54 protein-coding genes (1 of these 54 running past the window's edge) are annotated in these 57,671 nt (G+C 45.5%); 33 read left to right on the top strand and 21 right to left on the bottom strand.

The genetic code is table 11. The features are described 5' to 3' along the window. From Q4Q57_RS00270 to Q4Q57_RS00250, 5 genes are all read left to right on the top strand, one after another. On the top strand, positions 1–821 hold the 3' portion of the coding sequence (locus Q4Q57_RS00270; RefSeq protein ID WP_311889205.1) for an acetyl-CoA hydrolase/transferase C-terminal domain-containing protein. The gene continues 466 nt to the left of window position 1, outside the view; only the last 821 of its 1,287 coding nucleotides appear in the window; the start codon falls outside the window, past its left edge; it ends in the stop codon at positions 819–821. Positions 822–1,006: 185 nt separating this feature from the next. Continuing rightward, positions 1,007–1,150: a hypothetical protein gene (locus Q4Q57_RS00265; protein WP_261273799.1), complete on the top strand. Its 144-nt coding sequence runs from the start codon at positions 1,007–1,009 to the stop codon at positions 1,148–1,150. Continuing rightward, positions 1,083–1,439: an NTF2 fold immunity protein gene (locus tag Q4Q57_RS00260; RefSeq protein ID WP_311889478.1), complete on the top strand. Its 357-nt coding sequence runs from the start codon at positions 1,083–1,085 to the stop codon at positions 1,437–1,439. The genes Q4Q57_RS00265 and Q4Q57_RS00260 overlap by 68 nt, the downstream gene beginning before the upstream one ends. Before the next feature lie 122 nt (positions 1,440–1,561). Beyond that, positions 1,562–2,089, top strand: a complete 528-nt coding sequence (locus tag Q4Q57_RS00255; protein WP_259563265.1) for a DUF4303 domain-containing protein — start codon at positions 1,562–1,564, stop codon at positions 2,087–2,089. Positions 2,090–2,555: 466 nt separating this feature from the next. After that, positions 2,556–4,079, top strand: a complete 1,524-nt coding sequence (locus Q4Q57_RS00250) for a winged helix-turn-helix domain-containing protein (protein WP_311889204.1) — start codon at positions 2,556–2,558, stop codon at positions 4,077–4,079. Positions 4,080–4,098: 19 nt separating this feature from the next. Here the strand turns inward: Q4Q57_RS00250 and Q4Q57_RS00245 are convergent, their stop codons facing one another. From Q4Q57_RS00245 to Q4Q57_RS00235, 3 genes are all read right to left on the bottom strand, one after another. Beyond that, positions 4,099–5,100, bottom strand: a complete 1,002-nt coding sequence (locus Q4Q57_RS00245; protein WP_311889203.1) for a hypothetical protein — start codon at positions 5,098–5,100, stop codon at positions 4,099–4,101. Between the two features lie 418 nt (positions 5,101–5,518). Continuing rightward, positions 5,519–6,070, bottom strand: coding sequence for a DUF1415 domain-containing protein (locus tag Q4Q57_RS00240; protein ID WP_259563268.1), 552 nt, complete (start codon positions 6,068–6,070; stop codon positions 5,519–5,521). 27 nt (positions 6,071–6,097) lie between these two features. Next, positions 6,098–6,691, bottom strand: a complete 594-nt coding sequence (locus Q4Q57_RS00235; protein WP_311889201.1) for a LysE family translocator — start codon at positions 6,689–6,691, stop codon at positions 6,098–6,100. 302 nt (positions 6,692–6,993) lie between these two features. Here Q4Q57_RS00235 and Q4Q57_RS00230 point away from each other — a divergent pair, with 302 nt between their 5' ends. Together Q4Q57_RS00230 and Q4Q57_RS00225 are read left to right on the top strand one after the other, a co-directional pair. Continuing rightward, positions 6,994–7,596: a DUF4136 domain-containing protein gene (locus Q4Q57_RS00230; RefSeq protein WP_220777320.1), complete on the top strand. Its 603-nt coding sequence runs from the start codon at positions 6,994–6,996 to the stop codon at positions 7,594–7,596. Positions 7,597–7,754: 158 nt separating this feature from the next. Then, positions 7,755–8,150, top strand: a complete 396-nt coding sequence (locus tag Q4Q57_RS00225) for a VOC family protein (protein WP_261273805.1) — start codon at positions 7,755–7,757, stop codon at positions 8,148–8,150. Positions 8,151–8,262: 112 nt separating this feature from the next. Here Q4Q57_RS00225 and Q4Q57_RS00220 read toward each other — a convergent pair whose 3' ends face one another. Together Q4Q57_RS00220 and Q4Q57_RS00215 are read right to left on the bottom strand one after the other, a co-directional pair. After that, the gene (locus tag Q4Q57_RS00220; RefSeq protein ID WP_311889196.1) at positions 8,263–8,832 is read right to left on the bottom strand and encodes a hypothetical protein; all 570 of its coding nucleotides are present in this window, start codon (positions 8,830–8,832) and stop codon (positions 8,263–8,265) included. A gap of 229 nt (positions 8,833–9,061) precedes the next feature. Next, positions 9,062–9,883: a DUF2797 domain-containing protein gene (locus Q4Q57_RS00215; RefSeq protein ID WP_311889195.1), complete on the bottom strand. Its 822-nt coding sequence runs from the start codon at positions 9,881–9,883 to the stop codon at positions 9,062–9,064. 257 nt (positions 9,884–10,140) lie between these two features. Here Q4Q57_RS00215 and Q4Q57_RS00210 point away from each other — a divergent pair, with 257 nt between their 5' ends. Continuing rightward, positions 10,141–11,295, top strand: coding sequence for an alpha/beta hydrolase-fold protein (locus Q4Q57_RS00210; protein WP_311889193.1), 1,155 nt, complete (start codon positions 10,141–10,143; stop codon positions 11,293–11,295). Between the two features lie 100 nt (positions 11,296–11,395). After that, positions 11,396–12,283: a DMT family transporter gene (locus Q4Q57_RS00205; RefSeq protein WP_012088774.1), complete on the top strand. Its 888-nt coding sequence runs from the start codon at positions 11,396–11,398 to the stop codon at positions 12,281–12,283. Between the two features lie 153 nt (positions 12,284–12,436). Here Q4Q57_RS00205 and Q4Q57_RS00200 read toward each other — a convergent pair whose 3' ends face one another. Next, positions 12,437–12,937: an ACT domain-containing protein gene (locus tag Q4Q57_RS00200; RefSeq protein WP_311889191.1), complete on the bottom strand. Its 501-nt coding sequence runs from the start codon at positions 12,935–12,937 to the stop codon at positions 12,437–12,439. A gap of 200 nt (positions 12,938–13,137) precedes the next feature. On the opposite strand from Q4Q57_RS00200, the gene Q4Q57_RS00195 reads away from it, so the two are divergent. From Q4Q57_RS00195 to Q4Q57_RS00170, 6 genes are all read left to right on the top strand, one after another. After that, positions 13,138–15,396, top strand: a complete 2,259-nt coding sequence (locus tag Q4Q57_RS00195; RefSeq protein WP_311889190.1) for an ABC transporter permease subunit — start codon at positions 13,138–13,140, stop codon at positions 15,394–15,396. A gap of 59 nt (positions 15,397–15,455) precedes the next feature. After that, a complete protein-coding gene (pstA, locus tag Q4Q57_RS00190; protein WP_311889188.1) occupies positions 15,456–17,114 on the top strand; it encodes a phosphate ABC transporter permease PstA in 1,659 nt (552 codons plus the stop codon). Positions 17,115–17,147: 33 nt separating this feature from the next. Further along, positions 17,148–17,966, top strand: a complete 819-nt coding sequence (gene pstB / locus Q4Q57_RS00185; protein ID WP_311889187.1) for a phosphate ABC transporter ATP-binding protein PstB — start codon at positions 17,148–17,150, stop codon at positions 17,964–17,966. 81 nt (positions 17,967–18,047) lie between these two features. Next, positions 18,048–18,758: a phosphate signaling complex protein PhoU gene (phoU, locus tag Q4Q57_RS00180; protein WP_006081068.1), complete on the top strand. Its 711-nt coding sequence runs from the start codon at positions 18,048–18,050 to the stop codon at positions 18,756–18,758. A 494-nt stretch (positions 18,759–19,252) separates the two neighbouring features. Next, a complete protein-coding gene (locus Q4Q57_RS00175) occupies positions 19,253–20,335 on the top strand; it encodes a DUF3137 domain-containing protein (protein WP_311889186.1) in 1,083 nt (360 codons plus the stop codon). A gap of 208 nt (positions 20,336–20,543) precedes the next feature. Then, on the top strand, positions 20,544–20,720 hold the full coding sequence (locus Q4Q57_RS00170; RefSeq protein WP_311889184.1) for a hypothetical protein: 177 nt from the start codon (positions 20,544–20,546) through the stop codon (positions 20,718–20,720). Here Q4Q57_RS00170 and Q4Q57_RS00165 read toward each other — a convergent pair. From Q4Q57_RS00165 to Q4Q57_RS00150, 4 genes are all read right to left on the bottom strand, one after another. Continuing rightward, a complete protein-coding gene (locus Q4Q57_RS00165; RefSeq protein WP_283629612.1) occupies positions 20,715–21,191 on the bottom strand; it encodes an N-acetyltransferase in 477 nt (158 codons plus the stop codon). The genes Q4Q57_RS00170 and Q4Q57_RS00165 overlap by 6 nt on opposite strands. Before the next feature lie 160 nt (positions 21,192–21,351). Further along, positions 21,352–21,726 (bottom strand): DUF4440 domain-containing protein, encoded by a 375-nt coding sequence (locus tag Q4Q57_RS00160; protein ID WP_012588076.1) that lies wholly within the window; start codon positions 21,724–21,726, stop codon positions 21,352–21,354. Positions 21,727–21,845: 119 nt separating this feature from the next. Continuing rightward, positions 21,846–22,271, bottom strand: a complete 426-nt coding sequence (locus tag Q4Q57_RS00155; protein WP_063883186.1) for a GNAT family N-acetyltransferase — start codon at positions 22,269–22,271, stop codon at positions 21,846–21,848. A 521-nt stretch (positions 22,272–22,792) separates the two neighbouring features. Continuing rightward, positions 22,793–23,188 carry a VOC family protein gene (locus tag Q4Q57_RS00150; RefSeq protein ID WP_311889183.1) on the bottom strand — a complete coding sequence of 132 codons (396 nt, stop codon included), beginning with the start codon at positions 23,186–23,188 and terminating at the stop codon, positions 22,793–22,795. A 187-nt stretch (positions 23,189–23,375) separates the two neighbouring features. Between Q4Q57_RS00150 and Q4Q57_RS00145 the strand changes: the two genes are divergently transcribed. The 3 genes from Q4Q57_RS00145 (at position 23,376) to Q4Q57_RS00135 (ending at position 26,845) form a co-directional block, all read left to right on the top strand. Continuing rightward, positions 23,376–23,957: a DUF502 domain-containing protein gene (locus Q4Q57_RS00145; protein ID WP_220777484.1), complete on the top strand. Its 582-nt coding sequence runs from the start codon at positions 23,376–23,378 to the stop codon at positions 23,955–23,957. A gap of 397 nt (positions 23,958–24,354) precedes the next feature. Then, positions 24,355–26,331 carry a BCCT family transporter gene (locus tag Q4Q57_RS00140; protein ID WP_311889182.1) on the top strand — a complete coding sequence of 659 codons (1,977 nt, stop codon included), beginning with the start codon at positions 24,355–24,357 and terminating at the stop codon, positions 26,329–26,331. A gap of 151 nt (positions 26,332–26,482) precedes the next feature. Beyond that, positions 26,483–26,845: a YajD family HNH nuclease gene (locus tag Q4Q57_RS00135; RefSeq protein WP_006081075.1), complete on the top strand. Its 363-nt coding sequence runs from the start codon at positions 26,483–26,485 to the stop codon at positions 26,843–26,845. A gap of 56 nt (positions 26,846–26,901) precedes the next feature. Here the strand turns inward: Q4Q57_RS00135 and Q4Q57_RS00130 are convergent, their stop codons facing one another. Further along, positions 26,902–27,135 carry a DUF1289 domain-containing protein gene (locus Q4Q57_RS00130; RefSeq protein ID WP_006085323.1) on the bottom strand — a complete coding sequence of 78 codons (234 nt, stop codon included), beginning with the start codon at positions 27,133–27,135 and terminating at the stop codon, positions 26,902–26,904. Positions 27,136–27,327: 192 nt separating this feature from the next. Here Q4Q57_RS00130 and Q4Q57_RS00125 point away from each other — a divergent pair, with 192 nt between their 5' ends. The 6 genes from Q4Q57_RS00125 (at position 27,328) to Q4Q57_RS00100 (ending at position 34,889) form a co-directional block, all read left to right on the top strand. After that, positions 27,328–28,719, top strand: a complete 1,392-nt coding sequence (locus tag Q4Q57_RS00125) for a methyltransferase (protein WP_311889181.1) — start codon at positions 27,328–27,330, stop codon at positions 28,717–28,719. Between the two features lie 253 nt (positions 28,720–28,972). Continuing rightward, on the top strand, positions 28,973–30,022 hold the full coding sequence (locus Q4Q57_RS00120) for a 3-oxoacyl-ACP synthase III (protein ID WP_028760522.1): 1,050 nt from the start codon (positions 28,973–28,975) through the stop codon (positions 30,020–30,022). Between the two features lie 182 nt (positions 30,023–30,204). Beyond that, positions 30,205–31,113, top strand: a complete 909-nt coding sequence (locus Q4Q57_RS00115) for an alpha/beta fold hydrolase (protein WP_311889180.1) — start codon at positions 30,205–30,207, stop codon at positions 31,111–31,113. Next, positions 31,113–32,987, top strand: coding sequence for an olefin beta-lactone synthetase (gene oleC / locus Q4Q57_RS00110; RefSeq protein WP_311889179.1), 1,875 nt, complete (start codon positions 31,113–31,115; stop codon positions 32,985–32,987). Before Q4Q57_RS00115 ends, oleC begins: the two co-directional genes overlap by 1 nt. 411 nt (positions 32,988–33,398) lie before the next feature. Then, positions 33,399–34,544: a 2-alkyl-3-oxoalkanoate reductase gene (gene oleD, locus Q4Q57_RS00105; protein WP_311889177.1), complete on the top strand. Its 1,146-nt coding sequence runs from the start codon at positions 33,399–33,401 to the stop codon at positions 34,542–34,544. 105 nt (positions 34,545–34,649) lie between these two features. Next, positions 34,650–34,889 (top strand): DUF3624 domain-containing protein, encoded by a 240-nt coding sequence (locus Q4Q57_RS00100; RefSeq protein WP_259483168.1) that lies wholly within the window; start codon positions 34,650–34,652, stop codon positions 34,887–34,889. A 28-nt stretch (positions 34,890–34,917) separates the two neighbouring features. Here Q4Q57_RS00100 and Q4Q57_RS00095 read toward each other — a convergent pair whose 3' ends face one another. Then, complete coding sequence (locus Q4Q57_RS00095) at positions 34,918–36,537, bottom strand: peptide MFS transporter (RefSeq protein ID WP_311889176.1); 1,620 nt, start codon at positions 36,535–36,537, stop codon at positions 34,918–34,920. A 674-nt stretch (positions 36,538–37,211) separates the two neighbouring features. Here Q4Q57_RS00095 and Q4Q57_RS00090 point away from each other — a divergent pair. The 8 genes from Q4Q57_RS00090 to Q4Q57_RS00055 all read left to right on the top strand — a co-directional run bounded on the left by Q4Q57_RS00090 (position 37,212) and on the right by Q4Q57_RS00055 (position 48,510). Then, entirely contained in the window at positions 37,212–38,198 is a 987-nt protein-coding gene (locus tag Q4Q57_RS00090) for a TerC family protein (protein ID WP_012588062.1), read from the top strand. Between the two features lie 225 nt (positions 38,199–38,423). Continuing rightward, complete coding sequence (locus tag Q4Q57_RS00085; RefSeq protein ID WP_311889174.1) at positions 38,424–39,962, top strand: hypothetical protein; 1,539 nt, start codon at positions 38,424–38,426, stop codon at positions 39,960–39,962. 253 nt (positions 39,963–40,215) lie between these two features. After that, positions 40,216–41,094: an ABC transporter ATP-binding protein gene (locus tag Q4Q57_RS00080; protein WP_259483164.1), complete on the top strand. Its 879-nt coding sequence runs from the start codon at positions 40,216–40,218 to the stop codon at positions 41,092–41,094. Positions 41,095–41,106: 12 nt separating this feature from the next. After that, entirely contained in the window at positions 41,107–44,664 is a 3,558-nt protein-coding gene (locus Q4Q57_RS00075; RefSeq protein ID WP_311889172.1) for a M1 family aminopeptidase, read from the top strand. Positions 44,665–44,857: 193 nt separating this feature from the next. Next, positions 44,858–46,579 carry a phospho-sugar mutase gene (locus Q4Q57_RS00070; RefSeq protein WP_311889171.1) on the top strand — a complete coding sequence of 574 codons (1,722 nt, stop codon included), beginning with the start codon at positions 44,858–44,860 and terminating at the stop codon, positions 46,577–46,579. Between the two features lie 173 nt (positions 46,580–46,752). Then, positions 46,753–47,136 carry a VOC family protein gene (locus Q4Q57_RS00065; protein WP_006081088.1) on the top strand — a complete coding sequence of 128 codons (384 nt, stop codon included), beginning with the start codon at positions 46,753–46,755 and terminating at the stop codon, positions 47,134–47,136. A 101-nt stretch (positions 47,137–47,237) separates the two neighbouring features. After that, on the top strand, positions 47,238–47,687 hold the full coding sequence (locus tag Q4Q57_RS00060; protein WP_311889476.1) for a GyrI-like domain-containing protein: 450 nt from the start codon (positions 47,238–47,240) through the stop codon (positions 47,685–47,687). Between the two features lie 109 nt (positions 47,688–47,796). Then, on the top strand, positions 47,797–48,510 hold the full coding sequence (locus tag Q4Q57_RS00055; RefSeq protein ID WP_006081090.1) for a helix-turn-helix transcriptional regulator: 714 nt from the start codon (positions 47,797–47,799) through the stop codon (positions 48,508–48,510). A 93-nt stretch (positions 48,511–48,603) separates the two neighbouring features. Here the strand turns inward: Q4Q57_RS00055 and Q4Q57_RS00050 are convergent, their stop codons facing one another. The 9 genes from Q4Q57_RS00050 to Q4Q57_RS00010 form a co-directional block, all read right to left on the bottom strand. Next, positions 48,604–49,896, bottom strand: a complete 1,293-nt coding sequence (locus tag Q4Q57_RS00050; protein WP_311889167.1) for an aerolysin family beta-barrel pore-forming toxin — start codon at positions 49,894–49,896, stop codon at positions 48,604–48,606. A gap of 776 nt (positions 49,897–50,672) precedes the next feature. Beyond that, entirely contained in the window at positions 50,673–50,975 is a 303-nt protein-coding gene (locus tag Q4Q57_RS00045; RefSeq protein ID WP_006085337.1) for an AzlD domain-containing protein, read from the bottom strand. Continuing rightward, complete coding sequence (locus tag Q4Q57_RS00040; protein ID WP_311889161.1) at positions 50,972–51,829, bottom strand: AzlC family ABC transporter permease; 858 nt, start codon at positions 51,827–51,829, stop codon at positions 50,972–50,974. The genes Q4Q57_RS00045 and Q4Q57_RS00040 overlap by 4 nt, the downstream gene beginning before the upstream one ends. A gap of 202 nt (positions 51,830–52,031) precedes the next feature. Then, positions 52,032–52,865, bottom strand: coding sequence for an AraC family transcriptional regulator (locus Q4Q57_RS00035; RefSeq protein ID WP_311889160.1), 834 nt, complete (start codon positions 52,863–52,865; stop codon positions 52,032–52,034). Between the two features lie 187 nt (positions 52,866–53,052). Continuing rightward, complete coding sequence (locus Q4Q57_RS00030) at positions 53,053–53,709, bottom strand: Vat family streptogramin A O-acetyltransferase (protein WP_311889158.1); 657 nt, start codon at positions 53,707–53,709, stop codon at positions 53,053–53,055. A 30-nt stretch (positions 53,710–53,739) separates the two neighbouring features. After that, positions 53,740–54,255, bottom strand: a complete 516-nt coding sequence (locus Q4Q57_RS00025) for a ClbS/DfsB family four-helix bundle protein (RefSeq protein WP_311889157.1) — start codon at positions 54,253–54,255, stop codon at positions 53,740–53,742. Positions 54,256–54,312: 57 nt separating this feature from the next. Continuing rightward, positions 54,313–54,621, bottom strand: a complete 309-nt coding sequence (locus Q4Q57_RS00020; protein WP_311889156.1) for a hypothetical protein — start codon at positions 54,619–54,621, stop codon at positions 54,313–54,315. Positions 54,622–54,974: 353 nt separating this feature from the next. After that, positions 54,975–55,427 carry a hypothetical protein gene (locus Q4Q57_RS00015; protein WP_063883168.1) on the bottom strand — a complete coding sequence of 151 codons (453 nt, stop codon included), beginning with the start codon at positions 55,425–55,427 and terminating at the stop codon, positions 54,975–54,977. 144 nt (positions 55,428–55,571) lie between these two features. Then, complete coding sequence (locus tag Q4Q57_RS00010; protein WP_259511342.1) at positions 55,572–55,946, bottom strand: hypothetical protein; 375 nt, start codon at positions 55,944–55,946, stop codon at positions 55,572–55,574. A 924-nt stretch (positions 55,947–56,870) separates the two neighbouring features. Between Q4Q57_RS00010 and Q4Q57_RS00005 the strand changes: the two genes are divergently transcribed. Beyond that, on the top strand, positions 56,871–57,671 hold an 801-nt coding region (locus tag Q4Q57_RS00005), incomplete at its 3' end, for a hypothetical protein (RefSeq protein ID WP_311889155.1).

Genomic DNA, 57,671 nt, shown 5'->3' with positions numbered 1-57,671 from the left:
GCACCCACGGCGATGGGTTTATCCATATCGACCGTTTTGCCGCTGTGTATGAAGAAAGTGCGGCCTTGCCGATCCATTCTTTTGGTACGGGCGATGCCGTGAGTCTGGCGATTGGCAAAAATGTCGCCCAATTGGTACGCGATGGCGATTGCCTGCAGATGGGCATAGGCGCAATCCCCGATGCTGTTTTATCTTGCTTAACCGACCATAAGGATTTGGGCGTTCACACTGAGCTATTTTCTGACGGCATATTACAACTGGTTGAAAAGGGCGTGATTAACAACAGCAAGAAGCGATTTTATCCGGGGAAATTAGTCACAGGTTTTGCCCTGGGGAGTCAAAAGTTATACGACTATGTTGATGATAATCCGGCGGTTATTTTTATGGACATAGAGCAAGTCAACGACACGTCCATTATCCGTAAAAACCCCAATGTAATGGCAATTAACTCGGCGCTGCAGGTCGACCTTTCTGGCCAAGTGTGCGCCGATTCGATTGGCACTAAAATCTATTCCGGCGTCGGCGGCCAGATGGATTTCATCCGCGGTGCAGGGTTATCCGAAGGTGGGCGCTCTGTAATTGCGCTGCCCAGCACGGCTGCGGGCGGCACAATTTCTCGCATCGCAAGCGTGTTATCACCCGGCGCGGGTGTCGTTACCACTCGGGCCCATGTGCATTATATTGTGACCGAATACGGCGCCGCTAATCTACGCGGCCGCAGCCTGCGCGAACGGGCACAAGCGCTGATCGCCATCGCTCACCCAGATTTTAGGGAACAACTGAGTCGTGATGCCTTTGAGGTGTGGGGATTAAATCTATAGCATTGTAAATCTTGGTGTTATGGCTTGCTGCCGAGTTTGCAGTGGTGCAAGCTCGTTTGAGCGTAAAGGGTTGGTTTTAATACGTCGTTTAATCGCGGAAAAGAGTCATTCGTCTGTCCCGATATGGTATAAACTCTCGGCGGGTTTGACCGACAGACTTATAAAGAAAGGCGTCAATGATTTAAATGGATGAGATTGAATTAAAAGCATATTTAACAGAGAGGGTGTTATCTTTTTGTACGCGCTGGAACAGTATCGAAAATACCCTCTATACCGAAAGAACTGCCGAAGAAGATAAGCTACGGCAGGAATTGCCAGTGGCTGAATGAGCAATTAGCGCCGTTATTTGACGATTTTTGCACCGAAAAACAGCGCGTTTACGGCGGAAAAGTGCGTAATTCCTTCGGGTTTCCTTCAAAATTTAATGGTTGCGATCATCCTCTTGAGGTGCAAGTCACTTTAAAAAATAAAAGCAGAGCCGAAATCTATATTAAAACCAGCACTAACTTCGAAGATGAGTATTTGTTTATTGCTCTCAAAAAAGCCGATGAATGGCGTATCGATAGCTATAAAAACCGTCGCTATGGTAATGAGAAATGGAGCGTACAAATCCTTTAATTCAGCTTAATCTCAATGCTTGACGTCAGTAAAAAATGACTAAAGCATTGAGTTTAGTAACGTCGGTTTAATTTAAGTGATGCACTGAGACACAAAAAATATTGTATAAATGGAACATCTTTATGCCATTAGATAATGCTCTTATTGCTCGAATCAAAGCCGAGACATTGCGGTTTACAACGGTTGAGGTTGAGCAATTTTTATTAGCTCATCCTGATAAAACCTTTCATGCCTTTGCTTTTGACACCCATGCCGAATACGCAGAATTAAATCTTTGTTTTAATACCGAGGCAGATTTTCAGCAGCGATTGGCCTATTACCAGTCTGGGAAATGGGCTGAGTCATACCAAAGCCCTGAGGCCATCCAAGAACTTAAATTCAATACAGGTGACTGGGAGTATCAATGTTTTAGTACATGTTACCTGCTTTCAGAGGATGAGTTGCAGACGATTCAACAGAGCTTACCCGAGGATGACTTTAGTGAGTGGGAGGAGATAGCACGGCAAATACGCGCAGTGTTTAACGAATGCCTAGTGCAGTTTACCCAAACTGAAGTCTATCAAGCGATCCCTAAAATCGATGGTTTTATGGCCTTTAGTATCGACCATGATGAAGATGTTGCTGATATGCTGGCTGATAGATTTTTATAGTTATTAAATTTAAAAAAAATTAAAATCAATATCTTATGCTTTTATTCGTCGGTCATGATATCCAATTGCACAGATTCTCCGATGACTTTGTTCAAGCCCTACACGGTTAACAATCATCACTTAAATCTATTCAACATAGGTTAATTGGGTATTGCGAGGGCATTTCAATCTACCTAAGCTATACAAAATAGCACCGCAGCTTTATTAAATTTAGTTGACTACTACACTCTTCATGATGAAAATACCGCGTTTTCTTCGAGATGATTTTGTATTTTATTGATATTATAGGTTTTTATGTTTGATATTAAATCTCGCTTAGCAAACAAATCGATTGGAGAATGGCATCAATGTATCGCATCCTTAGAAGACATACTTGATGTAGGCGTTGCACTTTGAGGAGCATGTGCTTCGACAACTTTTATCACCTCGCATCCATCAACACCAAAATACGATAGGTACCTGATTTATGGCTGATATGTTAGCCCAAGCAAAAGCCCGTCAATGTACCATCGCAATCGATGAACTTGTATATGATCCAGCCTCTCGCCAATTGAGCAAAAATGCTCAAGGAATTGAATTAGAACCTCGAAGCATAGAACTGCTTGAAGTCTTTTTACAGCAAACAGGTACTCCGATTGCGGCAGAAGACATTATCAGTCGGGTTTGGCAGAGCAATTATATTTCTAAAAATGTCCTGACTAATCGAATTAGTACGCTACGTGCCATTTTTAAAGAGAGCTCGCCTGAACTGGATGCAACTAAATTATTAGTGACTTATCCTAAAAAGGGTTACTACCTCAATGCGACGCGAGTTACTTTAATCGACAGCGCAGCTGATCTGATAGCACCATCGAAACCTGTTCAATCAAAGATAATGATTCATTTGGTTTATATGGGTCTGCTGATGATTGCGGGCTTTTTTATCTATCAACAGTCGCAAAAATTACCTATAATAGCGCCTGTTAATCCGCTCACCGCAACAACACGACAGGATGCTCATATCACTATTGCTGTGGTTGAATTGGTGCTAAACCGAATTCATGTCACCAATAGTGCTGCCAGTCCTTATGTTACAGCGATCAAAACCGCGTTACTTTCACAACTCGTCGCTTACCCCTATATCAATGTGCTTAATCAGGATGATCCAACCTATTTTTTAAGCCCGCTCAATGATAGTGAATATTGGCCTGGCGATGGCAACACCTTATTTTCGGACTACAAACTTAATTTGCGACTCGACAAAGCTCCTACATCCGATCAGCTTACTGCACGGGTTGAGTTGGTGTACCACAGCAGCGAAAAGCAAACGTATCGCGGTGAGTATATTCTCTCTACTGGCTCACTCGACCAAGATATACAAAAGATCACTGATGATTTGATTGATTATTTTAAGTTGCCAGTCATAGCCTCTGCCAATACAGAGCAAACTCATACCTTTATCAATCAAACTTTAGCGCAACAGCTAGATGCTGATAACCCCAGTATGTTTCAGGCCAATTATCTTGCCAGACGACTGTTGCTTGACCCAGAGCTCAAGTCTGATCAAATACAAACTTGGCTCAATCGTATCGACAAGTTGTTTCCTTTCCCGAGTGAAGAAACTGAAATTTGGCTGGGTCTGCTTGATTTTAGAATTGGAAATCATAAACGCGCACGTGAACGCTTGTTGAAGGGGCACTTCAATAATCAAATCGACAACGCATTTATTTATTTAGTGTTGTCAAATATTGCCCTTAAAGATGATAAACCTGAACTTTTCCGTTATTACTACCTTAAATCATTAGTCTCTTTGTCTTTAGTCGTACCGTCAAAAACGGTTTTTGAGCAGTTGTCCCGCGAGAAACTCACGAGTCAATGTTTAGGTGTGTGGGGCGTGTTATTCCAAGACAAAGCGCTTACCGCTGACATCCATTCTTGGGCAATGTTTGCTAATTATTGTGATACAGCCGCCCCATATCTTCCTAAAGCCTCTGCAAAAAGGTCGCAATGAAGCGACCTTTAAACTCTAATTAATGCTGCTTTGTCAGTAACCCTGCACCACCGACTGGATGGGCACCAGCAAGGTGATTGATGGCCATAATATCCTCGCCTTTGGCATCCTCAATAAAGCCTATCTTGATAGTTTGATTAGAAATAATTGCACGCACTAACTCTGCACTCGCACCTTGTTGTTGTAGGTATTGCTGACAAGGTACACTTTCTGAATCATTGATTTTTAAATCAAAATGCATAATAAGTCCCTGCTTTGCACTTACCGCCCCCACTGCGATACATTGTGGATTACCTTGCGCATCAGTCATTGATGCAGTCAATTGCACGGGAGCTGAACCATCACGGGTAAACTTGTACATATCATAGTCTAGTGGACTGCCATAAGCAGAGGGCGTTTCCCACTGACTTGGCAGTAAGCTTGTCATCAATGCCGCGGTTAAAGGTCTTGCTTTGACTTGGATTAATAGTGCCGATAACTGTGGGTTATCGTTAACACGCATCGTAAATCCTTTATCGGTGAACAGCGGTTCGATATTGTCGGCAAATTGATTGGCTTGCAATTGTGCTCTATGAGCATTCGATAGCGGAGTTAACCAAGTATCGCCACGCTCAATACTGGATTGCTCGATAGTGCACTTACCTAGTCCATCGCGGCTACAAAAGTTAACTTTGATATTATTGTCAAATGCGCTTAATTGGTTTGCTTTTGCATTGATGTTATACCAGTCTGCTGTAGTTTTTCCGACTTGCTTTACACTGGCTTGCAACTCTTGCTGAGAAGGATAGAGGTCGAGTGCAAAGCCAACACCTACATATTGGCTATAACCGTCGTTACCACGAATAAAATCGCCTTCGTCTTGTGCCAAGCTGAGCAAATAGATCCCTTCAGCATATCTACTTTTGGCTTTAGTGCCGCCATTCTCATCGGGCTTGGGTTTTGTACTGTTGTCTGTGCTTGAACCACCACATCCCATCAACACTGAACTTAACGCAGCAACGAGTAATACACAACGCAACATAAAACACCCTTAACAATAATGGCTAAGCTAGCCTTAACTTAAATTAAGTAACGACAACCGTTACAACTGCGGCGTAATTTAGGTATCGGTATAAAGGAGGTCAAAAAACAAAAGTGAATTAAATAATAATTTAATCTTAATTTTTATTTAATTTATTGATTTTTAATAGTAAAAATTAATTTTTGAACAGGCGTGATTTTGCAATGATGTGCTCGTGATATCGATACTTCTCTATACAACGGATGCCGCAATCACGCTCATAGCAGCATTTTTATGGCGAGTCACTGGATTGACTGCGCCTCATTAGCTTGGCTTATCGATAGCAATTGCAGCATTTATCCAATAGCAATGAAGCTATAGTTCGAAGCGTAAGGTTAATATTGTGGAATGCCTGAAAGCGTGAGACCAGCAATTTGCGCTAGGATTTCCCCATGCACTCTGCTAACAACTTAACAAAAAAGTCGCTGCCTTTGCGTTCGCAAAAGGCAATGTTACGTTCTGGGATGGTTTCGGGATCTGTGTAACTGGCGAGAGCGAGCTCCATGCTGGCTTCGCGGATGATGTGCAGGGTTGGGTAGGGCGCGCGGTTGGTGAAGTTGGCTGCCCCGTCCTGTGGTTCGCCATCGAAACAATAGTCTGGGTGGAAGGTGGCGAGTTGATATGTGCCTTCGTACTCGTGTTCGATAAGCGTATCGGTTGCCATGTCGACGAGGTCGAGATAGGCATAAAAGCCCTCAAAACCTCGGGGCAGAATAAACAGCGTGGTTTCGGCTTCTGGGTGGGCGTCGAGGTATTGGCACTCTTCAATCAATGCCTTAAGCACGAGTTTGACTTTGGTTTGTTCCACCACCAGATACCGAATACTGCCGCGCTCGACTTCTTGTCTGGCGAAGGGGCAAATATTGTATTTCATGATCACTTTTTTGACCCAGTTGTCGGTTTGTTCAATGATCATGTCGATTTCGTTCATGGTGGTCGTGGCTCGTGCTGACAAAAGTTAGGGGGCGATCATAGGGATGATAGACGCCACAAGCAAGATTGCCATAGTGATATTGAAGATCTTCTGTTGGCGCTCATTTTTTAAAATGCGCTTAAGGGCAACGCCAAAACCGAGCCACACAATGGCGCAGGGGAAGGCGACACATAAAAATACCGTTGCGATAGTAATCACTTGCGGAGTTAAATCTTGCTGCACTGACGTGAATGTTGCAATTGCGCCCACCGCCATGATCCAGCCCTTAGGATTCACCCATTGAAACGCTGCGGCTTGAATAAAACTAAAGGGTTTGGCAATGGCTTTGCCTTCCATCTTGCTACTGCTGTTGGCGATTAGCCAAGACAGATACAAAAGGTAACCTATACCGACGACTTTAATCACTTGATGGATGATAGGATAGCTTTGGAAGAGCGCGCTTAAGCCCAAGCCGATCGCGAGGATCATAGTTGGGAAGCCAAGGCTTATTCCCAGCAGATGCGGAATACTGCGTTTCACGCCAAAGTTAACCCCTGAGGTCATCAGCATAATGTTGTTCGGCCCTGGGGTGATCCCCGATGAGAAGGCGAATAGCGCGATAGCGAGTATTAACTCCATGGATAGAACTCACACCTTTTGTTGTCGTTTTTGGCATTATGATAGGGAAATCTACCTCGAATTTACGTGCCGAAGTATGACTATCACTGACGTTAAGCGAAGCATTCTAGCGGGTAAACGGAACCGCGCCTATACGCAGGGTGGGCTTTATAAGTAACAAATCATAACGAATTGGACCGGGGTGATTGTCTTACCGTAGTCCTTGTCAATAAGCACGATTTAACACCATGATGCATATAGACTTTCAGTCTGAGAAATAGCAACTATCCTTAAGCTGTAAAAATCGCAATAAGGGAAAGATCATGTATTTACCACAGAAAATTGGGCGTTTATTGACGCTTTTAACCATCAGTTTGGCCGTGTTGACGGCCTGTGTGAGTGTGGAGGATTCGCAGGTGTTGCGAACCACAGTCGTGACTTCGGGAGATTTGAGCCAATTACCGCCGAGCGCCATGACCTACAGTTGGCATCCCACTTTACAGAAAATCTTTGTTGATCCTAGGCTCGATAAACAGCAAGTCCAGCAACATATGCAGGATACCCTTAAAAAGGTGCTACTGACGAAAGGGTATCGCTGGGTAGAAGATACGCAACTCGCTGACTTCCAAGTAGGTTTTGGGGTTGCCATGGGTACACAAATGTCTGACGAGCAGATATTGGCCGCTGCAGGCTTAGTGCCGGGTCTGTCAAACCAAGGTGTGGATCCTAAAAAATACGATAAGGGTTCAGTACTCATTAGCCTTTTTAAGCCGACAGCGATCGTGGGGCAATCTTCTGAAATGGTATGGCGAGTCCTTGCCCAAGGCTTTGCCAACATTAAAGATATGGATGAAGTCAAAACCCGCTTCGATGGTTTAATCGATGAAATGTTGTCAGCGCTGCCCGTCACCCATGCGGTGCAATAATGCCGTCAACTAGGCGCAATCATAAGGCGAGTGAGATACTCGCTTTATTCTTTTAGTGATCATAGTTTAGGCTGTAACAAGCATAAACAGGACGATTTACCGTCCTGTTTATAGGACTTAGTCTGACGTCCGGTTAGCACTTATAAAGGGAGATTATTATGGCGCAAAGTATCTTTGTTAATTTGGCAGTCGAGAGCGTTCAGGATTCACGCGCTTTCTACTCAGGTCTTGGTTTTGGCATCAATGAGCAATACAGCAATGAGCAGGCTGCCTGCGTCGTCATTGCGGACAATATTTATGTGATGCTGCTGGCTAAGCCTTTTTTCTCTGGTTTTACCGATAAGGTGATTGCGGATGCTCATACCACGACAGAAGTGCTCAATTGCCTAGACTGCGACAGTCGAGAGCGTGTCGATCACTTGGTTAAGCTTGCCGAGCAGCATGATGGCAAAGCCTATCGTCAAGCGCAAGAGCAAGGATTTATGTATGGCCATGCGTTTGAAGATCCCGATGGGCATATCTGGGAACTTGTTCATATGGAAGCGCAAGGTTAGTGCATCCTCTTGCACATTCCTCTAAACCAAGCTTGTCCAATAATAGCGCGCATTGCGTGAGACCTAAGCTGTACGCAAGGCAGCGCGCCTATGTTTAATTAACCAGCCTATCTTAAGCTGGCTTATTCCCTCGGTTGGAAATATGAGTCTCAAGAAATTCCTTTATAAAATCAAAATCATCCACATTTATTTCCCTAGGCGTGAACGACACTTGGCCGGAAATGTGGGCAAAGTTGATCGTGAAGCTACGTATGCCTCTGCGTTTTGAGTATTTTGTACTGGCAATGTCATCCAAAGGGACAAACTGCTGCTTCATCTCAAAAAGATGAAATTCGGCATCGTAAACATGAAAAACGAGGCCTTCTTGATAGATATCAATGTAATAGCCATCTGGCCCCGCTTCGGCTAATTTCCTTTGTTCATTTTTAGCGGCTTTGCCTAGTCTTATCGATTCAGAAATGATCATGAAGACGAAGAAAAATGCCACCACAACGGCTAAAACGACAACAATAGTAAATCCTATATCCCATGGTTCTGTCGAAAGCGATGCAGTCAGTTCCTTCCAAGGACCGCTTGCTATTATCAGCGGGATTATCAAGAGCAAAAATATTCCAGATTGCTTACTACGTAATTTTTGTTGGAATGCACAGCGACGGATAAAATGTTGAGGTCCTTGTTTCATCAAAAATATTCCATATAAAGATGTTTTTTACTTTGGGGAAGCCAAGCGCCACTTTCATCCATACGGAGGCAAGGCTCGAGTTCCTCGGGGTAATAACGAGACGGCGGCAATCAATTAACCTATGCTCTGGCACAGTTTCAATGCTTCAGCATGAGCATGCCGAGGTTTCGCTATCAGTGTGTTGATAACCATGACAGATAGCAACACACTGAATTGAATAAAAATGAAGTTATATTAGCTCCACGCTCACTTCATAGGCAGTGAATTTACGAATGTTAATCACACCGGTATCGAAGATCAGATACTGACCTTTAATCCCCTGTAAAATCCCGCTTACCACCTCATTTTTATCGAAGTTGTGGGAAGTGATCTTTTTCGGAAAGGTGTCGATGGGATAGTGAATTGACTGAATCGTTTCATCTAAACGCTCGATACTGTAATCGCCTTTTTGCATGCCGATTTCGTGCAACTTAGCCTCAATTTGCGGGATCAGTTCTGCAGCTTTAGCATTTAAATCGATATCATCGGCGTGGCCCTTGAGCATCGCTTGCCAATGGGTTTTATCGTTCACCAGTTTGGCCAATTCTACTTCTACTAAGCCTGAGAGTTGCCTTGTTGACACTTTAAAAATCGGCAAACCTTGGGTGGCACCTTGGTCAATCCAACGGGTGGGCAGTTGAGTGTGGCGGGTAATGCCGACTTTAACGCCCGAAGTATTCGACAGATATACATAATGCGGCACAAAACAGTGGCTCTGGGCCCACTCTGGTTCGCGGCAAGTGCCTTGGTCGTAATGACAAGTTTCCGGCTTCATGATGCACATATCGCAACTCGCCAACTTTTGCATACAGACAAAACAATGGCCCTGCGAGTAACTCTTCTTGCTCTTTTTACCGCAGTTGCAGCAGAAGATATTGCCCGTGTGGGTCAAAGTTAATTGCTTGCCTATCAATGGATTAAGCGGGAGTAACTTATCACCGACAACGAGTTGATATTGCACTTGTTGCGCGTCATCTAACTGTACGCGCATCTTCTTTAGCGTTCCTAACATGGTAATCCTAATGTGTTGCGTTCTGGTGCAGCTTAGTCGCTCATCATGCGGTCTAGTGCACGCTTTCGTTATATCGTCATTGCTTGGCTGTCAGTATACAAGATTATCAAAGTCAGTTTAGATAGGATTTTTTGCTAAGTGAGTTTTTGTAAACTGTACTCAACTCCATCATCTTAATCAGACTTTTTGAGGGTAATGATTTGAGTCTTATGATGAAAACCAGTAAGTTACCCAGCATTACAAATGGAGGTGTACTTATGCGATTGGTTTTAGTGCTGATGTTTTTCTTTTCAACGGCTGTCTTCGCACAGACGGATAAGACGGTAATTCATTCAGAAATATTGAATGATGACATCAACTTACAAATCCATTTGCCAGATACCTATGCGCATTCCAACGATTTTAACTATCCGGTATTAATCGTATTAGATGGCTCGACCCAATTTGAGCATGTGGCGGCGAATGTCGGCTTTTTAAGTACTTATGCCATTATTCCGGAAATGATCACCGTTGGCGTGAGTTCGAATCAACGGATGAAGTATTTCACGCCGACTCGAATCGCTAAATTTAAAGACAACTCCGGTGATGCTGAACAGTTCAGGCAATTTTTAGAGCAAGAGCTACTCAGCGAATTAGGCAAAAAATACCGCACCTCGGATTATCAAATACTTACGGGCCATTCCTTAGCTGGGCTGTTTACGAGTTATGTGGCTTTGACGCCAAATAGCCAATTTGACGCGGTGATTTCAATCAGTCCCAGTTTATGGTGGGACAGTGATTGGCTAGTGCTTAAGTCGGCCGAGTTATTACACGTTAAGCGTGCAAAACCACTACGCTGGTTTTTGAGTATGGCAAGTGAACCCAATGAAATGGCAAGCGCGTTTGCGGCGCAAATTAAGCAGTTGCAAGACGGCTTAGGTGCAAACTCAACGGGTAACGCATCAAAGCAACTGCATTGGTTTTACAAACACTTCCCCGATGAAACCCACGACAGTACGCCGCTGGTTGGCAATATTGAGGCATTAAAGACCCTTTTTACCGGTTGGAATGCTGTGCCTGAAATTGCCGTTATGCCACTCAAGGACATAAAACACTTCTATCGACAAAAGAGCGCTGAGTTCGGCTATGAATTTCCACTCTTTGCTCAGCAATATAATGTTTATGGACTCAAAGCCACTTATGAACAAAAAACGGCTTGGGGCGTTGAAATTCTTGAAGAAGGGACGCGCATGTTCCCCAATTCAGAGGTGTTGTGGGACAGTTTAGCGACCGCCTATGATCTGGATGGGCAGCTTGAGCAGGCGATTAAAGCCTCCGATAAAGCCGTGCTACTGGCAAAACAAACGGATTCCGTGTTTTTAAATGAGATCCTCAGTCAAGCTAAACACTTGCAGTTGCGAGCGAAAAAGTAACCGCTCCAAGAGAGGGCTTAACTACAAAGTTGCAACATGTTTGGACAAGTCTCACGCCGCTAGGTAATCTTGTGATCTTTTTGATTACTGAGAATTTATCTTGCCTGCCAACCTGTTATTACTGCTTGCCGCCGCGATTTGGGGCTTTGGATTTGTTGCCCAAACCTTAGGCATGGAACATCTTTCCCCCTTTGCGTTTAATGGTATTCGCTTTTTAATGGGGACGTTTAGTTTAGTGCCTTTGGTGTGGTACTTGCGTCGGCAAAATAAGCTGCATGTGAGTGCGCCTAAGGATTTAGTGCGCGGCAGTTTGCTGGTCGGGGTTTTACTGTTTGCGGGCGCGTCATTTCAACAGGTCGGTTTGCAATACACCACAGCAGCGAACGCGGGTTTTATCACTGGTCTATATATAGTGTTAGTGCCTGTGCTTGGGTTAGCGCTAAAACATACAACAGGCTTGAATACTTGGCTTGGCTGCGCGATTGCCGCAGTCGGTTTGTATTTTTTAAGCGTTAAAGATGGTATGAGCATAGGTTATGGCGATGCCTTGCAGTTGGTGGGCGCCTTGTTTTGGGCATTGCACATTCTGGCGGTGGATCATTTTGCCAAGCGGATTTCGCCCGTGGTGTTAGCCATGATGCAGTTTTTTGTCTGCGGCGTGCTGAGTTTGATGGTGTCGGCAGTGATTGAAGTCACCACGCTCGATGGTGTGATGGCGGCTTGGGGTTCACTCTTCTATGCTGGGCTGATTTCGGTGGGGATTGCTTATACCTTGCAAGTGTTAGCACAGAAAAATGCGCATCCAGCCCATGCGGCGATTATCCTCAGTTTAGAAACGGTATTTGCGGCCATTGGTGGCATTATCTTCCTCGATGAGAGTTTGAGTGTGCGGGCATTATTCGGCTGTGGCTTGATGTTATTGGGGATGTTGATCTCCCAAGTGCCGCTGCGTTACTTAGTCAAATCTCGGCATCAAAAAGTGACTTAAACAAAAAACGCCGCTGGCATCTGCTTAGCGGCGTTTGTATTTTTAGCATCTTCAAATCGTTTTTAAGTGCCATTTAAGTGCTGTTTGAAAGTGCTATGGCAAATGCACGCTCTAAATGTGCCGAGTGTGATAAGTGTTAGCTCGTCGTAAAGGTTAACGGCTTAATCTATCGAGCACGAGATCATCACCCAGGGCATAGAGGGATGCTAACAGTTGCTCTTCTTGGGCGAGATCTGTGAGTCCAAGGCCGATAGTCGCCCGAAACAGAGCGATACCTGTGTGGCCAGCGGTTTCATATTGGCTACTAAACTGCTCGATATTGATGCCAAGGGCGTTGATCTTATTTGAGATATCGAGCACGAGTCCGGGTCTGTCGTAGGCCACTAGGCTGTAGCTTAAACGTTTGATGGGCTTAAGGGCGACCGAGGTTTTGGCGTAGGTGAGGGTAAGGCTATCGATGCACTCCAGCGCCTCAATGAGTTCGTCCATACGCAAGGAAGGCACTTCGAGCAGCAGAATGGCGGCAAAGATACCGTCGATATGGCGTAATTCTGAGTCGAGCCAGTTGCCGCCGTGGCGGCTCACTGCATGGGCGATTTGTTCTACTAATCCTTTTCTATCAGGTGCTTGTAGTGTGATTAAATATCGTAGCATAGTGACTGACTCCTATTTTTTGTAAAAGGCACCTGTTTTAAAACGGGGTGTAACACAACTGTCATCTTTGCGTCATATAATCCAACGCACTTAGAATAAAGGATGTTGTTATTGCTCAGTTTACGTTCAAACAGTGTAAGCATAGCACTCGGCAAATCCTAGCGAAAAAACTCGCTGGCTATTAATAATAGAGGTTCTTAATGGAAAGTCAGGTCACTCAACCTGGTTCTGCATCGCACAGTATGCTTAAAGGCGGACGCTCGAATCGCAGGGCATTTAAGGATAAAGCGGCGCAAATCGGCGTCACTATCGGCGGCACTATGGTGTTTGTCGCCTTATTGTTGATCTTCTTTTATCTGTTGTATGTGATTAAACCCATTTTCGATAGTGCTGATGTTACGCCGGTTAAAACGGTGAGCTATCAGCATGCGGATGTACCTACTTTAATGGTGGGCGCTGAAGAGCAAAATGAGGTGATGTACCGTGTGGCCGTTGATGGCCAAGTGGACTTCTATACCGTTGCCGACGGTAGCCTACTTTCTAGCTTTACACCGCCATTGCCAGCGGGCGTGACTGTGACCAGTGCCGCAGTTGCCGTGCCGAGCGAACAGCGTTTTGCGCTGGGATTAAGTAATGGTCAGGTCCTAGTGGCTGGCCTAGAGTTTGGTTTAAGTTATCCAAACAACAAGCGCTTAATCACGCCTAAACTGCGTTATCCCGCAGGCGAAACCCCAATTACAGTCGATGAAACGGGCAGTGCGATTCATAAACTGACCTTCACCTACAGTTCAGACAAAATGAGCTTTGCCTATCAAGATGAGAGCGGCGTTTGGCGCCTGACTCGCCTCGAAGGGCAAGAGAACATGATGACTGAAGAAGTGGAGTGGGTGTCTACGACGTCACAAATTCAAGATGCTCCGAAGAAAGTCTCCCATGAGCTGATGACGCCAGATCAACGTCAATTGATGTTGCAAACTGGCAATAAAATCTTTGTGTACGACATCCGTGATACTGACAGCTTAGATCTGCTGCAGGTGATTGATGTTGAACGTGCTAAAGCTCAAGTGAATAACGTGGCTTTGCTGGCGGGCGCGAGTTCGTTACTGGTCAGCTACGACACAGGTATTGTGGCCCAGTACTTCCAAGTCAGTGGTCCAAAAGGGCGTTTATATCAAGAAATCCGCCAGTTTGATGACTTACCGCCTATCGAGTCACTTACCTCTGAATTCTACCGTAAGAGTTTTGCGACTGTGAGCCCTGAGGGCGAGCTGACTTTGCTCTACACCACGAGTCATCGTGAACTGTTTGACGAAAAATTTGACCTTAAAAACCCCGGTAAAATGGGTTTTACCCCACGCTCAAACGGCATAGTCGTTGAGGCGGACAAAAAGCTGCATATCTTCAGTGTGGAAAACTCCCACCCAGAAGTGTCATGGAGCGCTATGTGGGACAAGGTGTGGTATGAAGGTTATCCAGAGCCTAAATACGTATGGCAATCGACTTCGGGGTCTGATGATTTCGAAGCTAAGCTGAGCTTAATGCCATTGGCCTACGGTACGATGAAAGCGGCATTTTATGCCATGTTGTTTGCCGTGCCTTTAGCCATTGCCGGTGCGATTTACACTGCTTACTTTATGTCGCCTAAGGTGCGCGGTTTCGTTAAACCGACCATCGAAATCATGGAAGCCTTACCGACGGTTATCTTAGGTTTCTTGGCGGGTCTGTGGTTAGCGCCGCTGATTGAAGAACATCTCCCCGGTATTTTGATTTTACTGACCCTGTTGCCGACCTCGATTCTCGCTTCGGCCTATGGCTGGAGTCAGTTACCTGCAGCTTGGAAACAACGTTTACCCGAAGTGTACCAAGAGCTGATGTTGATCCCTGTGGTCTGTTTCGTGGGTTGGTTCTCTTTTGCCATCAGCCCTATCATCGAAGTGGCGCTGTTTGATGGTAATACCCGTCAATTTATCACCAACGAACTGGGCATCACCTTCGACCAACGTAACGCGCTGGTAGTGGGGATCGCCATGGGCTTTGCGGTTATTCCTACGATTTTCTCTATCGCGGAAGATGCGATTTTCTCTGTGCCACGTCATTTATCGAACGGCAGCTTAGCCTTAGGTGCGACGCCTTGGCAGACACTGACACGCGTGGTGTTGTTAACCGCAAGTCCGGGTATTTTCTCGGCCATCATGATGGGCCTAGGCCGCGCTGTGGGCGAGACCATGATCGTACTGATGGCCACCGGTAACACCGCCATTATGGAATGGAGTGTGTTCGAAGGGATGCGAACCTTGGCAGCAAACATTGCGGTTGAAATGCCTGAGTCGGCTATCGGTAGCTCACATTACCGTGTGCTCTTCCTCGCGGCGTTCGTGCTATTCATCTTTACATTCTTCTTTAACACCATTGCAGAAGTGGTGAGACAGCGTCTACGTGAACGCTATAGCTCGCTGTAACGGGGATAAGACAATGACATTAAATACTATTTCGCCAGTGACCTTGAGAGGTTTGTGCAATGGGTAAGTGGGTAAAATCAGGCTCGCCATGGATATGGATGACGGGCGGTGCGGTGAGCATCAGTTTGATTGCCGTCTTAGGCTTATTACTGTTAATCGCTTGGCGTGGCTTAAGTTACTTTTGGCCAGCAACGGTTTACCAGTGGGAACTCGAAGATAACACGGGTGTACGTTCAACCTTAATTGGTGAAGTTTACGATAGGGAAGAAGTACCGACTGAGCGTTTGATTGCTGCGGGCCATGTGTTTAAGGAACATCCTGGCGAGTTCGTGACCCGTTACTTAGTGAAAACCGGTAACCGCGAATTTGTAGGGCTAGATTTCCGCTGGATATTAGGCACTGACATTCTGAGCCGTTCTACGCCAAGCGATGTTGCCATGATTGAGCGGGCTAAAAACGGTAACTTCTACGGTTATCCAATCGCTGTGATTGAAAATGGCAAGCGTCTGGATTTAGTTAACGATGCGATTGAATCCTCCTTAATGGAGCATATCGACCGCGCTGTGGCCTTATCGGACAAAGCGGTAGATTTGCAGAAGCAAGACATTGGCTCGATTAACTACGCCATTGAAAAGCTGCGTTTACAGGAGCGTCGTTACGAGCTTGATGGCGAACTGACCGACAGCAATAAAGCTGACTTAGTGGCCAAGCGAGCGCAACTGCAAAAAGATTACTTAGTGCTTGAAAAAGAGTTATTTACCCTGCGTGATGACGCGGCGCGAGATTCTGTTATCGTGCGTGATATGCGCGGTGAAGAAGTCGAGCTTAAGCTAGATACAGTGCTGGATGTGACTTATGTGAACCACTTAAGCCTAATCGGTAAAATTGGTAAATGGTTCGTCGGTATCGGCCGTTTTGTGAGTGACGACCCGCGTGAAGCTAACACTGAAGGCGGCGTTTTCCCGGCGATTTTTGGTACCGTTTTTATGGTGCTGCTAATGGCCGTTATTGTGACGCCATTTGGTGTGGTCGCGGCGGTTTATTTACATGAATACGCTAAGAAAGGCCCAATCACTAAGATGATCCGTATTGCGGTAATCAACTTAGCGGGTGTGCCATCAATCGTGTATGGCGTGTTTGGTTTAGGTTTCTTCGTCTACATGATGGGCGGCTCTATCGACCAACTGTTTTACGCTGAAGCATTACCGTCACCGACCTTTGGTTCGCCAGGGGTGATTTGGTCGGCATTGACCTTAGCGATTTTGACTCTGCCTGTGGTTATCGTTTCGACCGAAGAAGGTTTGAGCCGAATCCCAAGTGCGGTGCGTCAAGGTAGTTTGGCACTGGGCGCAACGAAAGCTGAGACACTGTGGCGCATTGTGATCCCAATGGCGAGCCCAGCTATCATGACGGGTTTGATTTTAGCGGTCGCCCGCGCTGCCGGTGAAGTGGCACCATTGATGTTGGTGGGTGTAGTGAAATTAGCCCCAACATTACCACTGGACTTTAACTTCCCGTTTGTGCATTTAGAACGTAAGTTCATGCACTTAGGGTTCCATATTTATGATGTGGGCTTCCAGAGTCCTAACGTTGAAGCGGCACGTCCTCTGGTGTATGCAACTTCCTTCTTGCTGGTGTCTGTGATTGTGGCACTCAACTTGACGGCCATTGGCGTACGTAACCACTTGCGTGAAAAATATCGTTCGCTTGAGCACTAATCAGCGATTATCCTGAAAGTATTAGGACTGAATATGATTTCTATAGATTCGACAGCAATGAAAACCAACAACTTTGATTTAGCAAACTTAAGCCTGACCGACACCGCGTTGGAGATCCGTAACTTAGACTTGCGCTATGGCAGTAAACAAGCGCTGTTTAATGTATCGATGAAGATCCCCAAGAAGCAAGTGACCGCCTTTATCGGCCCCAGCGGTTGTGGTAAATCGACGCTGCTGCGTTGTATTAACCGCATGAACGACTTGGTGGATAACTGCCATATCGACGGTGAAATTTTGCTGCACGGTCAGAATATTTACGACAAGAAAATCGACGTCGCGGCCCTGCGCCGTAACGTGGGTATGGTGTTCCAGCGCCCGAATCCGTTTCCTAAGTCGATTTATGAAAACGTCGTTTATGGTTTGAGATTGCAAGGGTTGAATAACCGTCGTGAACTCGACGAAGCGGCCGAGCGTTCACTGCGCGGCGCGGCGATTTGGGACGAAGTCAAAGACAGATTGCACGATAACGCCTTTGGTTTATCTGGCGGTCAGCAACAACGTCTGGTAATTGCCCGTGCCATTGCCATCGAGCCAGAAGTGTTATTACTCGATGAACCCACATCGGCACTCGATCCGATTTCGACATTGACGATTGAAGAGCTGATCACCGAGCTTAAGACTAAATACACTGTGGTTATCGTGACTCACAACATGCAACAGGCGGCGCGGGTATCGGATCAAACGGCCTTTATGTATATGGGCGAATTGATTGAATACGCTGATACTAATACGATTTTCACCACGCCGAAAAAACGTAAGACCGAAGATTACATCACAGGGCGTTACGGTTAATTACCTCGGTCGCTATCGGATAAAGCCGCAACCGCAGGCTTTGAGCATGCTTGGTAAACAGTTAAGTAAAAGGTTGGCTAAATGGAAAACATGAATTTAAGTAAGCACATCTCAGGACAGTTTACCGCTGAGCTAGATGATATCCGTAACCGCGTACTCGCTATGGGTGGCTTGGTTGAACGTCAGCTTGAGCAAGCCATTGACGCGCTCAGCGCACTGGATGCGGAACTCGCGCAGCGTGTTATCGAGGGCGATCACAAGGTCAATGGCATGGAAGTGTCTATCGACGAAGAGTGCACCCGTATTATCGCCAAGCGTCAACCTGCGGCCAGCGATTTACGGCTGATTATCGCCATCTCAAAAACCATCGCCGATCTTGAGCGTATTGGTGATGCCTGTGTGCGTATCGCAAAAGCAGCATTAGATAAACGATTGAATAATCAGCAACCTTTGTTAGTTAGCATTGAAAATATGGGCCGTCACGCGACCCGTATGTTACATGCAACCTTAGATGCCTTAGCACGTATGGATGCTGATACTGCCTTAGAGCTGCACAAAGAAGATGCCAAACTTGACCGCGAATACGAAGGGATTATCCGTCAGTTAATGACTTATATGATGGAAGATCCGCGCTCAATCCCAGACGTCTTAGACGTACTGTGGGCGGCGCGTGCGGTTGAGCGTGTTGGCGACCGTTGCAAAAATATCTGCGAATACATCATCTACTACGTAAAAGGCAAAGACGTTCGCCATACTTCCTACGAAGATATGGAAAAGGACATGAAAGGCTAACACACGCATTAATCTGCTGTTGTAATGCCTGAATACAACGCTCCGCAGTCTCTGTGGAGCGTTTTGCTTTTAGGATGCTGAGCTAGGATCGTTGATTAGGATAGTGAGCTAGGAGCGTTAGATAGAGAAGCGAGCTAGGATTTTGGGCTATGGATTGTGAAATTGGATAGCTAAGTTGAATAGTTAAATTGGAGTGTGAACTGGCATTCTGGATCAGTACCGCGAATAAAGAAGGTCATTTTTGTGTTTACAATAAATTAACCTTTGTTTAATCTGATGCTTGCAACAAGCTTTAGCTGCTGGAAAAGGGCGGTAGACCTAGATAGTGAAAGCAGTCGAAGCCTAAGTGCTAGCGTTTTTGTGTTTAGCTGTGGGATTGATATCACAGCATGTTAACCTCAGAATTTAACCGCCACCCTATTTGTTACCGCTAAGGTTTGGGGTTAGCAGCGCAACGGAATGGGCGCTGTGTCGGCGATAACATGGATAAGTTGATGAGCCCATTATTGTATTCTTTAAAGCAAGGTTTCGAAGCTCTTAAAAGTATTCGAAATCATATTTCTGAAGCGAATTTACCCGCTGATTTCCCCCGCGCTGAATTACCGCCACTGTCCGAGGATGCTAAAGCCGAGCTATTGCAGCTATTAGCGCCGTTAGAAGCCTATCGAATTGAAAAGCTTGAAACTAAACTCTCCCGTAAAAAATGGGCGAAGCGTCTAGGTTGGCTCGTGTGCCTGCCCGCACTGGCCTTTGATTTAATCTCGTTAGCCTCTAACAATGACCCAACCATTTTGAGCCTGATCGTCCTCGCCGGCATTTTGATGTGGATTCATCTGCCTGAAATGCAATATAAGCGCCATTACAAATATAAAATATTGCCTGTTTTACTCAAAAAACTAGGGGACTACCGTTATAGCCCCGACTCCTGTGTCAACCTTGATTCAGTGGCTGATTTCGAACTTATGCCCCGTTTTAGCAAGCAACAATCAGAGGATCATATTCGCGGCAAGGTAGAGGATATCAGCTTCGAATTTTGCGAATTAACCTTAAAATCCCGCGGCAGTAAGTCAGACAAGATCCAATTTAAAGGTGGGGTCGTGATCATGACGATGCCCTTTAGCTTTGAATCCCATACTGTTGTCAGTCAAGACTATGGAACCCTTGGTAACACTATGGCAGGCATAAAGAAACCCAGAGTGAAACTCGAAAGCGTGACCTTTGAAGCGATGTTTGAAGTGTATTCCCATGACCAGCATTACGCGCGATATCTGTTGTCTCCTGCCGTGATGGAACGCCTCGTTGAACTGGAACAGTTATTCCGTAAAACGGCACGCGGGTCGGGGCTGAGTATCGAATTTAAAGCCAATAAAGTGCTGATCATGGCGAGCTATTTTGGCAATTTATTTGATACCGTCGATATCAATTTACCCACCCATGATATGTCGAAAATTCCGCAGTTACAGCAGGAGTTAGTCTTGATTACTGGCATCATCAAACAGTTAAAACTGGATTATCTAGCAGCGCAAAATCTGGCAAAACAGCAGACACTTGAGAGGATTAATACATTAGCGGGTTAACTAGAGCTGTTCTTTTCTCTGTATTTTGAACTGTACTTTGAGCAGGCTTTTATTCGTCGTGAGAAGAGGTTGCTTCAGAGGACTTAGCGTTTGCAGGTATCCACACATGAAGGCTTGCCATGGCATTCACTCACCGACGCGGTGAATAGAAACCTAGGGTTTCTGAGCTTATGAACGAGAGCCATGGTCGTTCTCATGCATCCCTGCATTGCACGACATTCAGGCGTCCTGCCTATCAGATGGCGAACTGGCCGTTAAACAGGATGTTGTTCAAGTCCGTCCGTGGATGCTCGACCGTCCCGTCCATGGGGCGGACGGTCGTCTCGCTAATCACCATGGCTCACCTTTCGAATATTCTCGTAATCTGTTGATTTACAAGTTATAAAGCAGTTTCCATCTGTAGCAAAGGCCATTTCTGACCATTAAACTCTCTAAACTTTGGCTCTTTGTCTACGGATATAAAGCCATATGACTTGTAGCAATTATAAGCTGCTACGTTTTCAGCAAATACAGCTAAGGTAGCAATTTTGAACTGTTCACATTTCCTAACTTCTGCGATAGAAAGTGCGATTAAAGCTCTACCATATCCAAGCCCACGATATTCGGGATTAATGACAACTCGACACAGGCGTATTTCAGTTTCACTGATGTGCTGAAGCTCAATAAAGCCAAGCTTGTCATTACCACTAGATAAAACCATAAACTCAACTTCAGGAAGCTGACTACGGTTTACCATTTCAGTTTCCGAAAGTGGCCAACCGAACATCCAACCACCCCAAAGTAGGGATTCCTTTTCAGTTGAGAACCATGAAATGACTTCCGTTGAGTCTTGAGCTACAAACTTTCTTAAATTCATAGATCCTTCCTATCTCATTGATTTTGAGTTAACTAAGTACAGCTAAACCACCTCAAAAGCTCTTTACTTTCTACTTACTAGTGCCGGAGTTTATTTTGCGTTTATAACGCCGCCATAAGCCACGCGACCGTAGGGAGCGTAATTAATGGCCTTGTTAGGGTTACGACTCAAATGCTTTACATAAGGTGCCCTGATGGAAGATCATTTGCCATCTCCCATTTATCAAAGACCATATTGAACATCGTAATGAGTAAATAGCGGTTGTCTCACCACCTTTTACCATTACAGCTTTATAAAGTAATTGGGCACAATTTGGCGCTAAATGTCTCAATTCATATTCAGACGCACTGATCTTAGGAGGCAATTCTGATGGCAGACGCTCCAGAGCTTCTTTTTTTCCAAATCGAACTCCAGAACCACCAATTTCAGTGAACTCATCCGCAATTAGTTCATCCAATTCGCCGTATGAAGCTCTGGTCTCAGCCTTAAATAAATGCTCTTCTAATTCGATGAGCTTCGCCTTTAAATTTTCCACCAAATCTCCAAGTAACCCTAACGCTTTACTAAACTGTGGACTAAATTGGGGGGATTTATGCCTGCGAAGCAGAAATGCAGAAAGCGCCACAGTTTATGGAGTCCGGTTTGAGTAACTTTTTAGTGCTTGATTTGCATATGATACTCATACATGTCCTCACTGACAATTTTGAAACCCAATCGTAAATATAGTTGCAATGCAGGATTCTCCTTTAACACTGTGAGTGACACGATCTTTGACTGAGCACCATTCAATACTTGCTGAATAATGCCTCGCCCATAACCTTTATTTTGATGGTCAGGATGTATTTGAATTTGCATTATCTCAACTTCGAGTTCAGTTGAATCGTATTTGAGAGTACCGACTAATGCGTTTTTATAATGCACCAAATACGAACAATGATATTTATCATCAAGCCTAATTTCATGCTCTTTATCAGACAAGAATTGACCAGATTTTTCTAAATGCTCAACCATAGTTAACTTGCGCAGACCTAGTAGATAATCTCGATCTGATTTTGTGGCTTGTTGAAACTCAAATTTCATCGGTTTCCTCTAGAGCACTAACGTCTTAGTATTTATGCGCTGCGCTGTCTGCAGGGCATAACTCGCTTGTTGGACTTGGCCGCTGCCACATCCAAGTCAATTGGTAAAAATGATGCTATAGGAATTTGCTTTTTTGCGGTAGCGGTTTTTTATACAGTTTAATGGGTAATCACTTGATATCGTTTTAGCTTTCTCATTTTTCGCGCTTATTTTGCTGATGAATCGCTATATAACGACTCAAAACGCCAAGGAATACACCTCCCCTCGGAGTTGCCGCAGGGCGAATAGAGAAATTGCGTGAGTTCGGTCATGGATGAACGACTAGCTTTCGCAGGTGCAGGGACGCATCCTTCGGAAGCGATAGCAAATTTGTCAATGAGCACAAGGGGCTTTCAACTCCGTAGGGGCGTCTTGGAGCATCCAAGGAGGATAGGACGAGCAGTCCTCCTTGGTCGGGTGTGGGGTGAAGCCCCACGACTTTGACTTTGATTAAAAAATTCAAATGAAGTTTTTAACTTCGCTTACCCTGTGCAGGCGGGCAGATATTCTGATAACTCAAGCAGGTTACAATCTGGGTCGCGGATATAGACTGAGTTTATCCGGCCTGTGGCGCCGGTTCGTAGCACTGGTCCTTCAATGATTTCAATCTGAAGAGCGTTTAAATGCGCGATCACTTCTTCTATGTTATGGCTGACTACAAAACACAGATCGGCACTGCCGGGCGTGGCTGCTTCGGCTTTAGGTTCAAATTCTGCGCCCGCTTGGTGCAAGTTAATCTTTTGGTCGCCAAAACTTAACGCAATACGCTGATTGCCAAATACCACTTTCTTCATCCCGAGCACGGTTTGATAAAATTCGACGCTGACGGCGATGTCTTTTACGGTTAAGACCAAATGATCTAAGCGGGTTACGCGCATTTTACTTTCCTTAGAATGGCTCAGAGTGGGCTCTGATTTTGAACGCTATCTCTACACTTGAGACGAATATGAGTCAGATACCTTACATCATGTGCTGGTGCAAAAGTGACTCTGTGGTAGCATTTGTGGCGTTTTTTTGCGTAAATATTTTGTGCCTATTATATCCCTATGACCGAATGAGAGTGTGATGAAGAAAACCTTAGCCCGCGGCTTAATGAATCTATTACCTATGGCCTTGAGTTTGTGGCTGTTTTGGTCGCTGTTTGTATCGTTAGATGGTTTAGGAATTGTGATTTTAGAGTTGGTAGGGATTAACCAACACTTTGTCGGCGCCGGTTTTATGCTAGTGGTGGCATTAGTTTTTGCTGTGGGACTGTTGTTTTCAGTCAGCCCGATTGTGTGGCTTTATGGTTGGCTTGAGCGCCAGTTGATGCGTTTTCCACTGTTTAAATCGGTTTATGGCAGTATCCGTGATATCGCCTCTTTGATGAATCGTGATGGCAAGCCGACCAGCCAAAAGACAGTGTTAGTGAAGCAGGCTAATGGCAGTTTTGTGGTGGGATTTATCATGACAGATACGCCGCCGCAGCCATTGTTAGATGCGTTGCCTGAGGGCGATTGGGTGCCTGTGTTGTTCCAATTGAGTTACCAAATGGCGGGCGTGACGAGCTTGATCAAACGGGACGATCTAATCATGGTCGACTGGTCGTTTGAAGAGGCGATGCGCTTTAATTTAACCGCTGGCATTTCGCAAACACCGACTAATTAATCGGATGTTGGTTCAAGCGATTTAGCGTTTAAAATTAAATTTGATGATTTTTGTGGTATAATTTTTTGGCGACCAATATGGTCGCCATTTTTTGTGCTGAATATTCTAATTATAAATTTGTTTTATGCTAAAGGCATGCTTTGACTGCCTTAGTGGTGTTCACGCTATTTATCCATCAATCATCGGCTGTCAAAGTCGTGTGTTGTTAATCCCGTTTTTCAGATCCTGTCACGTTTAGCCATAGCGAGTCGTTGCATTGATCTGTGGGATTGAGCCCATACTGGTCATAGATGAGCCCCGCAGCATTAAACATATTTTGAGTATAAGTTTTGTTCTATCTCTCCGTTGGTGCGCTGAGATATTTGGAGAGTGAACCCGCTAGAAATAGGGAGAGTCAATGTCGATCAAGTCGAGTATTAATCCGCCGGTATTTTATTCGTCGGTCTTTTTCATCATCTTGATGGTGATGATTTGTGCAGTATGGCCCACAGAGGCTAACACCGTTTTTAGATCAATACAGTCATGGATAGAAGTGAAAGCCGGTTGGCTTTACATTCTGAGCGTGGCGTTTTTCCTGATTTTTATCATCTTTGTCATGGTCAGTCGCTTTGGCGATATCAAACTCGGGCCAGATCATTCTGTACCGGATTACAGCTATAAAAGCTGGATTGCCATGTTGTTTTCGGCAGGTATGGGTATTGGCCTGATGTTTTTTGGGGTCGCCGAACCTGTAATGCACTATCTGGCGCCGCCAGATGCTACACCTGAGAGTCTCGCCGCCGCAAAAGAGGCGATGAAGATTACTTTCTTCCATTGGGGACTGCATGCTTGGGCGATTTATGCCGTAGTGGCATTGAGTCTGGCCTACTTCTCCTATCGTCATAAGTTACCGCTACTGCCACGAAGTGCCCTTTATCCCTTAATTGGTGAACGCATTTATGGTCCTATTGGCCATATTGTCGATACCTTTGCCGTGCTCGGCACTATGTTTGGGGTGGCGACATCACTGGGCTTTGGGGTGTTGCAGGTTAACTCGGGTCTGAGTTATCTATTTGAAGGTTTACCTAATAATGCTGTAGTGCAAGTGTGCTTGATCATCGGCATTACCTTGCTCGCGACGCTGTCGGTGTTTTCTGGCCTCGACAAAGGCGTCAAGCGTTTAAGCGAACTCAATCTTGGCCTCGCGATTATCTTATTACTTATCGTCTTGATCTTGGGTCCTACTGTCATGCTGCTACAGGCCTTTGTGCAAAACACTGGCAGTTACTTAAGTGATTTGGTTGGTAAAACCTTTAACTTGTACGCCTATCAACATAAGGAAGATTGGCTTGGTGGTTGGACCTTGCTCTATTGGGGCTGGTGGATTTCTTGGTCACCTTTTGTCGGTACCTTTATTGCGCGTGTGAGTCGCGGTCGTACCATCCGTGAGTTTTTGATTGGTGTGTTATTTGTGCCATCGGCGCTGACCTTCCTGTGGATGACAGTGTTTGGTAATTCGGCGATTGATTCGATTATGAATCAAGGCGCGACTTACCTTGCTGAAGCGGTGAATACCAATGTGTCAGTGGCCTTGTTTGTGTTTTTCGAGCACATGCCGTTCCCGACCTTACTTTCAGGGATTGCGATTTGTTTAGTCGTGACCTTCTTTGTGACCTCGTCGGATTCGGGGTCCTTAGTGATTGATAATCTGACCTCGGGCGGCGATAACAATGCGCCTGTATGGCAGAGGATTTTCTGGGCACTGTTGCAAGGGGTTGTGGCCTCGGTATTGTTGTTAGCTGGTGGTTTACAGGCGCTGCAAACGGCGGCGATCGCCAGTGCCATGCCGTTCCTCGTGGTGATGTTATTCATGTGTCTGGGATTATTTAAAGCCCTGAAGAATGACTGGCTTAAGATCAACAGCGTGCAGTTACACAATACCAGTGTGCAGTACGCCAAAACCAACATGAGCTGGGAAGAACGCATTGGCGTGCTCGTCTCGCATCCTACCCATGAAGAAGCGCAAGTGTTCTTGAATAATGTTGCGACGCCTGCTTTGTCTAAGGTGTGTCAACACTTTATGGCCAAAGGCATAGTGGCCGATCTCGAATACTTAGATGGCCGCGTACGTTTGGTGATCAGCAACGAGGTGAACTTGCCCTTTGTTTACGGAGTACGCACCCGTTGTTTTGACATCACTAACCCGATAGGGACTGAAATCGAGCAGGGCAATACCTTGTATTACCGCGCCGAAGTGTATTTAGAACAAGGTGGTCAGCATTACGATGTGATGGGATATACCGAAGAGCAAATCCTCGCGGATGTGGTGACTCAGTATGAAAAATACTTGCACTACTTGCATCTGTCGAATGCCGATCATGCCCACGTAAGCTAAGTTAGCTAAGCCAGTAACCTAGGTCGGCTTAGCCATTTACGTCTACAAATCGCGCACCATTAACCCGCAAAGTACGGGAGATATTGCCCCAAGTGATAACTCGGATTATCCTTGGGGCAATTTTTTTAGGGTTTGTTTTAGGGATTACACTATGTCGTCAGTGCCAGGCCAGAGTAAGTTAGACAAAGTATTAGCCGATGCGCGGGAGTATAAAGCTAAGCGTGAGGGCGGTTACCGTGAGCAGGCGTTAAAACTCTATCCTTGGGTGTGCGGCCGTTGTACCCGCGAGTTTACCCCGAAAAACTTAAGTGAACTGACAGTGCATCATCGCGATCATAACCACGATAACAACCCGTCAGACGGTTCAAACTGGGAGTTATTGTGCCTGTACTGCCACGATAACGAACATTCTCGTTTCGAAGAACTCATCCGTTACGGCAGCACCACAGAAACCAAGCAAGCGGCGGCGACTTACAATCCCTTTGCTGACTTGAAATCAATGCTGAAAAAATAGTCTTGCTGGCTTTAGCTGGATATGGTTGCGTAGAGGGTAGCGTTAGCGGATGGGGTTTAGTCCTTGTCGGTTAAACGCGCCTCGGCAGCTAACCATTTATCGCGGCTTAAAATATGCTGGTTTTCACTGCCTTCAAATAAAGCTTTACGGGCGGGGAGTTGCTGACAAATGGCCGCCTGTTGCGCTTCGCTACTCGTGCGCCAACTGACGATTTCATCGATATGTCGAAAGCAGCCCATGCAGTAGTCTTCGTCATTTAAACCGCAGCGTGCGACGCAAGGTGAAAGCATAGGTGTCCTCTGGAGCATTATGGTTAGTTAACCTAAGCTGGTTAATAGAAGCTAGTTAACCGAGTCTTCTCAGTTACCGATATGATTGAGTGTTTAAAGGCCGCGATACTAACATTTTTTCGCATAAAGTCATCTTTAGGGCGCATTCCCTTGGCCTAAGGTGAGACAAGTATTTTTTACACTGGGCATGACGTGAACCAAGATAATCTGCAGCAACAACTCACTTACTCACAGCAATTTAGCGAACTTAATCAGTTGCTTGAACAGAGTGCAGCCCTGTGGCAAGTGCGTGCATTTGAAGTGAACGCGTTACCTTGGGCAGAGGATTTTCCGCAGTTGGCCGAAGCTGTGTGGGCGCTGGCTGACGATGAGCTGGATGGACTCGACGCCGAGCAATCTTTGCTGGTTAAAGCGTTGTCACCGGCATTAAACCACGATCTTAAGGCATTAGGCCAAGATTGGGACTTGTCATTGCTCACCGCATCCATTGCCGAACGTACGGTTTTTAACGATAAGACAGTTACTGATAAGGCTGGCGTGGCTGAACCGTCGCTTGCGGATAACACCGCAGCGCAGCAAGGCGGCTTGTCCTTTGACGATGAAGCGCATTTCAGTGCGCACATCAAAGGCCGTAAATGGCAGCAAATTACCGCCTTTGTGCAGCATTTACCCCAGCTTAATTTACCCGTGCTGGAATGGTGTGCGGGTAAAGGGCATTTGGGCCGCTTGATTGCCAAAGCCCGCGGCGCCGAAGTGGTGAGCTTAGAGTGGCAAGCGCCATTATGTGAAGCAGGACAGGCCTTTGCCGATAAATGGCAGTTATCGCAGACCTTTATTTGTGCCGATGCCTTTGCTATTGGTGCAGAACATGCCGCGATAAACACATCCATAACCACAGTTGAACATCCCTCAGCAGCCAATCCGTTAACAACTAATCCCTTAACCGCAAGGCAGCAAGCGGTTGCATTGCATGCCTGCGGTGATTTGCATGTTCGGCTGTTAACGCTGGCGGCCGAGGCGGGCACGCAGGCATTGGCGATTTCCCCCTGTTGTTATCATTTAATTCAAGCGAGCCATTATCAGCCATTATCCAATCTTGCTCAGCAGAGCAGCCTAAAGCTTAGCCGCCATGATTTACAGTTACCGCTGCAGCAGAGCGTGATCGCTAATCCCAAACAGCAGGCGCTACGCCATCAAGAAATCGCGTGGCGCTTAGGCTTTGATGCACTGCAACGTCAATGTCGGCAAATCGACGAATATTTACCTTTACCTTCGTTAAAACAGAGCCAGTTGAGCGGCAGTTTTACGGATTTTTGCCTGTGGGCGGCGCAGACGAAGGCCGTTAATTTAGCGAAAAACAGGGATTTTGAGGCTTGGCTTGAGATAGGGCGACAAAGACAACAATTAACTCGCCGTATCGATTTAGTGGCGCATTTGTTCCGCACTGTACTCGAGCAATGGTTAATCTTAGATCGCGCTTGTTTTTTGCAGGAACAAGGATATGGTGTTTGCGTGGGTGAATTTTGTGCAAACAGCGTCACACCTAGAAACACGCTGATTTTAGCGCAAAAAATGGCGGTATAATTTTGAGTGTCTGAAAATATGCTGTACTGTGATGTTTTTTATGAATTATTTCTATATTAGCGCATTTAAGTTTAGTGATAGTGAATTCAGGGCCGTCGTGTTTGGAACCTGCGCTGTGAGACAAGTCTTACACTCAAGATGGTTTTTTATTGAATCATCGGGCTTTTCTTGTTCAAATGTCGCATTAATGACGAATAACAACTGAAAGCTGACCTCTTGGTCAGTCATTCTAGTGAGCGAATAAAACAGTTTCATGAAATATTCCCGCGTATTTATTAATAGCCTGGCCTATGAACTGGCGCCTGTTGTGGTTTCCAGTAGTGAGCTAGAGTCTCGTCTTGCTCCTTTGTATCAAAAGTTCCGTATTCCTATGGGACAGCTTGCCGCATTGACTGGGATTACTGAACGCCGCTGGTGGCCAAAAGGACATCAATTGTCCGACGGTGCGATTAAAGCTGCCCGTAAAGCCATGGTTGAAACTGGGATTGATGTCGCCGATTTAGGTGCTGTTGTCTATACCGGCGTTTGCCGTGATCAACACGAACCCGCGACCGCGTGTCGTATTGCTGCCGAATTGGGTGTGTCGAAAGACACCGCTATTTACGATATCAGCAATGCTTGTCTTGGGGTGTTATCGGGTATTTTAGATATCGCTAACCGTATTGAGTTGGGCCAAATCAAGGCGGGTATGGTGGTGTCCTGTGAATCGGCGCGGGATATTGTCGATGTTACTATCGATAACATGCTTGCCGATCCGACCATGCAGAATTTTGCCCAGTCGCTGGCGACCTTAACCGGTGGCTCTGGCGCAGTGGCAGTTATTCTTACCGACGGCAGTTTGCCGCTGACAAATGTGCGTCAGCATCAATTGCTGGGTGCATCGCACTTATCGGCGCCTGAGCACCACCAGTTGTGTCAATGGGGTCTGCAGGAAGTGGGGCACAATCTGTATCGCGAGTTTATGCGTACCGATGCGGTGACGCTTCTCAAAGAAGGCGTTGAGCTGGCTAAGCACACTTGGGAACATTTCCTTGAGCAGCGTAATTGGCTGGTTGAGCAAGTGGACAAAGTGATTTGCCATCAAGTGGGCGCCTCAAACCGTAAGCAAGTGCTTAGCGCGTTAAATATTCCCCCTGAGAAAGAATTTCCTACGTATCAGCTGCTGGGCAATATGGGCACAGTGTCGTTACCTGTGACCGCCGCCATGGCGCACGATCAAGGCTTTTTACAAGCGGGCGATCAAGTGAGCTTTTTAGGCATAGGCAGTGGATTGAATTGCATGATGTTAGGCATTAAGTGGTAGGGTGCAGTGCACCTTTCACGTTTTCGCTTGATGGCTGGCATACATTCGAGTAAATGAAGTCAGTTCATGATTCAGTTCATGATTCAGTTGATAGCTCAGTCTGTCGTTCCGTCGATAAGCTAAGCCTGCTAAAAATAAACCATTATTCGCTCTCATAAATTGAACAAAAGATAGGAAGCGTCATGTTAGACACTCTGTTGCCTTTTAAACGTCATTTTCTTAGCCGTAATGGCAACAAGCTGCATTATATCAACGAGGGCCAAGGCGAACCTGTGGTTATGGTTCACGGTAATCCTAGCTGGTCGTTTTACTACCGCAATCTCGTTAGCGCCTTAAAAGACACGCATCAATGCATAGTGCCAGATCATATCGGCTGTGGTCTGTCGGATAAGCCCGACGATAGCGGCTATGACTATACCCTTAAGAACCGTATCGACGATCTCGAAGCCCTGCTCGATAGCCTGAATATTAAAGAAAACATTACCTTAGTCGTACACGACTGGGGCGGCATGATAGGTATGGGTTATGCGGCGCGTCATCCTGAGCGCATCAAACGCCTAGTGATTTTGAACACAGGCGCCTTCCATCTGCCCGAGACTAAGCCGTTTCCTTGGCCGCTGTGGATCTGTCGTAATACCCTACTAGGCACAGTGCTGGTGCGTGGTTTCAATGCGTTTTCGTCTATCGCCTCATATGTGGGCGTGAAGCGTCAGCCTATGTCCAAATACATTCGTGAGGCGTATGTTGCTCCGTTTAATTCTTGGGCCAATCGCATTTCGACGCTGCGTTTTGTGCAGGATATTCCGCTGCGTGAAGGCGATAGAAACTATCAGTTAGTCTCTGATATCGCTGCGAGTTTACCGCAGTTTGCCAAAGTGCCGACTTTGATTTGCTGGGGCCTGAAGGACTTTGTATTCGATAAGCACTTTTTAGCAAAATGGCGTCAGCACATGCCCCATGCGACCGTGCATGAGTTTGCCGATTGTGGTCACTACATTCTGGAAGATGCCAGCGATGAAGTGATTGCCCATATCAAGGGCTTTATGGCCGACGACCAAGCAGCGGCGCCGTCCGAACAGGCCGTAGGTTAATGTCGACCTTGCTTGAGACTGGAGTGACTCCTTTGTTGGCTGCTGTAGTGACGCCGTTGGAAACGTCACTTTTAACTGGCACTTCTGCGTCAGCAATGGCCAGTGACGCCAATATTTGTCGTCATCTCAAGCAAGCCGCCCATGCCATTCCCCACCATCTTGCGGTAGCAGTACAAAGCGCTCAGGGCGCTTCTGTGGCGAATTTGCGTTACAGCGAGTTGGACTTTCTTAATCTAGACAGACAAAGCGATGCGATAGCCTTTGCGCTGAACGCCCATGGCATTGAGCGTGGCATGAAAGCTGTGCTTATGGTCACGCCGAGTCTGGATTTTTTTGCACTTACTTTTGCGCTGTTTAAAGCGGGGGTTATTCCTATCCTAGTTGATCCCGGCATGGGGATTAACAATCTTAAGCAGTGTTTTGCTGAAGCCGCGCCCGATGCTTTTATCGGTATTCCCAAAGCCCATATCGCCAGACGTTTATTTGGTTGGGGTAATGGCAGCATTAAGTCATTACTCAATGTTGATGGCGGCAAAACAGGCTTAGCGGCAAGATTAATCCGCATCGCTACTGGCGCTATCAGTTTATCGACTCTGCTGCAAAACAGCTCTTCACGAAACGCCTCGGTTCAACACACCCAAGCCCAACATGCTGAATATCCCATGGTGATGCTCAAATCTGATGAGATGGCGGCGATTTTATTCACCAGTGGCAGTACCGGCACGCCTAAGGGCGTAGTGTATAGCCATGGTATGTTTGAGGCGCAAATTAAAGCGTTAAAAAACGATTATGGCATTTGCCATGGCGAGCGCGATTTAGCGACGTTTCCGCTGTTTTCACTCTTTGGTCCCGCGCTTGGTATGGCGTCGATCGTTCCAGAAATGGATGCCAGCAAACCCATCACCGCTAATCCCGAATTTCTGTTTGCCGCGATTGAGAAATATCAATGCAGCAACATCTTTGTTAATCCCGCCTTGCTTGAACGTTTAGGCCGTGCAGGTGAACAAAAACAGCATAAACTGACCAGCGTGCAGCGGGTCATTTCTGCGGGTGCGCCAGCGACCATTGCCTCCATCGCCCGATTTAGCAAGATGTTGAGCCAAGGTGTGCCGATTTTAAATTCCTACGGTGCGACCGAATCTTTACCGATCAGCATGATTGCCAGCGATGCGTTATTTGCCACCACAGATATCACAGATAACGGCGGCGGCATTTGTGTCGGCGGCGCTATCGATGGCGTGACGATTCGTATCATAGGCATCAGCGAAGCCGTTATCCCCGAGTGGGATGAGGCATTAGTGCTGAATAAGGGTGAAATCGGCGAAATCGTGGTGCAAGGGCCTATGGTGAGTCAGTCCTATTATCTAAATAATAGTCAGCACGATAGCCAAAACGAAAACCAAGGTAATAGCGCGACTGCGGCGGCCAAGATGTGGGACTCCGCCACCAATAGTTTTAGACATCGCATGGGCGATCTCGGGTATCTCGATGATCAAGGCCGACTGTGGATGTGCGGTCGCAAGGCCCACAGAGTCGATGCCACCCGTAAAGGCCAGTTGGTAAAGCGTTATTATTCTATTCCCTGCGAGCGCATTTTTAATACCCATCCCATTGTGAAGCGCTCTGCCTTAGTTGGAGTGAAAGTGGCGAACGAGATAGAGCCCTTGATCTGTATCGAACTTGACCAATCATTGGTGTGCAATAAGAGCCAACAGCTATATCAAGATTTGATTACTATCGCAGAGCAATTTGCCCAGACGCAGGGCATAAGACGTTTTCTTATCCATCCTGATTTCCCTGTGGATGTGCGGCATAATGCCAAGATTTTTAGAGAAAAATTAGCCGTTTGGGCACAATCACAAACGAAAGGTTGATTTATACCCAAACAGCCTGAAAATGCAGGATTCAGCGTGCGGTTAACGTACTTTAGGCAAGGCGGCTATTTGCAGACCTAGTGGACTAAGTTAAAAATAGTCAACACAGCATAAAGTGCGTTAAACCACGCCGGGACGGAGCGCCTAGGGCACTTCACTTCCGTGTTGCATCAATTCAAAAGGTGGCCGACATTTCATCATTGATGCACCTTGAATTGAAGCACCCTAGGTGCTCTGAAACTCGTATTTTCAGGTAGCTTGGGTATATACTCTGCGGCTTTTTTCCTGCATTTTTTACGTTATATTCTGTGTTCATTTGAACAAACTCGCTTATTTTTAAGCCCTTGTGCTTATTTTAAACTTCTTACACCGACTTTAAGTTCATGTAAATGTGCTGAAATGGATACCTAAATGACGATAAACCCAATCAAGAGCACGACGCTTGCGCAATTTGATGCGGCTGAACAAACTGCACTCGCGCAGCTCGCCCTTAAGGTGCAACACGCCTTTGTCACGGGAGCTGGGGGATTTTTAGGTAAAGCGATTTGTTTGAGATTGTTAGCCGCGGGCATTAAGGTCACAGGTTTTGCCCGTGGGCACTATCCCGAACTTGAAGCGCTGGGCGTAGTCATGCTGCAAGGGGATTTAGTCAATAAAGACCAACTGCAACAGGCGATGCAAGGCTGCGATATCGTGTTCCATGTGGCGTCTAAAGCCGGCGTTTGGGGCGATAGGGACAGTTACTTTTGCCCGAATGTGAAGGGCGCCGCAAATGTGATTGCTGCTTGTAAGGCATTAAAAATAAATAAGTTAGTCTACACCAGTACCCCGAGTGTGACCTTTGCTGGGCAGGATGAATCCGGTATAGATGAATCCACTCCCTATGCCACATCCTTCCTTAATTATTATGCCCATTCCAAAGCTATTGCCGAAAAGATGATGCTTGATGCCAATCAAGTGGGTGACATGCCACTTGAGAATCCTGATGTGACTCAATTATCTAGCCAAGTGACGACTCAAGCCACTGCACTCTATGCGTTAAAAACTGTCGCGCTTAGGCCACATTTAATCTGGGGTCCTGGCGATCCCCATCTAGTGCCTAGGGTGCTAGCGCGCGGCCGTTTAGATAAGCTTAAACTGGTTGGCCGTGAAGATAAGCTAGTCGATACCATCTACATAGACAACGCCGCCTATGCCCATGTGCTGGCCGCGCTTGAACTGTGCCAAGCTAAGCCTAAGTGTCAGGGGAAAGCCTATTTTTTGAGTAATGATGAACCCATCACTATGGCCAAAATGCTCAATCTGATTTTGGCCTGCGATGCTTTGCCGCCAGTAACTAAGCGCGTGCCGCAATCTGTGGCCTATGTGGCAGGCGCCGTGTTGGAAACTGTGTATTTTCTGCTAAAGAAGCAAGAAGAGCCCATGATGACGCGATTCGTGGCAAGGCAGTTATCCTGCAGCCATTATTTTGATATCAGCGCTGCCAAGCGAGATTTAGGCTATCGTGCACTTGTCTCTATCAATAAAGGGATGGCAAGACTTAAAGCGTCACTATAGTGTTATTAGGCGTGAGTTTCGGAGTGTGCTTGATATTCAATATGCATGCTCTTATTTGCACTCTTATTGGCACTCTTATTGTGGGCATAGTTTAGCTGGGGACTTATGAGTTGCGGTGATTGTAAAACGGAGATTTTCAGGCAAAAGATTGGTCGCTGCAAACGCTGTATGTGGCAGCTTACGGCCTTGTCGGCTATCGGTTGGCCGCTGTGGTGGTGGCTTTATTATGATGCGCCTAGGGATGTAAACTCGATTGCCTTACTGTTTTTCTGCACCGCTTTTACGGGGTTATTGGCTTTACATCTTATTGTCTTGGCTTACCGTCGCCTTAGAGGCCGAGAGTAAGCCAAGTTTCCTTTCTTTTTTCTTTGACTTAATTTGTTGCTGTGTTCTCGTGCATCATTTTTTTCATTAATGGCGCAAGGGCAAAGAAGACTAACGCCATTACCACACCAATTTGCGCCGAGAAGATAAACAGTTGCTCGTATAGCGCCATCGCACTCGGTACGTCACTTATCACGCCGCCTTGGGTATCAATCGCGGCGAGTTTGTTTAATTCGGCGGCTAAGATTTCAGAGTATGAAGTGCCGAGGAACCAAGCGCCCATCATCAGGCTGACCACGCGTTTTACCGACAGCTGAGTTACGGCTGATAAGCCAATGGGCGACAGCAATAACTCGCCGATTTCTAATACAAAATAAGCCGCGACTAAAAACCAAATACTCACTAAGCCACTGCTTAGCGGCATTTGGATCCCGAGCACTAGCACCATAAAGGATAAACCTGCGAACAAAATGCCGAGTGCGGTTTTAACCGGCTTACTCGGATCGCAATGTTTACGGGCGAGGGCAGGCCAGAGCCAAGCGAAGATGGGCGATAAACTGATCACAAAGAAGGCGCCGAGGAAGGTTAACTGTCCCGCACTCCATTCGAGGCCGAGCATGTTACGGTCCATCACACGGTCCGAAAATGCCACCCAAGAGCCGTAGGTTTGCTCATATAAGCCAAAAAAGATCAAACCCGCAACGATGAACAGCAGTAAGGCCGACATCTGTTGACGTTCAATCGGGTTGCAGTGTTTCACCATAAACCAGCCAATGCCGAGGGCGAGCCCCAGTGAAACTGAGTGCAAAAACCAAATAACTGGACTCACAGCGGGTAATAAACTGCTAATAGAAAGCACAAGGGAGTGGGTTTGAATTAAGCCCCAGACCAGTACTACGCTGCCGATGGCGCTTAAATAAATCCATTGCTCTGTGGTGATGCCAGCGGTTTTCTTTAAAATTCTTGCGGGATCTCTGGGTTCGGCGAAGCCCTGCAAATGTTTCTTACCCCGAATAAACACCAATAAACCCGCTAACATTCCTAAACCTGCCAAACCAAAGCCGTACTTCCAGCCATAGGTTTCACCTAAATAAGCACAAATCAGTGGGGCCAAGGTGGCGCCTAAATTGATGCCAGCGTAGAAAATGGTAAAGCCTGAATCCCGCTTTGGAGATGACTCTGGATACAGCTGACCGACTATGGTGGAAATATTGGGTTTTAAAAAGCCCACTCCGACAATAATTAAGGCGAGGGATAAATAGAATACCTGCAGTGCTTGCTCATCGCGCTGAACTTCACCAGCGACGATAACCGCTTGATGGCCTTCAAAGGCCATGCCTAAGTGGCCGAGGACCAACAAAATACCACCGAAGATCACCGCTTTACGCATGCCGATATAGCGGTCGGCCAATAAACCACCGACCACGGGCATGGCGTACACTAAGGCACCATAAGCACCAATGACGTTATAGCCAAATTCGTCGGTAAACAGATGATATTTAATCAGATAAAGAAACAGTAACGCCTTCATGCCGTAGAAGGAAAAGCGTTCCCACATTTCGGTAAAAAAGCAGACAAACAAGCCCTTAGGATGCCCAAAGAGCATTTCGGGTGGGGGCGAACCCTGTGGGCCTTGCATAGCGTGCGGAGGATGTTGTTCTGTTGACACTTAAGACTCCCATTGCTGGCGCTTCATGCACCAAGCTTCGATTGATTCATTTTATCGTAATGAATTTTATTAATTATTTTTCATTATTAGTGGTTATTGCAGCCTTGTTGATTGCTAAAAGACGCCGCAGTAGCTGCAGTTAATCACACTCGGATGCTATGGAACAGCCAAGGGGCTTGAAACTGATGAATATTTTGTATAACTAACATTTTTAGCCGTTCTTTAAGGCTCGCTATAACAATACTAAGCGGTTAAATTAATTCATTTTCAGTTAAGAAATGAGTGCTAAATAGTGGCCAGAATTCAACTGTGGCAGTTTTATGTTAGCGCCTTTAGCCTTGATTTCGCTGTTGTTCGTCGTTCTATAGAGGGTGTGGCGATTTTGTACTATTTGAGAACATCTTCGTACTCGTTCGAGGCCATTTTCTAAATGAATGTTACGAATGGATGGGGTAGATGATTTGCTTAGGGAAGCGCTGTGATTGACTGTGACCTTATTCTGAGTATAAGTGTAAATAAGTAGCGTAATCATATTGATTATAAAAGAATTTTAATCTTGATAGTTGCATTTTTCATATAGGATTTCACAGTTTATATTTCTACAATGAGTTAATGTCGATCTGCTCAATTGTACTGATTTCGCTCAGCCGTTATGTTGGTTATTAAGGAGACTTATGGAGTTTTTTACCACCCTATTTGTGGGTTACCCGCTTTGGGTTTGGTTGATGTTTTTCGGTTTTGTGCTGGCGTTATTGGCCTTCGATCTTGGCGTACTACACAAGGAACAGCATGAAATTACCGTGGCCGAAAGTTTAAAGCTTTCAGCCTTTTATATCTGTATGGGCTTACTGTTTGGGGCTTGGCTGTGGTGGTACAAGGGCTCAACGGCGGGTATGGAATACCTGACGGGTTATTTGATTGAAAAATCGCTGTCTATGGATAACGTCTTTGTTATCGCCTTAATCTTCAGTAGTTTAGGCATTCCACGTTTATACCAACACAGAGTGCTCTTCTGGGGTATTTTGGGTGTGATAGTGCTACGCGCAATTATGATTGGCCTTGGCGCAGTGCTCGTTGCCCAGTATCAAGGCGTACTTGTGTTATTTGGACTCTTCTTGATTTTCACTGGCGTGAAAATGCTCTTCTCCAATGACGAGCACAGTGATATCCAAGATAATAAGTTTTACAAATGGTTACGCACTAAGATGCGCTTTACGCCGACACTGCATAAGGAGAAGTTCTGGGTACGGGGTGAAGATCATCAGTTATCAAAAGGATGGTGGGCGACGCCGTTATTTTTAGCGTTGATCTTAGTGGAAACCGCAGATTTAGTGTTTGCTGTCGACAGTATTCCAGCCATTTTTGCGATTACCCAAGATCCTTTCATCGTTTATACCTCGAATATCTTCGCGATTTTGGGGCTACGTGCCTTGTATTTTGCCTTGGCGGCTATGGTGCATCGTTTCGAGTACCTTAAATACGCGCTGTCGGTGGTATTAGTGTTTATCGGGGTAAAAGTGGGCTTAGTGTATTTCAATCACGAGGGCATAGTGGACTTTACTATTCCAACCGCACTGTCTCTTGGGGTGACGTTCGGCCTGTTAGTTGCCGGGGTCTTGTTCTCGTTGTGGAAAACGCGCGGCCAAGAAATCGATAAATAGTGAAATAGTTTGCGCGACTCGTGGCGAGTCCAATAACGAATCTCTTGGCCGTTTAGCCCATGCTAAACGGCCTTTTTATATTCTTACTATCCGAATCGTTAAGCTTTATAGAGGATGTTAAAAAATGAGGATATTAAAAATTAGTCTATGCTTACTTTGAGTCGCCGCTGGTGCCGAGACTCACAAAGGGAGTTTTTAGGATTAATACTCTTCAAGGACGACACTATGAAACTTAACATTGCCGCCATACTCATGCTCTCAGTTTGTTCATTGACCACTGTCAGTGCAAAAGCTGCAGACACACAATCAACTGATACAGCATCTAATGTAACTTCCACTTGTACTGGAGCTTACCCCAGTTACTTCCAAGACCCCGCGTTCAATAAAACAGGTATGTGGGACAATCAAGTCATCATCAACCAAGCTTATTCGGGCTGGAAGGGACCTATTTTTAGCTTGAGCGACGCCTATTCGAGTGCGCAGCAAGATAATGCTGCACCTTGGCTTGAATTCAATCCCTTCGATAAAAATTTGAGTGAAAGTGATAAAAATACCCAAGCGTGGAAATACCTTTGGGCTGTGATGAAGTACATCCAAGAGGGAAATATCAACAAAGGTGATATCAGTAAGGACTGGGATCTGTGTAATAACAAGGCACGCTCTTGGTATCATATTCCCTACCAAACCTATGATCCTATGAGTGGACGGGAATTTATCCACGGCTTGACCCGCGAAGCCCCCGTTACTATGGCGATAAAAGGCCAAGGCGATTTGAAAACCACTATGTGGGCGGTGGGTTTTTATAATCCTCAGGCGGCTAATAGCATTGGCAAGGTATGGACGGGAGCGCCGTCACCTGTGATGCCGCAACAGAACTTTGTATTTAATGAAGGCAGTGTGATCGGCAAATTACTGTTCACCACAGCAACGCCCAATAATTATCCTTTCCTCGAAAACGTACCCGTTTGGCAAGCCAATATCAGTGCCAGTGATTTCTGCGAATGTAAAAATGCCGATGGCAGTGCTTGCAGTTTCCAACAGGAAACAGAGCAATGCCCGCGCTCTGTCGCCGATGTGTACTTATTACAGTTTGACATCGCAGTGCGTGACAGCCGCTCGCCCGTGGGCTGGGCCTATGGCACTTTTGTCGCCGATGGTCAGTTTAAAGCGAAAGAGAAAAATCCTTGGGATCGTATCTCTCCACTGGGATTAATGTGGGGTAATGATACGCCGCCTGCCACAGTGGGAGCGGCAGCATTCCCTCAAAACCCAATCACAGGGCTTAAGGATAGCGCTGTATTTCAAGAGGTCGTTGGTCGCTTGAATGAGCACACCAATGCGGGACACTTAGGGTGTAACGGACGTTTAAATGGCCCCGCGGATAACGCATTAAGTAGCTGTTTATCTTGCCATCAAACCGCATCCGTTCCTGATAGCACTAATAATACTCCGGCAATCATGTACCAATTTGCCTCGTATCAAGAGCCGGGCAGTGGTCAATGCTTAACATCGCCCAGCGCCCTCGATTTATCGATTGACCAAGTGTATTTCAAAACCTTTATGTGCTCAGCATCTTTTGTTGGGCCAAGCAACATAGTCCCCGTACCTAAATATGCCCAAGGGCAAAAAGAGTGGATTTCAACTGACTTTTCATTACAGCTCAGCATCAGTCTCACCCAGTGGCAAGAATGGCAAGAAGACCAAGATAACCTGAAAAAGAACATCAAAGTGCGCGTATTCGAGGGCACTTTACCTTCTCGCTAATGTTGAAGTTTATGTAACTAATTGTATTTAGTACGCCATCTCAGATTTGACGGCATATTTCTACTTTTATATTGTATTTCAATAACAAGGGACTCAAATAGAGTCCCTTTTGCTATTTTAGTGATTCACAATATACAGTTTGTTTTTCTGGCTAGCATTCTGTAAGTGCATGAATATCTTGATAACTACTGTAAGGGTTAAGTTTATGTGATAGTTTGTCGGTATTTTGAACTCACAGAAGCAAGAGGGAAGCATGCTGACTATTTCTAATCTCACTAAAACTTATGATAACGGTGTTAAAGCACTTGATGGTGTTGATTTAACGATTTCCAAAGGGATGTTTGGTTTACTCGGACCCAATGGCGCGGGCAAGTCATCACTGATGCGTACCATTGCCGCCCTGCAAAGTGCAGATAGCGGTAGCATAGTGTTTGACGGTATTGATGTTTTAGCCGACCCTCAAGCGCTGCGTAAAACCTTAGGTTATTTACCCCAAGACTTTAATGTATATCCGCGTATTAGCGCCTATGACCTGTTAGATCATTTAGCCATTCTTAAGGGTATTAATCAGAGCAAGCTGCGTAAAGAAGCGGTTGAAGGATTACTGGCTCACACCAATCTTTATCAGCATAAAAATAAAGCCGTGAGTGGTTTCTCTGGCGGTATGCGTCAGCGCTTTGGTATTGCTCAGGCCTTGCTTGGTGATCCTAAGTTATTGATTGTTGATGAGCCTACCGCGGGTCTTGATCCTGAAGAACGTAACCGTTTCCATAACTTGCTGGTGAGTTTAGGCGAGGAAAAAGTGGTGATCCTCTCGACGCATATTGTTGAGGATGTGTCTGAACTCTGCGCCAATATGGCGGTATTAGCATCGGGTAAGATCCTGCTTCAAGGCAATCCTCACCAATTAGTGAGTGAGTTAACGGAAAAAATTTGGACTAAGACAGTGAGTCAAGCGCAGGCGCAGGAGCTCGAAGCGCAATTGCCAGTGATTTCTAAGCGTTTATTCGCTGGCCGCACAGTACTGAATGTGATGGCAGAGACCTGCCCCGAAGGATTTACCCCAGCGACAGCTGGGCTTGAAGATCTGTATTTTTCTACCTTACACAGTCATCGCCGTCAGGCTGCCTAAGGAGATATCAATATGTTGTTATCAATGCTTAGGTTTGAGTGGCGTTATTATTTACGTCAGCCATCCTTTTATGTTGTTTCTTTTCTATTGTTTTTAATGAGTTTTCTATCTGTCGCATCTAACAATATCCAAATTGGTAGTGGCGGCGAGGTGATGAAAAACAGCCCATTTGGTATTACCCAAACTATGTTGATCATGGGATTAATTTCCATGTTTGCTGTGGTGAATTTTGTGGGCAGCACGGCTATCCGCAATCATCAGCATTTGATGGAAGAGCTGATTTATAGCAAACCCCTATCGCCATTTGCATATCAATTTGGCCGCTTTTTAGGCAGCTTTGTGGTGGTGATGATGGTATTTGCGTTTATTCCCATCGGTTTAATGCTCGGTTCCTTTATGCCATGGGTCGATGCGAGCCGCTTTGGGCCTTTTGTGTTATCGAATTATCTCGTTCCGTATTTTTTGCTCGCCATGCCGAGTTTGCTGCTGATCTCCACTCTGTTCTATGCGATGGCAAGTCGTTTTCGTTCCTTAATGGCGCTTTATCTGACTGCAGTGGCTATGTTGGTGCTCTATACCCTAACGGGCGAAATGGCGAGTCAGCCACAATATCGCACCATAGCTGCCTTGCTTGATCCCTTTGCGCTGCGCACTTTTGCCGAAGTGACCCGTTATTGGACCATTAGTGAAAAGAATAACCAGTTAATTGAATTCTCTGGGCTAGTGCTGCAAAACCGCGCGCTATGGTTTGGAATTGCTTGCGTGTTACTGGCTGTTTCCGGGATTTTTCGTCAGCCGAGCTTGACCAAGAAGCGTGAGAAAAAATCTGATAAAGCGGGAATAGTGCCCAGCTTAGTGCCTTTGGCACAATTGGCTATGGCAACTGAACCTAATGGTCGTCAGCAATTTTGGACGCGCGTTAAATTTGAAGTACGCCAAGTGCTGTTTACCGCGCCATTTGTGGTATTAGGCGTGCTGACGATTTTCAACTTAGTCGGCCCCATGTTCGATGATTTTGGTTGGTATGGCACATCTAACTGGCCATTAACCCAAGATATGGTGGATAACATTGCCGGCGCGACGGGGTTATTGATGGTGATAGTGCTGATTTATTACAGCGCAGAAATCGTCTGGCGTGAACGCAGTTCAGGAATGGGGGATATCGTCGACAGCGTTCCCGTATCAAACTTAAGTTTTTGGGGCTCTAAGCTCGTGTCTGTGGTCATAGTGATGACCTTGCTGTACGTGCTCGCCATGTGTACCACCATCGCCTTCCAACTGATAAAAGGCCAAGCCAATCTTGAGATTGCTCAGTACCTTATTCGATTGGGATTTTATTATCTCTTGCCGCTGTTGATGACCGCTGTGCTGGCGTTTTTCCTGCAAGTGCTTAGCCCAAATAAGTACGCAGGTATGGGTTTATTTGTTGCTTATTATCTAACGACGTTTGTCATGGCAAGCTGGGGATTTGGCCATAGCCTGTATAACTTTGGTCAATCGCCAACCTTAACTTACTCCGATATGAACGGCTACGGCTGGGGCTTATTAAGCCATGCACTCTATATGATTTACTGGGGTGCTTTTAGCCTTATCCTGTTTGTTTTAGGTTATGGTTTGTATCATCGCGGACCGCAGCAGAGTCTTAAAACGCGTCTGAGCTTACTGGGCTATCAGCTTGGTTTTAGTGGTAAAGCCATTGTTAGTGTTGCCTTAGTAGTGTTTTTGGGTATGGGTAGTTATTTGTTCTACCAGACCAAAGTGGTGAATCAGTTCCTCACTCAAGATGAGACCACAGATCTGCAAGCCGATTATGAGAAGGCCTTTAGGCAATACCAAGACATGCCGATTTTAGTGACCACTAAGGTCAATGCGAATGTCGATATTTTCCCTGAAGATCGCAAAATTGTCGCTAAGGTGATGTTTGAATGGCAAAACAAGTCGGATAAACCGATCGAGAAGATGCTAGTGCAGTTGCCCGAACACACTCAGGCAGATACGGTAAAAATCAATATTCCTAATGCTAGCTTAGGTGAGTTTGATAGCCGCTATCGCAATACTTGGCTGACCTTTTCGACGCCAGTGCAGCCTGGGCAAGTGGTGCAAGGGGATATCCAACTAGTACGCGAGTCGGTGGGTGTTGCTGAATCTGGCTTTGATATGTCAGTGGTTGAAAATGGCACCTTCATCAATAACTTTGAGCTATTGCCGCTCTTTGGTTATCAAGATGGCTATGAGCTGATGGATCGCCACGAGCGCCAAAAGCGCGATTTAGCCGAAAAAGCACGTGCGAATAAACTTGAAGACAGCCGCTATTACACGCAAAACTTCTTTGGCGTCGATGGCGATTTCATTCAATTTGAAGCCACTATTTCGACAAGTGCTGATCAAATTGCATTAGCACCAGGATATTTGCAAAAACAGTGGCAGCAGGATGGGCGTCAGTATTTCCATTATTCGATGGACAGCCCTATGGTGAACTTCTATGCCATTATTTCGGGCCGTTATCAGGTAGAAAAAACCGAGCATAATGGTGTCGCCGTTGAGGTCTATTACCACGCAGAACACCCTTGGAACGTTGCCCGCATGATAGAGTCAGTTAAAGATTCTATCGATTACTACACACAAGCATTTGGGCCTTATCAGCACAAACAAATGCGGATCATGGAGTTTCCGGGTTACCGTAGTTTTGCACAAAGTTTTGCTAATACAGTGCCTTACTCTGAGCGTATTGGTTTTATCACTGATTTACGCAACGAGGATAATATCGACCCTGTGTATTACGTCACCGCCCATGAAGTGGCGCATCAATGGTGGGGACATCAAGTGGGTGCTGCTGACGTACAGGGTAGCGCTGTGATATCCGAAAGCTTGTCACAGTATTCGGCGCTTATGGTGTTGGAGAAAAAGTACGGCGATAAAATGATCCGTAAATTCTTGAAATATGAATTAGATAGATATTTACGTGGCCGTTCATCCGAGTCCATAAAAGAGATGCCTGTGCTGCGCAGTGAAAATCAGCAGTACATTCATTATCAGAAAGGCTCAGTGGTGATGATGGCGATTAAAGATGTGTTAGGTGAAGCGAAACTCAACGCTAATCTCAAGGCATTTTTAGCGCGTTATCAGTATCGTAACGATCCTTTCCCAACCACATTGGATTTGGTGAGTTACCTTGAGCAAGGGGCAGATGAAGCGCAGGCTCGCTTTATCGATGAGTCTTTTAATGAGATCACGCTCTACGACCTCAGGTTAACCAATGCGGTAATGACGACTCTGCCTGATGGCAAGACGCAAGTTGAGCTGACGGTCTATGCCAGCCGCAAGGTGGCCAGTGGTAAAGGTGAAGAAACCGAACAACCTTTAGATGCCATGATTGATATCGGTGCCTTTAGTGCCGATCCCGATAAGCTGAAGGACGATAAACAGGTGTTATTAATTGAGAAGCACAGACTTGTCAGTGGTGAAAACAAGTTGACGATCACTTTGGCTGATAAACCCAGTTATGTGGGAGTCGATCCCTTTGTGAAACTCATCGACAGAGATGCGAAGGACAATATCTTTAAGTTGTAAATCAGTTATCAAACAAGCTCTTTAAAACCTACGCACTATCCGTCATGAATGACCAGATAGTGCGTTTTTTATGCTCAGCCTTAGTTTATGCCGAAATTAAGCCTCAGCTGATTTTGAAATTAATGCAAATTAGCTTGTTCTTCGCCGCTGTTTTTCCTAATGTGATTGCAAATGATTTTCAATGAGGCGTGTTATGAATACCCATCTGCAGTTACAGGTAAACCATTGGCTTGAAAATGATCCTGACCCTCGCACTCAAACCCAATTACAAACCCTAATTGATAACGGCAATGAAGCCGAACTCGCGGCGCGTTTTGCCGGTCGCTTAGAGTTTGGCACCGCAGGATTACGCGGTGTGGTCGGCGCAGGACCCATGGGGATGAACCGTCTGGTGATCCGTCAAACCTCGGCAGGCCTTGGTGCTTATCTACTTGATCAGATTAAAGATGCCGCCGAGCGTGGTGTGGTGATTGGTTATGATGGTCGCCACGACTCATTCAATTTTGCCCATGATGCGGCGAGCGTGCTGACCGCTATGGGCATTAAGGTGCGCTTAACGTCTAAAGTGGCGCCGACACCGCTGGTGGCCTTTGGGGTGAAACATTTTAATGCGGCAGCAGGCATTGTGGTGACCGCGAGTCATAACCCGCCGCAATACAATGGCTATAAAGTGTATTGGGAGAATGGCGCGCAGATTATTCCGCCCCACGATTCTGGCATTGCCGCGCAAATTGAGCGCGCCGCGAATCAAGCGATTCCGTTTTTAGAACATGATGAGGCGGTAAAACAAGGTAAGTTAATTATTCTGCAGGACGATTTTTACCAAAGCTATCGCCATTGCGTGCAGCAAGCTGAGGTGCTGCAAAACCATACGGCTCCAGAAAAGGTCAGTTTAGCCTATACCGCCATGCACGGCGTGGGCGCTGAAATGGCTGAAACCGTATTGAAAGATGCGGGTTTCACCCAAGTGTATTCGGTAGCCTCCCAGCGCGAACCCGATGGGGATTTCCCGACGGTGAACTTCCCCAATCCGGAAGAAAAGGGCGCGATGGATTTAGTGATCGTCGAGGCGAAAAAACACGGCGCTATGCTCGCCTGTGCCAACGATCCCGATGCCGACCGTTTTGCGGTCGCAGTGCGCCGCGATGATGGCGAATACCAGATGCTAACGGGCGATCAAGTCGGTGTGCTCTTTGGGCATTACTTGTTATCTCACGCTAAAGATAATCAGCGACTTACGGGCACCACGATAGTGTCATCGAGTCTGTTATCTAAGATTGCTCAAGGGTTTGGCACGCAAAGCTTTACCACGCTCACCGGCTTTAAGTGGTTGATGAATGTGGGGATCGCGAAAACGTCCCCTGAGGATCAATTCCTATTTGCCTATGAAGAAGCCCTTGGCTACACAGTTGGGAGCATGGTGTGGGACAAAGATGGCTTGTCGGCGCTGGTGGCATTTGCCCAATTAACTGCCGAGCTAGTGGCGAAGGGGCAAACGATTTGGGACAGACTCGAGCAAATTTACCGTGAGCATGGCTTCCATCTCAATGCGCAGGTGAGTATTGCACTAAAACCTGACACGCCTAATATTGGCGCCTATTTACGCGAACATCCCCCCGTGAAGATTGGTGAGCATGACGTGCTCTCAACCGATGATTTAAAAGCCCTTGAGCGTCGTTTTGCCGATGGTAGCGTTGAGAAAATCGACTTGCCACCGAGTGATGTATTGACCTATTGCTTAGCGGGTGGCGCTCGGGTGATCGTTAGGCCATCTGGTACTGAACCTAAAATTAAGTGCTACTACGAAGTGGTCGAAACTATGGTCGATACAGATACCTTAGCCAGTGCCCAAGCGAGAGCGAGCAAAGCCATGGATGATTTTATTCAGGCGCACCAAGCCAGTTTGCCAAAGTAACGCTTTTAACTGCTAAGCCAAAAACCTCAACATTCACTTTTATTAAAAGGCTACTGACATCATGCTGTCAGTAGCCTTGTTTTATTCTTGTTGTCGCCCGTTAATGATTCAGTCCTGAATTTTATAAATAAGGTTTTGAATCATTGATATTTTTCAACAAGGAGAAAGTGAAAATGTTATCTATTGCACCGTTAGTTTGGGGTGAAATTCCTGTCAGTGACATGAACCGTGCCGTTGCTTTTTATCAGCAGCATTTTGGGGTTGAGTTTAAACGTGACGATATGGAAGACATGGAATATGCGACGATAGTCACCGAAGATGCGAGCGCGGCGAGCATAGGGTTAGTCAAATGCAGCATGAGTCAGCCATCGATGCAAGGCAGCACTGTGTATCTGCATTTTAGCGCACAATTGCAACCTTTAGTGGATAAACTTATCGCAGCAGAGGTGACGATTATCCTGCCAGTCACACCGATAAAAGACGGTGAGTGTGGTTATATCGCGTTATTTGCCGATAGCGAAGGTAACAAAGTGGGTTTATGGTCTAAGGATAAGTAGTCTCGAGTGATTAATGTATTAGCGTCGTGGCCTTAAGGCACGACGCTAAAATCACGCAATTAACTAAAGTATGGGTTTAGATTTCTATGGAAGAAACAAAGATGGACGTGGTTTATATTGATGCTCGACCGCTACTTGGGCTGAGCACCCGCACGAACAATCGGGCCGAAATGTGCGCCGATAGCGCTAAAATTGGCAGTTTATGGCAAGCCTTTTTTGAATCATCACAGCTCACCGCCATGCTCAATTCGCCCATGTATGGCGTGTATTATGACTATGAGTCAGACATGAATGGCGAGTTTGCTGTGCTGGTGGGCAAGGCAATTGATGCCCCTGTTGAGGCAAACTACTTCACGTCGCTGGATCTTGAAGCCGGTAAATACCTTAAATTCACCGGTCAAGGTGACATGCCCCAGTGTGTTATCGATCTTTGGGGACAAGTGTGGGGCTATTTTAGTGCTAACGATTGTCCGCATCAGCGCCGTTATCAAACTGATTTTGAAGTCTATCTCAGCGCCACTGAGGTTGAGATTTATATCGGGATTTTATGATTTAAATCGTAAACTATCACTCAAGTGAGTATCGGGATATGTCAGTGATTTATGTAAACTCACAATGCTTAATCAACTGATAGGCAGATAAAGGATTAAATCAGAGTCAATGCGCCGCGCCGACCGCCTATTTCAAATAGTGCAAATTCTTAAACATAAACGCCTGACCACAGCCCAAGAGTTGGCTGAACGGTTAGAGGTGTCCACGCGCACGATTTACCGTGACGTGCAGGATTTGTGTCTAAGTGGCATTCCCATTGAAGGGGAGGCGGGTGTCGGCTATTTGTTGCGCCACGAGGTCAATGTTCCGCCCTTGATGTTTAACGAAGCCGAACTCGAAGCGATTCAAGTTGGCATGCGTATGGTGCAAACTTGGGGTGGCAAGGAGCTTGGTAGCGCCGCGAGGCAGGCGATGATTAAAGTCGAAGCCGTATTACCAAAACGACTACAAGCCTATCAATCCTTGATGTTTTCACCGGATTTTTATCTCGACTCCAATGAGTTTCAATTCCTCGATCCGCTGCGTAACTCAGCTCAGCGCCGCGAATACGTCAAACTCTTCTATCAAGATGTCAAACTCGATGTCACCGAGCGTGAAGTTAGGCCACTCGCCATCTATTTTTGGCGTGGTACTTGGACCTTACTGACATGGTGTGAGCTGCGTTCGGCCTTTCGTAATTTCAGGGTTGATCGCATTACAGGCCTTGTGCGGTTGAACCGTCATTTTGAACAAGCTCCTGGTCAAGAGCTGGAAGATTATATTTGCCTGATGGATGAACATGCGAAGGCGCGAGCCGAAGCAAAAGAAAAGCCACTCGAATGAGTGGCTTTTTAATACATTTCTAATTTGCTAGTTGTATCTAGATCTCTCTGATACTCGTGTCAGAGCTGTCATTAAGAGCCTAAGCTCACCATTTTAATTGTTTAACATGACTTCGCTTGATTGCGAAATATTCAGTTTTTTGATTAAACCATCTTCATCATTATTTTGGATTTCGCCGACGGCAACTTGAATATTACGACTCAGTCCTAATTTTTGAGCGCTTTTAGGACGATTAGCAATGTCTTCATCCGTTAGCGGATAGGATTCACTGGCATCGATATTAAATTGACTCGAATCGATTGCGGTAAATTTACCGCTGATTGGTGCGCCATGTTGTCTAACTATATTCGCCAATTGCCACTCAAAGCCACTTTTTGACTGTGCCGAATTAATCGCTGCAGGCCAATCCCAAACACCATAACCGTTTATATCTTGATGAAGATATTGATCGACTAAGGCTTCTGGCCCATTAAGATTATTCGCATTCGCTCCGCCAAAAGTGTAAGGGAAGTTAGGTCTGTTTGTCGGGTGATTAATATGTGCATTACCTCCCCATTTTAAGAAGTTCTCATATTTTATATCGTACATCATATATAAACTTGAGGTGTATGGGACATCCGCCTTTTGTTTAAACAGAGTGATTGAGATATAACGTTTGCTGCGAGGCGGCATAATTGCTCGGTACTGCGCCTGACTAGAAATCGTTGTACTTTTGCCGTCGGTTTCACTCCAACCTTGGCTGGCGGAAAATTCGGCACTGATTTCAGAACTCGCTCCACCTATTCCTGGAATACCCACTTCATATTTATTGGTTACGCCAATTTTCTCGGAGAAAGAGAAATTATCGGTTTTGGCCCAGCTAGTGGTGTAATCATAGTTTAGGGTGGCTACACCGGTATCTTCGGTATCTCCCCAGTTGTAAATTACCACGGGAGCGGTATAAATAGCTTCACGATCATAAACTTGAGGTGAACCTAACTTTAGGTTTTGAGGATTAGTCACGAAATGGATATTTTGTAAATTCACCTTCAAACGTTCATTCGCTCTGTAGCCGCTTGCATAAGGATCATTGCCGTTATAGCGGGCTTTAAGACTGTATTCGTTGCTCGATTCTCTTCTGACTTCGATGTCTTCACCAACATACTGGGATGCCGTACCGCCAGCCCATGCATATCCAAGATGGTGTCCCAAGGAGAATAACGAGCTGATAAACGAGGGATCGTTAATCGCATCATTTTTAAGCGAATCTAGATCAGGGGCAGCGTGTTCTACCATTGACAGTTTTGGAATAGTATTCGGAATAGCAGCTTCGGCCAACAAAGAAACAGTTCCAAGTGCGGTTAAACAGGATAAAGTTAATATACTCAGGCTAGATTTTGTTCTCATGATTGTTCCTTTATTATTAATAAAATACGTCCTTTCATTGAGAGCGCCGATGGCAATTATATGTAGTCCTAAATCATATAAATAATCATTACTGCTAGGCACATCTAAAAACTAGCACTTTTATTTTTATTAAACAAAGTAAAATTAGATTAATTTAAATGGTGTTCAATTTAGGTTAAAAGTGTTAATTATTTTATTTTTAAACGGTATTTTAAACTTTATAATATAGTGTATTTACTTTAATTTTTAATGGGTGGATTTTTGTGCGTGGATTAATATTAATGGCATGGCGTATTTAATATTTATGCTGAATTTTTTTGTGAAAAACTTTTTAAATGGACTCTTTGTGCCGAGATTTATATCAATAGTAATACCGAGAGTGATATCGAAAGCTATATCGAGATAAATACTGTAATAGATACAGTAAATAACATGTTTGAGCGAAAGTCTTTAGGCAATGAATAGTGTGAATATGGCTAGGTTAAGTATTTTCTCTTTGTGGTTTGAGTCTTTGTTATTGCAGACAAATCTCATCTCTCTCCATTATCGTCGATGTATGAAAGGCCGTTAAAGTCGCTACTGTTTTTGTAGAGCCATAAGGGCATAGAGACATGAAGATTGTGGAAGATAAAGATAATGTGAAAATGATTTTCTAAGAGACGACGTCTCAGATGGGATGAGATTGTGTAAAAGAGTCGTAGAGGCGGTTAAGTGATTGATGCAAGAGCCAGTGCCGCTGCTGGGCACTGACTCTTTGTTTACTTAATGTTGTTTGCTTAATGGATAAAGAAAAACAGTCCCATACTCAACACTGTGGTCAGCAAGGTGTTACGGGTCACGAGCGCGAGTATCGTCGCGACCACGGCGCAGATGAGATAGCTGTTGTCTAAGCTGAGATCGAGCTGACCTTCTTGCACAAACACTATGGGCGCGAAGATAGCGGTCAGTACTGCAGGGGCTGAGTAACTTAAAAAAGTTTGGGTGCCCTTACTTAATCGCAGCGGTAATTTAGGTTCGAGCAGTAAATGACGACTAATAAACACAACCGCTGCCATTGAGAAAATCATTAACCAAATCATGCTTTTTCTCCTGATGCAGATTTTGTTTCAATCTCAGTTTCGGTCTGACTTTCAGTCCCAGTGCCTATGTCAGCCTCTGTCTGGGCCTGTGTGTTTGCAAGCTCAGTTGCGGATTGTTCTGCGCGTTCCGCTTCCTTGGTCACTTTGGCGTAAAGTACGCCAGTTGTCATTCCGGCTATGGCTGCGATCAGTAATCCCGCTTGAATTTCAAACAAGGCGCATACCACAGCGAGAGTGAGCGAGACTAATACACAGACGAGAATCGACGGCTTTTTTACCGTGGGCACGACCAGTGCGATAAAGGTGGCGGCGATGGCGAAATCGAGCCCAAGTTCGCCTAAATTCTCGATAGCATTGCCCGCCACTATGCCAAGCAAGGTCGCTATGTTCCAGCCGATATAAAAACTCAAGCCGCCGCCAAGGGCGTACCAGCGATCGAACTTATGCAACTTGCCTTGATTGGCGATGGCAAACAGTTCATCTGTGAGCAAAAAGCCCAATGTCAGGCGCCACTTTAATGGCAAGGGACTGATTTGACTACGCATCGCCATCGCATATAACAGATGGCGCGAGGTGATGAGTAGCGTCGTAATTAAGATACTCCACAGACCAATACCGGCTTTGACCATGCCGAGCGCCACTAACTGAGCCGCGCCCGCGAAGATAATGGCTGACATGGCTTGGCTTTCAATGGGCGTGAGCCCAACCTCAATGGCGAAGGAGCCCGCTAAAATTCCCCAAGGAACCACTGCTATTGTCAGCGGCATCATGGCCAAGGTGCCTTTTAAAAAAGCCTTGGCTTTTGTGGGATTCGCGGGAGAAACATCAGATTCTATAAGCTTGTCGGTTGTCACTTTGGCTCCTAAAAATAGCGGCGACGCGAGGATCGCTGTTAAACAATGAATGCTTGGATAAGGTCTGCTTGCTCTGTTATTACCGCTCAGTTACGACTATTTCTTAGAGACTAGTGTTTAGTTATGGCAGACCTGTTATTAGCGGCCTGTTATTAGGGATAGTAAGCAAGCTGAGCATGGCAGATTAACCTAAAGTGGTTGTTTAGGCTTGGATAATATTGCGGCCTATTTCTTTGGCAAATTGTCCTGGGGTTACGCCGACGGTCTTTTTAAAATGCCGATTCAAATGGCTTTGATCGTGAAAACCACAATCGAGGGCGACATCGAGCAGCCGTGTGCCTTGCTTGATTTTGCCCTTGGCCAGTCTGACTCTGGCCTGAATTTGGTAAGCGTGGGGCGGTAAGCCGTAATAGCGCTGAAATTGCTTGAGTAAATAATAGGGGCTTAATCCCGCAAGCGTTGCCAGCTCTTCAAGGGAAATATCGGCCGCAGGATGATCGTCGATAAAGGATTTCACCAGCGCTAATGCAGGCTTAGCGACTGCCGCGAGATTGTCGCTTGGGCGATGTTTGCCATGGCGTGCCATTAACTGCATTAGGCTTGAATAGACTAAGCTTTCACGCAGTAAGCGATTATCCGATGTATCTAAGGTATTAAAGGTGAGGCGCAGCAGTTCGGCTAATTCAGGATCGTACACTACGGGATCTGGGAAATAGGGCGCTCCGCTGTTTGCTAGCTCACTGTTTATATTGGCAAACTGCGCGGGTACTGGATACATGGCACGATAGGACCAACCGCCCTCGGTGGCGCTACAGCCATTATGCACTTCATCGGCGTTGATGAGAATGATGCTGTGCTTTGGCGCCACATGGTTGCCACCGGTGCGATAAAAACGCTGCGCACCCGCTTCAATCACGCCTACTGTGTAACCTTCGTGGGTATGCCGACTAAAATTTTGTTTATGGTATTGGGCATTGAGTAACTCGAGGCCACCTAATTCATCGGCAATCTGGTAGGCCGCATGTTCTGTGTTCATCAAGCCTCCTTTCTTGAATGGATGAATGGGCGGGTTGTACCTGATAGTAACCCAGAAATCCTCAGCGCTTTTGTACAAAATTGCGCATATTGGATTTTGTTCTGCGCTTAATGGTGGTTTCTTAATGTTTGTTGCTTATTGCTGTCGCTTGAGATTTTTCATCAAGCTTGCTCGCGACCCGCTTGTCTTAGGTCGCTTGCTTTAATTGACTCAGATCAGCGCCCGCGATGGCGTGTAGGTGCTGAGTGATTTTTTCTATCGGCCAATCCCACCAAGCGATGGTAACGAGCTCATCTATCACATCTTGCTCGAATCTCAGCTTGATGACAGTGGCAGGATTACCGCCAACAACAGCGTAGGGCGGTACATCTTTTGTTACCACGGATTGACTGGCAACAATGGCGCCGTGGCCAATTTTTACCCCAGGCATGATAGTGGCGTTATAACCAATCCACACATCGTTACCGATACAGGTGTCGCCTTTATGGGGTAAATCGGTGGGATCTGGCATTACCTTTTCCCAGCCATTGCCAAAGATATAAAAGGGATAAGTCGAGAAGCCTGACACTTGATGATTGGCGCCATTCATAATGAATTTCACGTCTTTCGCAATAGCGCAGAATTTACCGATAATCAGTTTATCGCCAATAAAGTCAAAGTGATAAAGCACATTCGACTCGAACCTTTCAGGCCCCGCAGGATCGTCATAGTAGGTATAATCGCCGACAATAATGTTCTCGCGAGTAATAAAGTTTTTAAGAAAGCCAACCTGAGGGAAGCCTTTCATTGGTTCTCTATCGATAGGGTTTGGGCCTAATTGCGGGTGAGTGTGGGTACTTGGCATGAATACCTCCGTGCTTAAAAGAGTTGTTTACTAGGGTAATGCATTGTCTTTTTTGAATCGTCGTACTTTGGTACGTATATTCTTCATCGGGGAGTAAGTGTTGAACTGGATCATACGGCCCAGAGTCCATTTATCGTACCAAGTTATGCCGTACAGTTGCTGATCACTGAGACTCGCAATCAGCGTTGACAATTTTTCCATTGTCATTTCATATTCATCAAGTAAATCAGTATATTGCCATTGGCTATATTCATGATGAAATCGCTCTGCTAATAATCCCAGTTGATTCCATTTATAACCCGTATCGGGAAAATCAACGGGGAGTGCTTGCGATGTTAACTCGTACCATTTGAGCACTAATTTACCCCAGCCAATAAGGTAAGCGACTGTATCACTTACACTAATTTGTGTACCTTTGATGTTTCCTTCTATGCTGCACACACGGGACATTTGGGCTGGGATTGAGCGATAGTCTGCCATCAATTTTTGGAAAACTGACTGAATAGCCAATTCAAGTTCTTGTTTTGATTGGGGTATAGATGACATCACGACCTCGTCTATATTAGATGCTTAGTCTGAGTTTCACATCGTCCATTGGGCAGTTTAGTATTCACCTGTCACAATAAGCTCTTGTTCAATAGATTCAACCACTAAGGCAAGCGTAGTTTTGTCTCGCTTAAAGCCGACAGAGCAAATTGCCATCGCGCCGCTACCACAGGTGATTTCAGGGTAAGCTTCTGTCATTGGCGTTTCATCTTCTGCTACGGGCGCTAATACCCAGCCAGCAGCCAATAAACTTGATTTCACCTCAGCATACTTTTTACCCCATAACGCGCTGGTGTCCTGTGCTTGAGTAAAACCAGACCATGCACCAAGGCTTAGCATGAGCAGTGGTAGAATGATTTTTCGCATATAAAGCTTTAAGTTCCTATGTGGTTTCGGTTGGTCGCTTAGCGCTTGTGAGCGTGTTAACAGCATATATTATTTATGGTCCCTCTGCGCATTATCCCTATGTGCATTAGTTGAGGGAATTATGGCTGTTCTTGTTTATTCGTTTTTCCCAATATTTTTCATACAGTATCTGTGTTGATATAAAAATAATAACGAACACCCCCGTATCAATAATAAATTTCAATGGCTCCAAAGGGTCGCTAAAAATATCGTAGTGAAAATCGAAGTATTTGAATAATAATTTTGAGCCAATAAAAGCAAAGATAAAAGAGGTAAAGAACTTCAATGGTTTTTCCTTAAAATATGTTGATAATTTAACCATTCTTTTTGGCGCGTTTGTACTCTTGTTGGGATTGATAAATTCCCAGAATGATCAGGCCAAATACGAAATAGAACATTTTTTGCGCTGAAAACTCGATTGTCAGCGTAGGATGTTCTAGGTGGCGGTATAGAATACTGTGAGAAATTACCTCTGTTATCGTCAGAATAAATGGATAGCTAATTAATGCGATAGACGATATTTTTGCGAATTTGTACGTTTGAGGTTGTTTAATGAATTTTGCAATAAATAGTAACCCAAATGATAGCGTCAGATTGCTTATCCATAAAATAGCCGCCGTAATTCGTACTTGAGTATGACTGGCTTGTTCCGCATCGGGATAAACCTCTAATATCTCCTGCAAGTAGCTTGCTGGGCTCACTAATCCCCAAACAGGGTAAAGGCATAGCAGCACGGCAGTGAGCATTAAAATATATCTGATAAACATCCTTTTTCTCCGACAGATTCTGCTTAGAAAGCTATATTTGTTATACGAATTATTACCTTAGCATTGTTTTTTACAAGTGGCGATGCTTTAGCTAAAACTAAATTATTGTGACAAAATCCTTGTTGTTGGATTGCATACTATTTTTTAGGCGCCAACAGCAGAATAGATAAGTAGCAAAGATAGCGGGATCGAAAATAGACCAATTAAACGGAATTTATTGTTGAAGTATTGAGCAGACCATAGCGCAAACTTTCTATGTAACCTTGGATGTGTTAATGCCAAGCCCATTCCGACACAGAACAACACAATACCTATCGCAAAAATGGTCTGTGGAAACTGAGTATCGGTTGAGTAATGGGTAAAAATGAGACCCGCAATAATTCGGCTGGTCACCTCAGCAATATGGAAGTAGGGCTGCTCGCTAAATGAAATAATCCCCTTAGAGAAAGACGCAGGTTTTACAACCATCACTAGACTTAATAACAACATCAGTAAACCAAAAGCTGCAATAAAGTACATAGTCGTTCCTTGATATAGTGATGTTTTGATGTTGAAACTATAAATCCAGCGACACAATTAAGCACTCTCATTCCAGTGACACGCTCTGCTTAAAAAATAAAAGTCATCCCAGAGGGTCGACGGCGGCATCTACTGCATATGGATGCGCGAATGCCACGGTCACATGGTCAATTATGTTCCCGACATAATAGTGATCTTCCCCATATCCCTATGGGTCAGATATGAATGAGCGGCCATGCCGCCAACGGCCACTTCCATAAGAGTGCTTAATTTCGTTAATTCCTGCGTACCTTTTTAGCCAGTTCCCACACTATCAGTTTCCCTTTTCAAGTCGGTACATCAGGGCATATATTCACTTTTAACCTTAAAAATATGTAGGTGTCCTTACTCTTTTTATTTTTTTGAGGCTATAAGTCCGTCTTTACAATTAAGCACTTTCATTCCAGTGACACGCCATTAACTCATCCCTGAGGGCTCGACGACGGCATCCATGCCGTCAACGGTCACTTCCATGAGAGTGCTTAATTTCGTTAACCTTGGTGTACCTTTTAGCAAGTTTTTACACAATTAACATTCAATTTAAAATAGGTCTTTAGATGGGGCTTTGCATTTTTGAAGCTTAGAAATATGTCCTCACTATTACTTAATGGTTACTTTTCTAGATACAGGTTTGGACAAATGTATATACGCGTTTTTTCCTTATGGTGAATTTAATAGAAAACTGATAAGTTCTAGTAATACAGTTAGTTATGAAATGCACTATTTAAAGGTTTGCCCACTAATGACAATCAATATAGTAAAACCTTTTGAATCTTGGAACTGTGACGTTGTCATGAAGACAACTCCTTACAGGGGTAAGTGTAACCCGTTCAGGGAAGCCGTTCTTAATCCACCATTGAGAACACAATATTGGAACGAAATCACATGAGTGAGCAATCTTTTACGTCCAAACTACGGGCTATTTTTGAAGAGCGTCGCGGTACACACGTATCAAGCTATGATCCAACTGAACTCGCAGCTATTTTGACCGAGCGACAGCTTTTCCCGCAACTAAATGAGATTCCAGAACTCACTAATTTACTTGCGATGTATTCTGGGTTTCATACTAGCCTGATGCCCATTCCGCATGTGCTACCGGCGGTCATATCAAAGATTCTCTCCACGCAGTCAGCAAACACGATATTGGATCCTTGCGCAGGCGTAGGTTCTCTTTTAGCCATTGCGCGACAGGCAACTTCAGCAAAGCGGTGCATCGGTTACAACTCAAGTAGGTCGGAGGGGGAGCTGGGAAAGACGCTATTTCCCGAGGCTGAATGGTTTATTGGCCAAGCTTTGGAATTACTGCCTCATCACGAAAACAATTTAGATGTAGTTATCAGCTTGCTACCTTTTAGTGTACCAACCAATGAATCAATTCAATTGCTGGACACAGCAGGAAACCAGATAGAGTTAAAGGGCGACCTTGGGAATTTAATTCTTGCTGCGGCGATGGCTCGGCTTTCCGAGAACGGTGTGGGGCTTTTCGTTGTTCCTCCTTCGTTCTTTCATTCCACTCGCTCAATTATTAAGCACATCCCATACTTGGGATTTAGTTTAGATGCTGCACTTTTTCTTCCTCCTGGATCCTTTTCGCCATACACATCTATTGGGTCTTACCATTTAGTTGTGAAAAAAGGATTAAAAAAAAGGATGTTTGTTGGTGAGTTAACTAACGACCATCATACT

The sequence above is a fragment of the Shewanella sp. SP2S2-6 genome (assembly GCF_031931965.1).
GTDB classification, from domain to species: Bacteria; Pseudomonadota; Gammaproteobacteria; order Enterobacterales; family Shewanellaceae; genus Shewanella; species Shewanella baltica.
The sequence above is the reverse complement of the archived record's forward strand: the minus strand, read 5'-3'. Positions and strand labels throughout refer to the sequence as shown.

Bases quoted from the DNA above. Each gene is read 5' to 3' on its own strand.
- Q4Q57_RS00265 (WP_261273799.1), top strand. From the start codon at position 1,007: ATGGATGAGATTGAATTAAAAGCATATTTAACAGAGAGGGTGTTATCT.
- Q4Q57_RS00255 (WP_259563265.1), top strand. From the start codon at position 1,562: ATGCCATTAGATAATGCTCTTATTGCTCGAATCAAAGCCGAGACATTG.
- Q4Q57_RS00250 (WP_311889204.1), top strand. From the start codon at position 2,556: ATGGCTGATATGTTAGCCCAAGCAAAAGCCCGTCAATGTACCATCGCA.
- Q4Q57_RS00245 (WP_311889203.1), bottom strand. From the start codon at position 5,100: ATGTTGCGTTGTGTATTACTCGTTGCTGCGTTAAGTTCAGTGTTGATG.
- Q4Q57_RS00240 (WP_259563268.1), bottom strand. From the start codon at position 6,070: ATGAACGAAATCGACATGATCATTGAACAAACCGACAACTGGGTCAAA.
- Q4Q57_RS00235 (WP_311889201.1), bottom strand. From the start codon at position 6,691: ATGGAGTTAATACTCGCTATCGCGCTATTCGCCTTCTCATCGGGGATC.
- Q4Q57_RS00230 (WP_220777320.1), top strand. From the start codon at position 6,994: ATGTATTTACCACAGAAAATTGGGCGTTTATTGACGCTTTTAACCATC.
- Q4Q57_RS00225 (WP_261273805.1), top strand. From the start codon at position 7,755: ATGGCGCAAAGTATCTTTGTTAATTTGGCAGTCGAGAGCGTTCAGGAT.
- Q4Q57_RS00220 (WP_311889196.1), bottom strand. From the start codon at position 8,832: ATGAAACAAGGACCTCAACATTTTATCCGTCGCTGTGCATTCCAACAA.
- Q4Q57_RS00215 (WP_311889195.1), bottom strand. From the start codon at position 9,883: ATGTTAGGAACGCTAAAGAAGATGCGCGTACAGTTAGATGACGCGCAA.
- Q4Q57_RS00210 (WP_311889193.1), top strand. From the start codon at position 10,141: ATGCGATTGGTTTTAGTGCTGATGTTTTTCTTTTCAACGGCTGTCTTC.
- Q4Q57_RS00200 (WP_311889191.1), bottom strand. From the start codon at position 12,937: ATGCTACGATATTTAATCACACTACAAGCACCTGATAGAAAAGGATTA.
- Q4Q57_RS00195 (WP_311889190.1), top strand. From the start codon at position 13,138: ATGGAAAGTCAGGTCACTCAACCTGGTTCTGCATCGCACAGTATGCTT.
- pstA (WP_311889188.1), top strand. From the start codon at position 15,456: ATGGGTAAGTGGGTAAAATCAGGCTCGCCATGGATATGGATGACGGGC.
- pstB (WP_311889187.1), top strand. From the start codon at position 17,148: ATGATTTCTATAGATTCGACAGCAATGAAAACCAACAACTTTGATTTA.
- phoU (WP_006081068.1), top strand. From the start codon at position 18,048: ATGGAAAACATGAATTTAAGTAAGCACATCTCAGGACAGTTTACCGCT.
- Q4Q57_RS00175 (WP_311889186.1), top strand. From the start codon at position 19,253: ATGAGCCCATTATTGTATTCTTTAAAGCAAGGTTTCGAAGCTCTTAAA.
- Q4Q57_RS00165 (WP_283629612.1), bottom strand. From the start codon at position 21,191: ATGAATTTAAGAAAGTTTGTAGCTCAAGACTCAACGGAAGTCATTTCA.
- Q4Q57_RS00155 (WP_063883186.1), bottom strand. From the start codon at position 22,271: ATGAAATTTGAGTTTCAACAAGCCACAAAATCAGATCGAGATTATCTA.
- Q4Q57_RS00150 (WP_311889183.1), bottom strand. From the start codon at position 23,188: ATGCGCGTAACCCGCTTAGATCATTTGGTCTTAACCGTAAAAGACATC.
- Q4Q57_RS00145 (WP_220777484.1), top strand. From the start codon at position 23,376: ATGAAGAAAACCTTAGCCCGCGGCTTAATGAATCTATTACCTATGGCC.
- Q4Q57_RS00140 (WP_311889182.1), top strand. From the start codon at position 24,355: ATGTCGATCAAGTCGAGTATTAATCCGCCGGTATTTTATTCGTCGGTC.
- Q4Q57_RS00135 (WP_006081075.1), top strand. From the start codon at position 26,483: ATGTCGTCAGTGCCAGGCCAGAGTAAGTTAGACAAAGTATTAGCCGAT.
- Q4Q57_RS00130 (WP_006085323.1), bottom strand. From the start codon at position 27,135: ATGCTTTCACCTTGCGTCGCACGCTGCGGTTTAAATGACGAAGACTAC.
- Q4Q57_RS00120 (WP_028760522.1), top strand. From the start codon at position 28,973: ATGAAATATTCCCGCGTATTTATTAATAGCCTGGCCTATGAACTGGCG.
- Q4Q57_RS00115 (WP_311889180.1), top strand. From the start codon at position 30,205: ATGTTAGACACTCTGTTGCCTTTTAAACGTCATTTTCTTAGCCGTAAT.
- oleC (WP_311889179.1), top strand. From the start codon at position 31,113: ATGTCGACCTTGCTTGAGACTGGAGTGACTCCTTTGTTGGCTGCTGTA.
- oleD (WP_311889177.1), top strand. From the start codon at position 33,399: ATGACGATAAACCCAATCAAGAGCACGACGCTTGCGCAATTTGATGCG.
- Q4Q57_RS00100 (WP_259483168.1), top strand. From the start codon at position 34,650: ATGAGTTGCGGTGATTGTAAAACGGAGATTTTCAGGCAAAAGATTGGT.
- Q4Q57_RS00090 (WP_012588062.1), top strand. From the start codon at position 37,212: ATGGAGTTTTTTACCACCCTATTTGTGGGTTACCCGCTTTGGGTTTGG.
- Q4Q57_RS00085 (WP_311889174.1), top strand. From the start codon at position 38,424: ATGAAACTTAACATTGCCGCCATACTCATGCTCTCAGTTTGTTCATTG.
- Q4Q57_RS00080 (WP_259483164.1), top strand. From the start codon at position 40,216: ATGCTGACTATTTCTAATCTCACTAAAACTTATGATAACGGTGTTAAA.
- Q4Q57_RS00075 (WP_311889172.1), top strand. From the start codon at position 41,107: ATGTTGTTATCAATGCTTAGGTTTGAGTGGCGTTATTATTTACGTCAG.
- Q4Q57_RS00070 (WP_311889171.1), top strand. From the start codon at position 44,858: ATGAATACCCATCTGCAGTTACAGGTAAACCATTGGCTTGAAAATGAT.
- Q4Q57_RS00065 (WP_006081088.1), top strand. From the start codon at position 46,753: ATGTTATCTATTGCACCGTTAGTTTGGGGTGAAATTCCTGTCAGTGAC.
- Q4Q57_RS00060 (WP_311889476.1), top strand. From the start codon at position 47,238: ATGGACGTGGTTTATATTGATGCTCGACCGCTACTTGGGCTGAGCACC.
- Q4Q57_RS00055 (WP_006081090.1), top strand. From the start codon at position 47,797: ATGCGCCGCGCCGACCGCCTATTTCAAATAGTGCAAATTCTTAAACAT.
- Q4Q57_RS00050 (WP_311889167.1), bottom strand. From the start codon at position 49,896: ATGAGAACAAAATCTAGCCTGAGTATATTAACTTTATCCTGTTTAACC.
- Q4Q57_RS00045 (WP_006085337.1), bottom strand. From the start codon at position 50,975: ATGATTTGGTTAATGATTTTCTCAATGGCAGCGGTTGTGTTTATTAGT.
- Q4Q57_RS00035 (WP_311889160.1), bottom strand. From the start codon at position 52,865: ATGAACACAGAACATGCGGCCTACCAGATTGCCGATGAATTAGGTGGC.
- Q4Q57_RS00030 (WP_311889158.1), bottom strand. From the start codon at position 53,709: ATGCCAAGTACCCACACTCACCCGCAATTAGGCCCAAACCCTATCGAT.
- Q4Q57_RS00025 (WP_311889157.1), bottom strand. From the start codon at position 54,255: ATGTCATCTATACCCCAATCAAAACAAGAACTTGAATTGGCTATTCAG.
- Q4Q57_RS00020 (WP_311889156.1), bottom strand. From the start codon at position 54,621: ATGCGAAAAATCATTCTACCACTGCTCATGCTAAGCCTTGGTGCATGG.
- Q4Q57_RS00015 (WP_063883168.1), bottom strand. From the start codon at position 55,427: ATGTTTATCAGATATATTTTAATGCTCACTGCCGTGCTGCTATGCCTT.
- Q4Q57_RS00010 (WP_259511342.1), bottom strand. From the start codon at position 55,946: ATGTACTTTATTGCAGCTTTTGGTTTACTGATGTTGTTATTAAGTCTA.